At 66.3% G+C, this 57,671-nt stretch carries 47 protein-coding genes, 2 tRNA genes and 1 pseudogene (2 of these 50 running past the window's edge); 15 read left to right on the top strand and 35 right to left on the bottom strand.

Features of this window, described 5'->3' with window-relative positions:
- The 7 genes from ACOOF5_RS10440 to ACOOF5_RS10410 all read right to left on the bottom strand — a co-directional run.
- A protein-coding gene (locus ACOOF5_RS10440) for a helix-turn-helix transcriptional regulator (RefSeq protein ID WP_420438858.1) crosses the window boundary here: on the bottom strand, nucleotides 1–92 show its 5' portion. The gene continues 907 nt to the left of window position 1, outside the view; 92 of the gene's 999 nt are visible here — the first part of the coding sequence; it begins with the start codon at nucleotides 90–92; the stop codon falls past the left edge of the window.
- Nucleotides 93–170: 78 nt separating this feature from the next.
- Complete coding sequence (locus ACOOF5_RS10435) at nucleotides 171–2,582, bottom strand: xanthine dehydrogenase family protein molybdopterin-binding subunit (protein WP_420438856.1); 2,412 nt, start codon at nucleotides 2,580–2,582, stop codon at nucleotides 171–173.
- Nucleotides 2,579–4,237, bottom strand: a complete 1,659-nt coding sequence (locus ACOOF5_RS10430) for an FAD binding domain-containing protein (protein ID WP_420438854.1) — start codon at nucleotides 4,235–4,237, stop codon at nucleotides 2,579–2,581. Before ACOOF5_RS10430 ends, ACOOF5_RS10435 begins: the two co-directional genes overlap by 4 nt.
- Before the next feature lie 95 nt (nucleotides 4,238–4,332).
- Complete coding sequence (locus ACOOF5_RS10425; RefSeq protein ID WP_420438852.1) at nucleotides 4,333–5,982, bottom strand: class I adenylate-forming enzyme family protein; 1,650 nt, start codon at nucleotides 5,980–5,982, stop codon at nucleotides 4,333–4,335.
- Nucleotides 5,972–7,258, bottom strand: coding sequence for a DUF4032 domain-containing protein (locus ACOOF5_RS10420; protein ID WP_420438850.1), 1,287 nt, complete (start codon nucleotides 7,256–7,258; stop codon nucleotides 5,972–5,974). The genes ACOOF5_RS10425 and ACOOF5_RS10420 overlap by 11 nt, the downstream gene beginning before the upstream one ends.
- 35 nt (nucleotides 7,259–7,293) lie before the next feature.
- Nucleotides 7,294–7,366, bottom strand: a tRNA-Glu gene (locus ACOOF5_RS10415).
- A 178-nt stretch (nucleotides 7,367–7,544) separates the two neighbouring features.
- On the bottom strand, nucleotides 7,545–9,167 hold the full coding sequence (locus ACOOF5_RS10410) for a DUF3179 domain-containing (seleno)protein (RefSeq protein WP_420438848.1): 1,623 nt from the start codon (nucleotides 9,165–9,167) through the stop codon (nucleotides 7,545–7,547).
- A 219-nt stretch (nucleotides 9,168–9,386) separates the two neighbouring features.
- On the opposite strand from ACOOF5_RS10410, the gene ACOOF5_RS10405 reads away from it, so the two are divergent.
- A complete protein-coding gene (locus ACOOF5_RS10405; RefSeq protein WP_420438846.1) occupies nucleotides 9,387–10,307 on the top strand; it encodes a polysaccharide deacetylase family protein in 921 nt (306 codons plus the stop codon).
- Nucleotides 10,308–10,339: 32 nt separating this feature from the next.
- Here ACOOF5_RS10405 and ACOOF5_RS10400 read toward each other — a convergent pair whose 3' ends face one another.
- Complete coding sequence (locus tag ACOOF5_RS10400) at nucleotides 10,340–11,482, bottom strand: acyl-CoA dehydrogenase family protein (protein WP_420438844.1); 1,143 nt, start codon at nucleotides 11,480–11,482, stop codon at nucleotides 10,340–10,342.
- A gap of 91 nt (nucleotides 11,483–11,573) precedes the next feature.
- Between ACOOF5_RS10400 and ACOOF5_RS10395 the strand changes: the two genes are divergently transcribed.
- The gene (locus tag ACOOF5_RS10395) at nucleotides 11,574–12,755 is read left to right on the top strand and encodes a nitroreductase family protein (RefSeq protein WP_420438842.1); all 1,182 of its coding nucleotides are present in this window, start codon (nucleotides 11,574–11,576) and stop codon (nucleotides 12,753–12,755) included.
- 89 nt (nucleotides 12,756–12,844) lie between these two features.
- Here the strand turns inward: ACOOF5_RS10395 and ACOOF5_RS10390 are convergent, their stop codons facing one another.
- The 14 genes from ACOOF5_RS10390 to ACOOF5_RS10325 all read right to left on the bottom strand — a co-directional run bounded on the left by ACOOF5_RS10390 (nucleotide 12,845) and on the right by ACOOF5_RS10325 (nucleotide 27,650).
- A complete protein-coding gene (locus ACOOF5_RS10390; protein WP_420438840.1) occupies nucleotides 12,845–13,024 on the bottom strand; it encodes a hypothetical protein in 180 nt (59 codons plus the stop codon).
- A 205-nt stretch (nucleotides 13,025–13,229) separates the two neighbouring features.
- Nucleotides 13,230–14,939, bottom strand: a complete 1,710-nt coding sequence (locus ACOOF5_RS10385; RefSeq protein WP_420438838.1) for an ABC transporter substrate-binding protein — start codon at nucleotides 14,937–14,939, stop codon at nucleotides 13,230–13,232.
- Between the two features lie 130 nt (nucleotides 14,940–15,069).
- Complete coding sequence (locus tag ACOOF5_RS10380) at nucleotides 15,070–16,353, bottom strand: branched-chain amino acid ABC transporter permease (protein WP_420438836.1); 1,284 nt, start codon at nucleotides 16,351–16,353, stop codon at nucleotides 15,070–15,072.
- Nucleotides 16,350–17,294: a branched-chain amino acid ABC transporter permease gene (locus ACOOF5_RS10375; protein WP_420438834.1), complete on the bottom strand. Its 945-nt coding sequence runs from the start codon at nucleotides 17,292–17,294 to the stop codon at nucleotides 16,350–16,352. Before ACOOF5_RS10375 ends, ACOOF5_RS10380 begins: the two co-directional genes overlap by 4 nt.
- A gap of 193 nt (nucleotides 17,295–17,487) precedes the next feature.
- Complete coding sequence (locus ACOOF5_RS10370; protein WP_420438832.1) at nucleotides 17,488–19,314, bottom strand: branched-chain amino acid ABC transporter permease; 1,827 nt, start codon at nucleotides 19,312–19,314, stop codon at nucleotides 17,488–17,490.
- Between the two features lie 29 nt (nucleotides 19,315–19,343).
- A complete protein-coding gene (locus tag ACOOF5_RS10365) occupies nucleotides 19,344–20,402 on the bottom strand; it encodes a branched-chain amino acid ABC transporter permease (RefSeq protein ID WP_420438830.1) in 1,059 nt (352 codons plus the stop codon).
- A gap of 22 nt (nucleotides 20,403–20,424) precedes the next feature.
- Nucleotides 20,425–21,138, bottom strand: coding sequence for an ABC transporter ATP-binding protein (locus ACOOF5_RS10360; RefSeq protein ID WP_420438828.1), 714 nt, complete (start codon nucleotides 21,136–21,138; stop codon nucleotides 20,425–20,427).
- On the bottom strand, nucleotides 21,135–21,896 hold the full coding sequence (locus ACOOF5_RS10355) for an ABC transporter ATP-binding protein (RefSeq protein ID WP_420438826.1): 762 nt from the start codon (nucleotides 21,894–21,896) through the stop codon (nucleotides 21,135–21,137). The genes ACOOF5_RS10360 and ACOOF5_RS10355 overlap by 4 nt, the downstream gene beginning before the upstream one ends.
- 228 nt (nucleotides 21,897–22,124) lie before the next feature.
- A tRNA-Gln gene (locus ACOOF5_RS10350) sits at nucleotides 22,125–22,199 on the bottom strand.
- 61 nt (nucleotides 22,200–22,260) lie between these two features.
- On the bottom strand, nucleotides 22,261–23,583 hold the full coding sequence (locus ACOOF5_RS10345) for a glutamate--tRNA ligase (protein WP_420438824.1): 1,323 nt from the start codon (nucleotides 23,581–23,583) through the stop codon (nucleotides 22,261–22,263).
- Between the two features lie 42 nt (nucleotides 23,584–23,625).
- Nucleotides 23,626–24,303, bottom strand: a complete 678-nt coding sequence (locus tag ACOOF5_RS10340) for a hypothetical protein (RefSeq protein ID WP_420438822.1) — start codon at nucleotides 24,301–24,303, stop codon at nucleotides 23,626–23,628.
- A 77-nt stretch (nucleotides 24,304–24,380) separates the two neighbouring features.
- Nucleotides 24,381–24,911: a hypothetical protein gene (locus ACOOF5_RS10335; protein WP_420438820.1), complete on the bottom strand. Its 531-nt coding sequence runs from the start codon at nucleotides 24,909–24,911 to the stop codon at nucleotides 24,381–24,383.
- 62 nt (nucleotides 24,912–24,973) lie between these two features.
- A complete protein-coding gene (cimA, locus tag ACOOF5_RS10330) occupies nucleotides 24,974–26,644 on the bottom strand; it encodes a citramalate synthase (RefSeq protein WP_420438818.1) in 1,671 nt (556 codons plus the stop codon).
- A gap of 7 nt (nucleotides 26,645–26,651) precedes the next feature.
- A complete protein-coding gene (locus tag ACOOF5_RS10325; RefSeq protein ID WP_420438816.1) occupies nucleotides 26,652–27,650 on the bottom strand; it encodes a 3-isopropylmalate dehydrogenase in 999 nt (332 codons plus the stop codon).
- Nucleotides 27,651–27,780: 130 nt separating this feature from the next.
- On the opposite strand from ACOOF5_RS10325, the gene ACOOF5_RS10320 reads away from it, so the two are divergent.
- From ACOOF5_RS10320 to leuD, 3 genes are all read left to right on the top strand, one after another.
- Nucleotides 27,781–28,248 carry a GreA/GreB family elongation factor gene (locus ACOOF5_RS10320; protein ID WP_420438814.1) on the top strand — a complete coding sequence of 156 codons (468 nt, stop codon included), beginning with the start codon at nucleotides 27,781–27,783 and terminating at the stop codon, nucleotides 28,246–28,248.
- A 75-nt stretch (nucleotides 28,249–28,323) separates the two neighbouring features.
- Nucleotides 28,324–29,775, top strand: coding sequence for a 3-isopropylmalate dehydratase large subunit (gene leuC / locus ACOOF5_RS10315; RefSeq protein ID WP_420440947.1), 1,452 nt, complete (start codon nucleotides 28,324–28,326; stop codon nucleotides 29,773–29,775).
- 21 nt (nucleotides 29,776–29,796) lie between these two features.
- Entirely contained in the window at nucleotides 29,797–30,387 is a 591-nt protein-coding gene (leuD, locus tag ACOOF5_RS10310) for a 3-isopropylmalate dehydratase small subunit (RefSeq protein ID WP_420438812.1), read from the top strand.
- A gap of 42 nt (nucleotides 30,388–30,429) precedes the next feature.
- On the opposite strand, the gene ACOOF5_RS10305 is transcribed toward leuD, so the two are convergent.
- A complete protein-coding gene (locus ACOOF5_RS10305; RefSeq protein WP_420438810.1) occupies nucleotides 30,430–31,188 on the bottom strand; it encodes a glutamine amidotransferase-related protein in 759 nt (252 codons plus the stop codon).
- A 7-nt stretch (nucleotides 31,189–31,195) separates the two neighbouring features.
- Nucleotides 31,196–32,308 (bottom strand): LLM class flavin-dependent oxidoreductase, encoded by a 1,113-nt coding sequence (locus ACOOF5_RS10300; RefSeq protein WP_420438808.1) that lies wholly within the window; start codon nucleotides 32,306–32,308, stop codon nucleotides 31,196–31,198.
- 167 nt (nucleotides 32,309–32,475) lie between these two features.
- Between ACOOF5_RS10300 and ACOOF5_RS10295 the strand changes: the two genes are divergently transcribed.
- The 7 genes and pseudogenes from ACOOF5_RS10295 (at nucleotide 32,476) to ACOOF5_RS10265 (ending at nucleotide 42,594) form a co-directional block, all read left to right on the top strand.
- Entirely contained in the window at nucleotides 32,476–34,215 is a 1,740-nt protein-coding gene (locus tag ACOOF5_RS10295; protein ID WP_420438806.1) for an ABC transporter substrate-binding protein, read from the top strand.
- Nucleotides 34,216–34,273: 58 nt separating this feature from the next.
- Nucleotides 34,274–35,257 carry an ABC transporter permease gene (locus ACOOF5_RS10290; RefSeq protein ID WP_420438804.1) on the top strand — a complete coding sequence of 328 codons (984 nt, stop codon included), beginning with the start codon at nucleotides 34,274–34,276 and terminating at the stop codon, nucleotides 35,255–35,257.
- Between the two features lie 82 nt (nucleotides 35,258–35,339).
- Nucleotides 35,340–36,197 (top strand): ABC transporter permease, encoded by an 858-nt coding sequence (locus ACOOF5_RS10285; RefSeq protein WP_420440945.1) that lies wholly within the window; start codon nucleotides 35,340–35,342, stop codon nucleotides 36,195–36,197.
- 3 nt (nucleotides 36,198–36,200) lie between these two features.
- A pseudogene (locus tag ACOOF5_RS10280) lies at nucleotides 36,201–38,053 on the top strand (dipeptide ABC transporter ATP-binding protein).
- 151 nt (nucleotides 38,054–38,204) lie between these two features.
- Nucleotides 38,205–39,908, top strand: coding sequence for an amidohydrolase (locus tag ACOOF5_RS10275; RefSeq protein WP_420438802.1), 1,704 nt, complete (start codon nucleotides 38,205–38,207; stop codon nucleotides 39,906–39,908).
- A gap of 42 nt (nucleotides 39,909–39,950) precedes the next feature.
- Nucleotides 39,951–40,940, top strand: a complete 990-nt coding sequence (locus ACOOF5_RS10270) for a CobW family GTP-binding protein (RefSeq protein ID WP_420438800.1) — start codon at nucleotides 39,951–39,953, stop codon at nucleotides 40,938–40,940.
- A gap of 331 nt (nucleotides 40,941–41,271) precedes the next feature.
- A complete protein-coding gene (locus tag ACOOF5_RS10265) occupies nucleotides 41,272–42,594 on the top strand; it encodes an amidohydrolase family protein (RefSeq protein ID WP_420438798.1) in 1,323 nt (440 codons plus the stop codon).
- 12 nt (nucleotides 42,595–42,606) lie between these two features.
- Here the strand turns inward: ACOOF5_RS10265 and ACOOF5_RS10260 are convergent, their stop codons facing one another.
- Together ACOOF5_RS10260 and ACOOF5_RS10255 are read right to left on the bottom strand one after the other, a co-directional pair.
- Nucleotides 42,607–43,533, bottom strand: coding sequence for a hydroxyacid dehydrogenase (locus ACOOF5_RS10260; protein WP_420438796.1), 927 nt, complete (start codon nucleotides 43,531–43,533; stop codon nucleotides 42,607–42,609).
- 16 nt (nucleotides 43,534–43,549) lie between these two features.
- Nucleotides 43,550–44,776: a pyridoxal phosphate-dependent aminotransferase gene (locus ACOOF5_RS10255; protein WP_420438794.1), complete on the bottom strand. Its 1,227-nt coding sequence runs from the start codon at nucleotides 44,774–44,776 to the stop codon at nucleotides 43,550–43,552.
- 211 nt (nucleotides 44,777–44,987) lie between these two features.
- Here ACOOF5_RS10255 and serC point away from each other — a divergent pair, with 211 nt between their 5' ends.
- Nucleotides 44,988–46,136, top strand: a complete 1,149-nt coding sequence (gene serC / locus ACOOF5_RS10250; RefSeq protein ID WP_420438792.1) for a phosphoserine transaminase — start codon at nucleotides 44,988–44,990, stop codon at nucleotides 46,134–46,136.
- Between the two features lie 32 nt (nucleotides 46,137–46,168).
- Here the strand turns inward: serC and ACOOF5_RS10245 are convergent, their stop codons facing one another.
- The 5 genes from ACOOF5_RS10245 to ACOOF5_RS10225 form a co-directional block, all read right to left on the bottom strand.
- Complete coding sequence (locus tag ACOOF5_RS10245; protein WP_420438790.1) at nucleotides 46,169–46,684, bottom strand: RDD family protein; 516 nt, start codon at nucleotides 46,682–46,684, stop codon at nucleotides 46,169–46,171.
- 161 nt (nucleotides 46,685–46,845) lie between these two features.
- Nucleotides 46,846–47,469 (bottom strand): YqgE/AlgH family protein, encoded by a 624-nt coding sequence (locus tag ACOOF5_RS10240; protein ID WP_420438788.1) that lies wholly within the window; start codon nucleotides 47,467–47,469, stop codon nucleotides 46,846–46,848.
- Between the two features lie 31 nt (nucleotides 47,470–47,500).
- Nucleotides 47,501–48,538 carry a ketol-acid reductoisomerase gene (gene ilvC / locus ACOOF5_RS10235; protein ID WP_420438787.1) on the bottom strand — a complete coding sequence of 346 codons (1,038 nt, stop codon included), beginning with the start codon at nucleotides 48,536–48,538 and terminating at the stop codon, nucleotides 47,501–47,503.
- A gap of 131 nt (nucleotides 48,539–48,669) precedes the next feature.
- Nucleotides 48,670–49,284 (bottom strand): acetolactate synthase small subunit, encoded by a 615-nt coding sequence (gene ilvN, locus ACOOF5_RS10230; protein WP_420438785.1) that lies wholly within the window; start codon nucleotides 49,282–49,284, stop codon nucleotides 48,670–48,672.
- Entirely contained in the window at nucleotides 49,281–51,035 is a 1,755-nt protein-coding gene (locus ACOOF5_RS10225) for an acetolactate synthase large subunit (RefSeq protein WP_420438783.1), read from the bottom strand. Before ACOOF5_RS10225 ends, ilvN begins: the two co-directional genes overlap by 4 nt.
- Before the next feature lie 308 nt (nucleotides 51,036–51,343).
- On the opposite strand from ACOOF5_RS10225, the gene ACOOF5_RS10220 reads away from it, so the two are divergent.
- Together ACOOF5_RS10220 and ACOOF5_RS10215 are read left to right on the top strand one after the other, a co-directional pair.
- The gene (locus ACOOF5_RS10220; protein ID WP_420438781.1) at nucleotides 51,344–52,723 is read left to right on the top strand and encodes a PQQ-dependent sugar dehydrogenase; all 1,380 of its coding nucleotides are present in this window, start codon (nucleotides 51,344–51,346) and stop codon (nucleotides 52,721–52,723) included.
- 50 nt (nucleotides 52,724–52,773) lie between these two features.
- The gene (locus ACOOF5_RS10215) at nucleotides 52,774–54,084 is read left to right on the top strand and encodes an MATE family efflux transporter (RefSeq protein ID WP_420438779.1); all 1,311 of its coding nucleotides are present in this window, start codon (nucleotides 52,774–52,776) and stop codon (nucleotides 54,082–54,084) included.
- A gap of 36 nt (nucleotides 54,085–54,120) precedes the next feature.
- Here ACOOF5_RS10215 and gatB read toward each other — a convergent pair whose 3' ends face one another.
- The 4 genes from gatB to ACOOF5_RS10195 all read right to left on the bottom strand — a co-directional run.
- On the bottom strand, nucleotides 54,121–55,575 hold the full coding sequence (gene gatB, locus ACOOF5_RS10210) for an Asp-tRNA(Asn)/Glu-tRNA(Gln) amidotransferase subunit GatB (RefSeq protein WP_420438777.1): 1,455 nt from the start codon (nucleotides 55,573–55,575) through the stop codon (nucleotides 54,121–54,123).
- Between the two features lie 73 nt (nucleotides 55,576–55,648).
- Nucleotides 55,649–57,178, bottom strand: coding sequence for an amidase family protein (locus ACOOF5_RS10205; protein ID WP_420438775.1), 1,530 nt, complete (start codon nucleotides 57,176–57,178; stop codon nucleotides 55,649–55,651).
- 56 nt (nucleotides 57,179–57,234) lie between these two features.
- Entirely contained in the window at nucleotides 57,235–57,546 is a 312-nt protein-coding gene (gene gatC, locus ACOOF5_RS10200; RefSeq protein WP_420438773.1) for an Asp-tRNA(Asn)/Glu-tRNA(Gln) amidotransferase subunit GatC, read from the bottom strand.
- A gap of 27 nt (nucleotides 57,547–57,573) precedes the next feature.
- Nucleotides 57,574–57,671 carry the final stretch of a hypothetical protein gene (locus tag ACOOF5_RS10195; protein WP_420438771.1) on the bottom strand. The gene runs 772 nt beyond the window's last position, so the window shows 98 of its 870 coding nt (coding positions 773–870); the start codon falls outside the window, past its right edge; its stop codon occupies nucleotides 57,574–57,576.

Genomic DNA, 57,671 nt, shown 5'->3' with positions numbered 1-57,671 from the left:
TGCTCGCGGGTCTTGGGCACATCACGCGCGAGCAGGTACATCATCAGTTCCATCACGCGCTCGGTGGCGTCCGGACGTGATCGCGAGGCCACATTCGGGAGTGTAGAGCTGCCCCGAGGGCCGGCTCGGGGAGTTACAGCGCAGACTGCCGAGCGGTCCCGCGGCGGGGGCTATCGCGTGACGCCGGCGCCCCGAAGTGCCGTCCACACCCGCTCGGGGGTCAGCGGGAAGTCGTCCATCCACACGCCCGTTGCATCCGCCAGCGCCGCTGCGACTGCGGGTGCGTAGGGGATCACGCCCATCTCGGCCATGCCGCGGGCGCCGAATGGGCCAAGCGGGTCGGCCAGTTCGAGCACGACGCTCTGCGTGGTGACCGGGATGTCGCCGATGCCGGGGATCAGGTACGTGCTGAAGCGGGGGTTCAGCAGACGACCCTCCCGGCTGCGCAGGTGCTCGCTGAGCACATGGCCGTGCGCCTGTGCCACTGCGCCCTCGATCTGGCCCACGACGAAGCGGGGGTTGATGGCCCGGCCGACATCGTTCGCGCTGATGACACGGTCGATGCGGATATGACCGGTGTCAATGTCAACGGTCAGCTCGATGTGCTGTGCGACGTACCCATAGGTGAAGTTCGGGGTTCCCTCGCCGGTCTCGGGGTCGAGCTCGGTGGTCGGCGGGGGCGTGAACCGGAAGTGCCCGGTCGCCGGTCGATCGCCCTCGCGCCACGCCTTCTCGGCTTCCTCCGCGGCGCCCAGGATCGAATTGCCTGCCATCCAGGTGAGCCGCGATGCCGACGCCGAGCCCGAGTCGCCCGATGTACCGGTGTCGCTGAAGCGGCCCACCACTCTGGCCGGATCGACGCCGGTCGCCTCGGCGGCCATCTGCAGGAATGCGGTGTGCGCACCTTGACCTACATCGGCGCCGGCGTGGGCCAGCTCGACCGATGTCGGTATGTCGTCGCTGGGCTCGCCGTGCAGCACGATCGTGGCTTCGCAACGCTCGGGGAACCCGAACGAGAAGCCGACGTTCTTGAAAGCACAGGCGAAGCCGCTGCCGCGTCGCAGCGACGAGGGTTTGGGCGGCAGCGATCCGAACGGGCTGAACAGCGCTGGTTCATCGGCCGCGGGGCCATCAGGTCTCGCGGCGCAGGGCGCTGAGCTGGCGTCATCGCCGTCGACGTCGGCGCAGCCAGCACCAACCTCCGCCGGCGCGGCCAACGATTGGGCGGCGGCGCTGGCACACGCCTCGATGACCTCGGGCATCGTCACGCCGGCGGGCATCGGGGTGTGGGCGATGCTCAGCGATCCCTCCCGCAACGTGTTGACGCGGCGGATGTCGATGGGGTCCATGCCCAGCGCTTCGGCCAGCTTGTTCACCTGGCACTCCACGGCGAAGGCTGCCTGCGGCGCGCCGAAGCCCCGAAATGCGCCGCCGGGCGTGGCGTTGGTGTACACGACATGGGTGTCGATGGCGGCATTGGGCAGCTCGTAGGGCCCGCCGAGGCCGAGGTGCAGGTTTCCCATCACCTTGTTGGAGGTGTAGTTGTAGGCACCGGCATCCAGCCAGGCTTCGGCCTGCGCGGCGGTGATCTTGCCGTCGCGGTTAGCACCCCAGCGAGCCCAGATGCGTCCGCGGTGTCGCTTGTGGTGCCCGACGATGGATTCCTCGCGCGACCACTGCATGGCTACCGGGCGGTGTATGCCCTGCTCGGCCAGCCGCGTGGCAGCCAGCGCCAAGACGATCTGCATCGAGGTGTCCTCGCGCCCGCCGAACGCACCCCCAATGGCGGGATAGCGCACCCGGATGCGTTCTTCAGCCAGGTCGAGGGCGTGGGCTATCTGCTCGCGGTCTTCGTGTACCCACTGGCCGGCGATCTCGACGTTCACGATGCCCTCGGCATCGACCCACGACGTGCCCGCTTCGGGCTGGAGGTACGCGTGCTCCTGGTAGGGCACCTCGTAAGTGGCCTCCACCACTGCGCTCGCGGCAGCGAAGCCTGCGTCGAGGTCGCCCTTGAGGGTACGCATCGACTCGTACAGATTCGAGCCGATGCCGTCATAGGGGTGCACGAGGGGCGCGTCGGGCGCGAGCGCCGCATCCAGATCGGCCACGATGGGCAGCGGTTCCCAATCGACGTCGATGACGGCCGCAGCAGTACGCGCTTCGCTGAGGCTCTCGGCCACGATGAGCGCCAGATGGTCGGCCTCCCAGCGGGACACATCGCAGGGCACTTGGCTGCGGCCGGTGTGGTCGAGCCCGACGAAGACCGGCTGGTCGAACTTGGTCAGCCCGTACTCGTTGCATGGCACATCGGCCGATCCGAGCACAGCGACGACGCCAGGCGAGCGCTCGGCGCCGCCGAGATCGAGACGGCGCAGGCGAGCGTGGGGCTGGTCGGTGAACACCGCGAAAGCCCACAGCGCATCTGCGGGAACACGGTCGGCGGGATAGCCGGCGAGGCCGGAGACCTTGGCGGGACCATCGGCACGCGGCGGCGACTCTCCCAGGCCGCCGGCGGTCGGCGGCGCCATCTCGAGCTCGATGGCCGCGCCGGGCGTTCCAGGAGCGGCGCCCTCCCTCACGACAAGCCCCCCGAGCCAGGCGCCTGAGGGACAGCCCCTGCATCAACCGCGGCGGCCTCTACCGCCTGTGAGTCGACCGAGGCGCTTCTCACTGGCTGTGTGTCAACCGAGGCGGTTCTCACCGCCACTGCATCAACGGATGCGGCTCTCACCGCCTCGATGATCGTGCAATAGCCGGTGCAGCGGCAGAGGTTGCCCGACAGCCCGGCGGCGATCTGGGAGGACGTGGGCTCGGGGATCTCGTTGAGCAGTGCCGCAGCGCTCATGACGAACCCGGGCGTGCAGAACCCGCATTGTGCCCCGCCGGTGTCCACCATGGCCTGCTGGAACGGATGCAGCTCACCTGCTGGCGAGGCAACTCCCTCCACGGTCGTGATCGTGGCACCCTCCGCACGTCCCGCTGGCACCAGGCACGAGAACACAACTGCCCCGTCGAGGTGCACCGTGCAGGCGCCGCACTCGCCCTCTGCGCATCCCTCCTTGGTGCCAGTGAGCCCCAGGTCGTCGCGCAGCCAGTCCATGAGAGTCTTGCCCGCTGCGCCTGCTGCACCGCGCACTGAGCCGTTCACCGTTGCCGTGACGACATCGTCGGCTTTCGCCAGTGACATCGGCGCCGTCGGGGAGCGGTCCGGGTTCGCCGACAGCACCAGTCGCGGCGGCTCATGGGGCCACCGCTCAGCCTCGGTGCCGCCAGCCAGCGCTGCAACGGCGCGCTCCACCACGACGCCGACAGCATGCGACCGATACTCGGCACTGCCGCGGATGTCATCGATCGGCGTCGCGGCGCGGCGCGCAGCATCGACGATGTCGTCGATCGCCTCGGTCAACTCGCGGCCCATCGCCAGCTCGGCGGCTTGGGGCACCGTGATGATCGTGGGAGCGACGCTCCCGAGCGCCACGATCAAACCCGAGACAATCCCATCGCCAGCGACGGCCCCGCCGTTGGTGTGCACCACCACTGCCGCATGCACAACCGAGATGGCCTGCGCCCGGCGCAAGCCGAGCTTCACGAAAATGCCTCGCCGGCGGTCGGTACCGAGACTCCCCTGCGAACCGTCATCGACTCGAGGAACCTCAGCGGCACCGGTCGTCGGTCCGTCGAGCGCGTCGAAGGCGATAGCGGTGACGATCTCATCAGGCTCAAGGACGGTTTGGCGGAATCCGGTGAAGAACTCGCCAATCCGAACAGTTCGTTCACCGCGCGGCGACATCATGGTGACCTCGGCACCGAGTGCCACAAGCGCGGAGATGGTGTCGTTGGCAGGGCTCGCCGTGACGATGTTGCCCACCACGGTCGCACGGTTGCGCAGCGGCGGCGACCCAACCTCCAAGCAGGCCTGCGCCAGCGGCAAGCCTGCGGCGAGCATCGGCGCCGAAGCGATCACATCCGCGTGGGTGACTAGCGGGCCCAGTGTGACCCGACCGCCTTCGTACGAGACCCGGTCGAGGCCCGCCACGCCGGAAATGTCAACGAGCAGTTCCACGCCCGAACGCGCCCCGCGGCTCAGCTCCAGCATCAGATCGGTGCCCCCGGCGATCAGTCGCGCGGCGGCGCCACGGGATGACAGCAGATTCGCTGCCTCGTCAAGCGAGCCGGGGGCCACGTATCGACTTGGCAACGGGACTGCCCGCTGAACCTCGTGAAGCTGAAACATGCCGCATACAAGGGTGTCAGATGTGCGACCCGCGGGCGACACCGATGCCCGCCAGCAATTTCTTGTGTCGTCAGAAAGGCCGGCCTGGGGCGCGGTCAGCTCAGGGGCCGACGTGTGCTGCGAGCTCGTGCCGCAGCAACTTGCCGAGCGCATTGCGGGGCAGCGCCGAGATGCGGTAGGTGCGGCGCGGGCGCTTGTAGTAGGCGAGCCGCTCGCCCACGTAGTCCTTCAGCTCGTCGTCGTCGGAAGTCGCGGTCGGCTACGACGTAAGCGACCACGACTTCACCCCACTCAGGATCGCGTTCGCCCCCCACGGCGCATTCGATGACCTCAGGGTGGGAGGCGATGGCTTCCTCGACCTCGCGGGGATACACGTTGAAGCCGCCGCAGATGATGAGCTCCTTGGCCCGTCCCACGATTCGCAGGTAGCCGTCGTCCCACACGCCGAGGTCGCCAGTGCGAAACCAGCCGTCGTCGAAGGACGCTGCATTGTCGCCAGGCCGTTCCCAGTAGCCCGAGAACACATTGGGTCCCCGCACCAGAATCTCTGTCGCGCCAGCACCGGCCACCGGGTCGGGTTCGCCGTCACTGGCATCGAGTGCATCGAGGCGCACCTCTACGCCCGGCAGCGGGAAACCGACCGTGCCGGCGCGGCGCGGCTCGTCATGGGGATTCGACACCAGCATGACGGTCTCGGTCATGCCGTAACGCTCGATGACGTGCTGATCGCTGGCTTCCCGCACGGCATCGTGGAGCTCAGCAGGCATCGGCGCCGAACCCGACACGCACAGCCGCAGCGCCGACAGCTCAGCGGCCCGCGGCGAGGCCACCAGCCGCGAGTACATAGTCGGAACGCCGAAGAACATCGTTGCCCGATGCTCAGCGATCGCATCGAAGACGTCGTCGGGGTCGAAGGTCGGCAGCAACACGGCCCGCGCACCGACGGTGAGCGTGCCGTGCAGCCCGACGCCGAGACCATGCATGTGGAACAGCGGCAACGCCAGCACAAGCACGTCATCTGAGGTCCAGCGCCACGCCAATTCCAGCGCCCGCACCGACGCCAGCAGGTTCGCATGACTCAGCACCGCTCCTTTGGGCCGTCCAGTCGTGCCGGACGTGTAGCCGATGAGCGCCGGCTCGGTGCTCGAGCGCAGGCGGGCCTGCTCCGCGAGGTACAGATTGCCAGCGGCGAGATCGACAGCGGCACTGCCTTCGTCACCGATGTCACCGAGTCCGGCGGCGTCGAAGCGGTCGGTCAGCACCGCCGGATCTGCTGAGGTGATCCACTGCTCCCACTCGCCCGGACTACCGACATCTTCGATCAGTGCCGCCGCAGGACGGCAGTCCGTCACGACATTGCGAACTTCGTCGGCGCGGTAGGCGCCGTTCAGCGGGACGACCACCGCCCCGATTCCCAGCAGCGCAGCGTGGGCAGCGACGAGCCGCGTCGAACTCGGCCCGCTCATCAGCACCCGGTCGCCGGCGACGATGCCCACACTCGCTAGGCGCCGCGCGACCTCTTGTGCGCGTTCAAGCAGTTGGGCGCCAGTCACCCAGCCCTCGCTCACGTCCCACACCACAGGGCGCTGCGGGTCCGACGACCAGCGGTCCAGCCACACGCCGGGCAACGTGCCGCCCGCGCCCAGATCGACATCGCCGGCACTCCAGCCAGCCGGCAGGTGTCGGTGCCAGTCCGACGCCCGGTTCGAATCGAGTTCAGGGTTCGAAGCGGGCTCAGGACTCATCGGGAGCGGTCAGCATTCTCTCGGCGGGAAGCTTGTCGAGCACGTCGGCGACAAAGGTGACGAGCGCTTCCTCATTGTGGACTTGGCGGCCTGCCGCTGTGGAGCGCTCGTAACGATGCTGGATGAACTCGTAGATCAACTGCGCGTTGTCGAGACGGTCCCGGTAGTGCTCAGGAATGGCATCGATGACGGGCTCGTAGCGCTCCGACAGCCAGCGGTAGGCCTTGACCGCCTCAGGCAGCGGCGCACCGGCTTCGCGCTCCAGCAGCAGCCCGTACGCATCGAGCGCGTTGAGCAGCGTCCGGGCCTGGTTTTCCTGCACCTCCAGCCCGGTGAGCCTCCGCAGGCGCAGGTGCGCGTGGCCTTCCTCCACCACGACGGGGCGGATGCGCAACCGGGTCCCGTCGGCAGACCGCACAATCGAGAGTTCTTCGACATCGAAGCCAAGTTCGTTGAGCCGTTCGATGCGGGCGTTGATGCGCCAGCGCTCCTCCGCCGACACGGTCTCTTCGTGAGTGAGCTCCGCCCACAGCCGCCGGTATCTGTCGATGAGCTCCTGCCCGGTCTCATACGGATCGATCGAGTCGTCGAGCAGGCCACCGCTCTGGGCATCGAGCAAGCCTCCGACGATGTTCTCAGCGCCGGCCTCCAAATCGTGGGCCCGCATGGCGTCGCTCAACTCCTGATGGCACTCGGCCGTCTCGGCATCGACGAGATACGCCATCAACGCGCCTGCGTCGCGACGAAACAGCAGGTTGGCAAGCGACATGTCTCCCCAGAAGATGCCGTCGAGATGCAGCCGTGACAGCAGCACGACCGCTGCATCCAGCAGCCGATCGCTCAGCATGGCGGCCGAGGTGGTGTGAAACAGGTGCTGGTATGGCAGCGAGAAGTCCAGGTAGCGAGTGATCAGCACAGAGTCCAGCTCTGCGCCGTCACGAGCCGTGCGGCCGCTGACGACGCCGACCGGCCGCACCGCAGGCAGCCGTTCGTCGGAGAGGTGGCGCAGCACCCGGTATTCGTGGGTGGCGAGCCGATGCGGCAGCTCTTTCAACGCGTAGATCCGCTCGTCATAGCGGACCATGCGCACGACATGTCGGCTCTGCCCCCTGCGGAGCGCGACGAGGCGATCCGTGACGCGATTCCAGCCCTCGAGGGGATGCTCCCACGGCAGATCCAAAAAGTCGGGATGCCCTTGCCGGGTCACTACCGACAGGTCCGCGGCAGCAATCTGAGACGCTGGGCCGGTCGCTTCAGCGAAGTGTTCGGGTGTCACCGTGATGAGGGTCCGATGCGCCGAGCGGCCACGAGCACCCCCAACGGGATTCGAACCCGTGCCGCCACCTTGAGAGGGTGGTGTCCTTGGCCGCTAGACGATGGGGGCTGGTTGAGATGCGAGGAGCCAGCATACCCACCGCCCAGCGTGGGCTTGTCGGCCCAGCAGGGGCGGGCAGATCGGCTGCACTGGACCAATCCGCGCGTCAGGCGGACGTGGAGCGATGCAACAAGTTTCCGGCAGACAGGGCGGCGGCCAAGGACTTTTCTGAGCGCAGTTCCCGACGCTAGTTGTCCGCGACAGGCGGCCAGATCTCGGTGTCTGGATGCAGCCCGTACCAAGCGAACCAGAACGACTGCGACGACACGATGCGGGCCAGCTCGAGGTCGACCGGTCCGAGCCCGTCCACGCCGCTCACGCGCAGCTCGTCGTGCAGCACGCCCCCGGGCACCACCTCAACCGAGGCGCCGTGGCGCCACGCTTCGGTCGGCACTTCGTCCAAGCCTCGGGCGCTGTACACCCTCGCCCCGCCCCGGTTCGGCACGATCACCAGGGGCTCGCCGACGAGCACATACACGAACGGGCCCATGTCCTCCAGCTCGGCAAGTCCCAGCGCCAACGCGTGCCCGTTGCGGTCGACGGTGACCACCTCCTCCTTCAGTTCGAACACGTCGGGTGTCTCAAAGGTCGGGAACCACAGCTCCTCGCTGGAGTAATACGGGCGGTACGCCGCGCCCGGTGTGTAGTCGTAGGCGATCGGCGGGCGTTCAGGCAGCTCCGCGAAGTACGTCGGGGGCGGCGTGTCGAGCGTGAACGTGTCGGGATGATCGGCCAACCAGTCCGCCCAGCGCACCGTGGCCACCGGATATTGATCCAGCGTGGTGCCCGTCAGCGTCCCGGCGAAGGCCGTGCCCGAGAGGTGGTTCCACAGGCTCTCGGTCTCGTTGTCGATCATGATCTTGTTCGAGTCCATCAGCAGGCCCGACGTCTGGAACGTGATCTCAGAGCCGTCGGGCAGCCGCCGGTCGAACATGAGCGCTGTCAGGCACAGCGTGCAGTATCCGAGCGCCACCGGCACGCCGCCGACGACATCGTTTGCAAGCTCGTGCCGGGCAAGGAACCGGACCGGATAGGCGCCGGCCTCGCCGCCGATGACGAAGCCCAGCACCAGCTCGTCATCGGTCATGAAGTCGGCTTCGGCTGGGGTCAGCCGTTCGGGATTGTTCAGCTCCGGTATCCCGCCGCGGCGCACCCCGCCGAATTGGATTGCCCCGAGCGTGAGCCGGTCGGTGACCCCGGCGAGCATGTCGTCGAAGCGGAAGTCGAGGTAGGCGTACAGCGTCCGCTTGAAGATCTCGTAACCCTCGCCCGGATCGACGCCGTGCGAGCGGTACCACGAGCCGTACCTGACGTAGTCGGTGTTGTAGTCGCCCGAACTCTCGATGCCCGTGAGCCGTTCCAGCGCTCCCATCGAGGTGTCCGAGACGTTGCGAGAACCGCCGGTGCGCATGATGTCCATGACCCACGGCACCCAGCGCTGATCGCCGTTCAAACCCATCTCGCCGGCAATGTTCGCGGCGAATGCCGTGTTGGGCAGCTCCAAGAACTCGTCGATCTTCTCCAGCAGCGTCAGCTCGAGGAACGGCCGCCCATCCTCGGTGCGGGGGAAGAATGGCTCGGTCGTCGTGGTGGGCGTGGCGGGCGCGGCACCCGACGGCGTCGTGTCGGGGGGCGCCATGTCGTCCGCGGCGAAGTCGGCGGCCGCTGCGCCGTCCGCCGATTCGCTCACAGCCAGCGACGACGTCGGGCGCGGCTCTTCGGCAGCGGAAGACTCGGCCTCCCCCGACGAACTCGAGCAGGCAGCGGCGAACGCGCTCACGGCCAAGGCTGCGCAGATCAGCTGTCGCATACGACCGCCGAGCCTATGTCAGACCCCCGCTTCACCTTTGGGCGCAGTACTCGAGCCGGTAGGCGCAGATGCCATAGCGGTGGAGGCGGCAGGAGACTCTGCGACGTTGCGACCTGCTGGATCGCGGGAGCAGAGGGTTCTGCCGCCTCCACCGCGGGCGCACCTACCAGCGCGGCACCTAATCCTCATGGTCAGGCCCGTTGGACTAGAACGGCGCCTGTGAAGGGCCGCCGAGGCGGCGGCACAACAGGGGGAACCACGATGGACAACGGTGCGAGCAACGGTGCCATACCCGACAACCCAGCGGGCTATGTCTGCCTGACGTTCGACTTCGACGGCCCGTCGTTGTGGATAGCCCGCCGCCAGACCACGCCGTCGCCGATCTCGCGCGGCGAGTTCGGCGCTGTCGCCGTGCCGCGGATTCTGAAGCTGCTGGCGAAGCACGACATCCCGAGCACCTTCTTCATTCCGGGCCATTCCATCGACACCTATCCCGAGGCCGCTCGGATGGTCGTCGACGCCGGCTGCGAGGTGGGCCTGCACGGGTACGCCCACGAGTACAACCCCCGCCTCAGCGAAGACGAGGAGCGCGCCATTCTCGAGCGGACGTTCGCGCAGATCGAAACCCTCACCGGCGCCCCGCCCAAGGGCTACCGCGCCCCCTCGGGCGACATCAATCCGTGGACGATCGACCTGCTGCTCGAATACGGCCTCAGCTACGACTCATCGCTCATGGGCCACGACTACGCGCCCTACTGGCTGCGCACCGGAGACCGGTTCCCAACCGACGGCCCGATGGAGTTTGGCCCCAACGTCGACCTCGTCGAGCTGCCGTTCAGCTGGCACCTCGACGACTACGTGCACCTCGAGTTCGTCACCTTCAAGAACACGATCCTGACCGGTCTCGAAAACCCCGGGACCATGTTCGACACGTTTCTCTCGGATGTGAAGTGGATGGTGAACGAGGTAGAGCACGGCGTGTGCACGGTCACGTTCCACCCCCAGGCCATCGGCCGAGGCGGGCGCCTGTACGAGATGGAGCGCTGGATCGAACAGATGACCGACCTCGGCGTGAGCTACACCCGCATGTGCGATGTGGCCGAGGCCTGGCGAGCCGGCCGCCCGCTCGGCGTCGAGTAGCAGGAACTGGCTCGACTGCTCCCACTCGGCTGCTACCAGTCAACGCCGTCGAGCATCCGGCCGATCAGCATCTTCTGCACCTCTGAGGTGCCTTCGTAGATCTGATACACACGCACATCGCGGTAGATCTTCTCGACGGGGTAGTCGTCGAGGTAGCCGTAGCCGCCGTGGATCTGGATGGCCTTCGACGCCACCCGCTCGGCCATCTCCGAGGCGAACAGCTTGGCCATCGACGCCTCCCGAGCGCACTCAAGGCCCTGGTCTCGCATCTGGGCAGCGTGCAGGTAGAGCTGGCGGGCTGCCTCGATCTGGGTGGCCATCTCGGCAAGCGTGAATGAGACCGCTTGGTGTTCGACGATGGGGCGGCCGAAGGTCTCGCGCTCCTGGGCGTAGGCGTGAGCTGCCTTCAGTGCCGCACGTGCGCCGCCGGTGGCTTGGGCGGCCACGCCGATGCGCCCGAGCGACAGGTTCCCCAACGCGATGCCGAGGCCCCGACCGATCTCGCCGAGCACATCGCTGGACGGCACCCGCATGTCTTCGAACACCACCTGGCAGGTGTCATTCGTGCGGTGGCCGAGCTTGCTCTCCTCGGCGATCACGCGGTAGCCGGGATTGTCGGTCGGCGTGATGAACGTCGTCATCCCCCGCTTGCCAGCGCCCGAGTCCGTCACCGCCACGATCATCGCCACGTCCGCGCTGGAACCCGCCGTGATGAAGGCTTTGTGTCCGTTCAGCACGTACTCGTCTCCGTCCCGCTCGGCTCGGGTGCGAATGGCCGCCGCGTCCGAGCCGGTGTGTGGCTCGGTGAGGTGGATGCAGCCCAGCCACTCGCCGCTGGTGAGCTTGGTGAGATAGTCGCGCCGCTGCTGATCGGTGCCGGACTGCTCGATCGCCACAGCAACCGGCGAGTTGTTGGCCGCCATCATGTTGCTGATCCCGCCGTCCGCAGCAGAGATCTCCTCGATGGCCAGTGCGTACGACACGAAATCGGCGCCAGAGCCGCCCCAGCAGGGATCGACCATCACCCCCATCAGACCGACGTCGGCCATCTTGGCGTACAGCTCGCGAGGCGCTGCCCCAGCACGGTCCCACTCGGCCGCGAAGGGGGCGATCTCGCGCTGAGCGAAGCTCCGCGCGACGTCACGAATCTGTTGCTGCTCGTCAGTCAACTGCACTGCGCTCTCCCCGTCACGAGCCTTCCGAGGCACCCTGCACCGGCGCGATCCGGGCAGGCATCGCTGGCCCGCTGCGACCTAACGTACCGCCATGTCAAATCGAGATTCAGAAGGACGCATCTCAGAGGCCGGCTTCGACCTCGATCAAGTGGACCGCCTACTCACCACCACCCGAGCCGTGCGCAAGCGGCTCGATTTCGACCGCTGGGTCAGCGACGAGACCATCTTCGAGTGCATCGACCTCGCGGAGCAGGCACCTACAGGCGGCAACGATGCGAGCCGTCGCTGGGTGGTGATCCGCGACCAGGAACTCAAGGACCGGCTCGGCGAGCTCTATGCCGAAGTCGGCACGATCTTCATCAACGCACGCGGCCGCCTCGACGGAACAGGCCACCCCAAGGAGCACATCGTCAGTTCCAGCGCGTACCTCGTCGAGAACTATGCGAAGGCGCCAGCGCTCGTGATGCTGGCAATCTGGGGCATCCACGACGACAGCGGCCGGCCGGGACTGTTCGACAGCGCCATCCCCTCCGCGTGGAGCTTCAACCTGGCGCTGCGCTCCCGCGGGCTCGGCACTGCCTACGCGACGATGCTCAACAACAAGTCCGACGAGGTGGCCGAACTGCTCGGCATGCCACCGGGCCTGACGACGCTGGTGTGCTTCCCGGTGGCCTACACCAAGGGCACCGAGTTCTCGCCCGCACCCCGCAGGCCGGCCAGCGAGGTCACCTACTTCGACCAGTGGGGCTTCACGCGCCAGCGGCCGAGCGAAGACGGCACCGCCCGTGTCGCCGACGGCCAGGGCGTCGTGGCCGAGATCGACACCGACGCCCGGCCCCGGGCCGTCTGGGAGGTCATCTCCGACATCAACATGCCCGCCCAGTTCTCCGAGGAATTCCTTGGTGCCGAATGGACCTCCGACGGCCCACCAGACGTCGGCTCGACCTTCAAAGGCCGTAACTCCATACCCGATGTCTTCGACTGGGAGACCGACTGCATCGTCACGGCATGGGAGGAACGCTCGGCTTTCGAGTGGCGGGTCACCGACACCGACAACCCTGGCGCGGTCTGGCGTTTCGATCTCGCCGAGCAGGGCGGCGGCAGCCGTCTGCGATTCTCGATGCTCATCGGGCAGGAGAACAACGGCACGGTGCCGATGGCTCTGCGGGATCCTGCCAAGGAGCAGCGGGTGTTGAACCGGCGCCGGGAGACCCTGCGAGCCAACATGCAGCGCGTCGTAGATGGCGTCAAGGCCATCGTCGACGGCAGCTGACGCGCATGGCGTGCCGGGCACCCGCTCGGCATCGAGTAGCAGGAACTGGCTCGACGGCTACCAGTCAACGCCGTCCAGCCCTCGGCGAGCTACGACTTGTTCGAAGACGATCCGCTATACGCGTTGTGATAGGTGTGCGACGATGCCGGCGCGCTTGATTTGCCTGCGGCGCTGATCTGGTTCAGCGCCTCGGTGCTGAGTTCCTCATCGACGCCTTCGGCTGCATTGTCAGTTTCGTCCTTGGTCGGACTGTCTGATTGGTTTGACATTTCGAGCCTCCTGTCGAACTCAGACTAGCTGCGTCTCAGATGGAAGTCCGCGACAGCTCACTGATGCGTCGCTGCTGCGGTGCGGTGTCAGTCAGGTCAACGACGCGAAAGGGCCGACGGGCATCAGCCCGCCGGCCCTCTGCGTTGACTGCTTCGTCAGCTAGGGAACTGGACGCAAGAGCGTCAGGTCCCTAGTGGGGGTTGCCTAGCGGCAGCCGCCGTTGTCCTTGTCCCAAGCACAGTTCGAGGAAAGGCCGTTGACGTCCACGATCTCACCGATGATGTCCCACGTCTGGGCGTCGGCGTCGAACAAGCTGAAGTCCGAGCCCTCGATGAAGTAGCCATCGGCGGACCCGTTGAGCTGGGCGCTGATGCCGTCGAGATGCAGCGGGCTGTAGATGTCGATAGCGCGGACCGCGAGGATGAAGTTGGTGCGGTTCAATCCGCCCGGCAGCTCAGCAGCGACGCGCAGTGCCTCCCCGTAGGGATAGCCGAACGTGTAGCCGATGCCGTACAGCGACACCGACGGATCCAATTCAGCAGCTTCAAGGTTGTCGTTGACGAACTTGATGAACGGCTCATCGACATGCTTCGGGTCGGTGGTGTCCTTCGAACCCCCGCCGACGATCCACCAGTTGTGGGCGAAATCGCCGGCCGGCTTCATGTAGGCCTCGATGCCCTTGCACACCGACGGCGTGAAGAGCGCGCCGCCCTTGGCATTGATGTCGTCGTACAGGCCGCTCTGGCCGGCTTCCTGAATGGCCAGCAAGCACGGGTTGCCCGCCGTCATCGAGATGAACACATCAGGCTCGAACGCAGCGACCGTGGTCATCTCGTTGGTCAGCGTGGGTGCAGCCGGGTCGTGACGTACCGGCAGGTACTCGCTCACCACGTCGGGGTTGGCCTCGGCCCACTCGTGGAAACCGAGCTCGTAAGCCAGACCGAAGTCGTTGTCCATCACCAGACCGGCAACCTTGACGGGCAGCAGGTCAGACAGGTTCTCCTTGATCCACGCGCCCCACAGAATCGACTCGGTCGAGTACGACATCTGCATGCCGGTGGTCCACGGGTGGTTGACCGGGTCGCCCCAGGCGGGGTGGCCGGTCATCACGAACGGCTGAGGGATGCATTCCTCATTGAGCTTGTCGTACACCGCCAAGGTGTTCGGCGAGCCCAGCGTGAGGATCGAGAACACGTTCTCCGCCTCGATCAGCTCGTCCACGAACTCGATCGTCTGGGCAGCGACATAGGCGTCGTCCTTGATAATCAGCGTCAGCTCGCGGGGAGCGCCGCCGACCATGATCGGGTCGTTCTCGTTCAGCCAATCGAAGTAGTTCTCCCAGCCGTAGGCGATGTTGCCGTAGGCAGCGAGGTTGCCCGACTGCGCAGTGGTGTGGCCGATGCGGACCTGCGAGTCGGTGATGCCCGTCGTGTTCGACCAGTCGTCGGGGCACGCGTTCATGTCGATCTCGAAGCCTGCAGGGCCGCGCAGGATGCCGTCGTCGCCGACGCCGTACTCGCCGGACTCGATCTTTTCGGTCAGCTCGGCAGCGGTCTTATCGCGGCGCGCGGCGGCCTCGTCGAAGATGCCCTGGAGGGTGGAGCGATCGAACATCATCTCGTCCTCTTCCATCATCCCCCCGTCGTCATCCGAGTCGCCGTCGTCGTCTTCACCGGAGACTGCTGCCTCGATGTCCTCCTCGGAAGCGGCGCCGCCCAGCGAGGACTGCTCCTCTTCCTCTTCCATCATCTCCCCGTCGTCGTCCGTCGCGTCGTCGCCTGTCGACGCTGCGGTGGTCTCGGTCTCTGTCTCGCTGGCGCCGCCCTCGTCATCGTCGTCGCCGCCGCATGCAGCAGCAACGAGCGAGAACGCGAACAGCACAGCCAGCAAACGCCACATTCGACGCTTGGTCATGTCTTGACTCCCTGTCAGTGAAATACGAAACGCCGGTTCCTCATGACTCATGCGGACCAGCGACTGAGGCGACGCTACTTCGCCTGCCTTCGGCCGTGCCGCCGAGCGGTGTGTCAATTCGGCGACGATTTCAAGCGGACGTTCGATTCTGCTCGGGCGCCGGCGGACTGCTCGGTTGCCGACGCCTGAACATCCCTATGAGACCGCGGGGAAACACAAACGTCAGCACCACCAGCAGCACGCCGAACACGAATTGCTCGTCGTCGAGCAAACTCAAGAATTCGCTGAGCGGGCCGAGTCCGCTGACGCCGTTGACGAGCTCGCCGAGCCAGGAGAAGACCTCACGGATCGCGACGCCCAGCACCGAGCCCCACAGCGAGCCCAGCCCGCCGAGCACAGCAGTCGCGTACAGGACCAACGACTCCGAGAACGGGTACGACTCCTGCGAAGTGAACGGCACCAGGATGATGCCGAGAGCGCCGGCGAGGCCCGCCAGCGATGCGCTCAGGGCGAACGTGCTCACCCGGGAGGACACCAGCTTGACCCCGTAAACCGCCGCAGCCGTGTCATTGTCGCGCACCGAGCGCATGGCTCGACCCGGACGGCTGTTGATGATGTTGTGCGTCAGCCACATCGCCAGCGCTACTGCGGCCAAGCAGATCAAGTAGCGGTACAGCCCCTCGGCCCAGCGGCTGGTGCCGAACCACGACGGCGGCACCAGCTCGGCGCCGACCGCCCTGCCGCTGACGCCGCCGGAGAAGGCGGGAAATCGCTTGGCGAGCGGCTGGAACGCGATGGCCAGACCGAGCGTCACCAGCGCAAGGTGTATGCCCTTGATCCGAAGCGCCGGCAGGCCGACCAGCGCGCCGATGACGCCCGCGAAGGCGGCGCCCGCCACGATGGAGAGCACCCATGGCAACCGCAAGTCGTCGACTGCGTAGGCGGCCGCGAACGCGCCGACCGCCACGAAGACACCGTGGCCCAGGCTGATCATGCCGCCGTAGCCGGTGGCGATGTTCACGCCCAACACCGCCAGGACCATCACCACGATCTGGGTGTTCTGACGCAGCTCGGTCACCGTGCTGGTGAACGGCATCACCACCAGCCATACGCCCAGCAGCGCCGCGCCGATCCAGCTGAGCGGGCTGATGCGTCGAGTCCCCCGATGGCCGAACGCTGGCGAATCGCCCGCCCGCCCCAGCATTGCCGCAGCGGCCGCATCTGGGGCCGAAGCGTCAGGCGCGGTGGCCACCGAACCCGGACGCGGCAGCACCTCGAACCCTGCCCCAGTCGGCTCAGGGCCCGATGTCTCAGCATCGGCGCTTGAGGCGAAGTGCGCCGAGGAATCTGTGTCTGCGCCCGACGCGTCGGCGTCGCGGCGCGGTATCGGCGGCGGCCAAGCGTCGTCGTTCACACTCGCTCGATCCGCTGAGTGCCGAACAGCCCGGCTGGGCGCACGATGAGCACCACCACCATCGCGACCAGCGCGGGCAAAACACTGAGCTCGAAGCCGATGAAGGGCACATACGCAGGGATGAGCGTCTGGCTCAAGCCGATGATCACGCCGCCGACGAGCGCGCCCTTCGGCGAGTCCAATCCGCCGAGCGTCGCTGCTGCGAAGGCGTACACCAACACCCGAACCATCATCGTCGGTTCGAGGAGCACCGAATTTGCACTCATGTTCGCAGCGATCGCTCCCAGGCCTGCGGCAAGGGCCCAGCCGTACATCAGCGTCGGGCCGACACGGATGCCATTCAGCGCGGCCGACTCCGAGTCAATCGAAACTGCTCGGAAAGCGAGACCGGTCTTCGTGTAGCGCAACAGCAGGGCCAGCACCGCGAGAAGCGCGAACAGCACGAGCCACGCTCCCACCGTGGAAAAGCGCAGGCGGGCGCCGGCGATGGCGAAGTTGTCGCCGGGATCCGAGGGAAAGATCGGCGGGAATACTCGCGGTCCGGTTCCCCACCATTGCGCCATCAAAGAATTCAACGCCAGCAGAATGCCGATCGTTACGTTCACGAGCGCTAGTTCGGGCGCGTCTCGCAATGGGCGGATCAGCACGCGCTCTGTGGCAGCGCCAGCGGCGATGCCCACGACAACCGATCCGCCGATCGCCAGCGGTGTCACCAACGGCGCCCCGAACCACGACGCAAGCCCCCCGCCGGTGACGCCAGGCGCTGCTCCAGCGAGCAGCACGAACGCGATATAGGCAGAAAACGTTGCCATTTCGCCTTGAGCGAAGTTCAGCAATCCGGTGGACCGAAAGATGATGACCAGCGCCAGCGCCAGCGAAGAGTAGATCGCGCTGTTGAACAGGGCGTCGAAGATTCGCTGCAGCAGCAGAACTGAGTCCATATCAGCTGTTCAGACTCGAGAGGCCGAGCCGGCAGGCGAAGCCGTGGCCCGAGCGGCCCGTGAGCGCAGCGAACAAGAGCGGGAAACCAGCGGCCGCTCGGCGGGGCGGTACACCTATCCGCGCTCCCTCTCAACTGCGTCCGCTGAGCCTCAGCGCCCCGGCAGAGGCGGGAGGCTCAGCGTCGCTTTACGACTACGAAGAAGCGTCGACTTCTTCAGGTGCTGGCGCGGGAGCGGTTTCGGTCTTCTCGTCGGCGAAGACGAAGTAGCGCAGGCCGATGACGATCGTCGCAACGATGACGATGACGCTCAGCACCATCGAGAGCACACTCTGAGTCGGCCAGCCAATGAGCCAGAAGCCCACCGGCGTCTCGGAGGCATCGATCGCATCCGACGCGACATCGCACAGCTCGGCGACCGACATGTCGCTGATCTCGCCTGTCGGCGAGGTCTCGCAGAATTCGCCTGCAGAGCCCGAGAAGTCTTTCGATTTCGCGGCCTCGCTGACCATGGGGATGGCGGGGATCGTCTTCCCGTCCGGATTCACCGCCACCGATTCGCGGGCAAGGTGACCGACATGGTGCGCCCGCAGAGCAAGGTTCAGCGCGAACGCCTGGATGTAAGCGAAGCTGAGCACTCCCAGCACCCCAGCCGTCTTGGCCTGGGAGCTCACCGCGTCGGCGTTCTCGCCGCGCAATCCGGCTTTGACTGCTCGGAGCTCGTTCATCGCTACGAAGATGATGACGGGCGCGAGCACCACGATGACGAAGCGAAGCACGAAAGCGAGCGTGCCGACGAGGAGGCTGTCGATGTTCATCAGAACCCAGCCAATGATCAGTAGCACCGGGCCTGCAACGGCGAAGCGCAACGCCCAGGTTGCTCGAGTCGACGAAGGTCCGGGGTCGAGGTCTGCAAGCGGCGTGATCGGGTCGCCCGCCGGCGTGAGCGGGACCACCTGGATGATCCTCTTCTGTATGGCGGTGACCATCGACGTGATGCCGCCCGGAGCGAAGAAGGTGAACAGAATGAGGATGAGGCCGAAGATCGCGGCCGATAGCGGGCCGTCGCCGTCAAGGGTGTAGAAGCCCAGCGGGATGGAGATTCTCTTCGTGAGATCTCGTACCCACACGACGAACAATCCGCCGAAAATTGATCCTTGGAGGGTGCCGACACCGCCGATCACCAAACCGATGATCAGGTCGACAGCAAGCAAGAAGGTGAAGTCCTGTCCGGCCACGAAGCCCTTGTCCATGCACCACATGAGGCCCGCCAGCGAACCCAGCGAGGCGCTCAGGGCGAAGTTCACGGTCTTGTACATCGGCAGGTTCACGCCGTAGACAGCGGCACCTGCCTCGCTGTCGCGGATTGCCAGAACCGCCCTGCCGGGCCGGCTTCGCATGATGTTGCGGACTAGTGCGATGACGATCGCTGTCATCACGAGCAGAATCCAGTAGCGGTACGCATTGGCACCACGTGCGCCATCGACGCCGGGCAGCCACTCAAAGAAGCTGGAGAAGCCGCTTTCCTGTCGATCGACCTCCTCGATGACGTCTCGGCCATTCGGGCCGCCGGTGCGACGCGCGATGCCCAGCTCGTCGATATTCACCAGCGTCGGGAACACCGCCGCCTGGGCGATGGTGACCAACGCTAGGTAGAGACCTCGCACACGTAGCGCGGGCAGTCCGACGATGATCCCGATGGCGAATCCGACGATCACGACCAGCGGAATGACCATCCAGAAGTCCCAGAGTTCGTCCTGGACCATCGAGGCAGCGACGAATGCGCCTATGCCCATGAACGCCGAGTGCCCGAGCGCGAGCATGCCGTTGAAGCCGACGACCAAGTTGACCGCGAGCACGGCCACCATCAGCACCAGCGCGCGGTTCATCTTGCCGATCTCGAACGGCTGCAGGACCAATGGCACCAGGACCGCCAGCGCCAGGGCGTAGCCCCAGCTCAAGAACTGCCATTGGCGGTGCTGTGTGCTGCCCTTAGAAACGATGAGCAGTGGTGAACTCATACCTCAGCAACTCCCCTTGGGTCGTTGAGCTAGACGCGCTCGATACGGCGGGTTCCGAAGAGACCCGCTGGACGGAACAACAGCACGATCAGGATCAGCAGGAATGCCATCGCCAGCTGCAAGATCGAGAAATAGGCCTGGCCGAGCACGACCACGCCGAACCATGAGACCAGGACCGACTTGACGAGTCCGACAACCAGCCCGCCGATGACCGCGCCGCCGAGGCTGTCGAGGCCGCCGAGGGCGGCTCCTGCCAGGGCGTAGATCAGGATGGTCAGCATCATGTTGGGATTGACACCGCCCAGAGCCGGTGCCACCAAGGCGGCCGACAGCGTGCCGAACACAGAGGCCAGTGCCCAGCCGAACCCCAGTGTGCGGCCGGTGTTGACACCGACCAGCCGGGCTGACTCGGTATTGGAGGACACTGCTCGGAAAGCCAGGCCCGCCTTCGTCTTGCCCAGGATGATCGCAAGTGCAATCAGCGCGAGGGCGAGTGCGATCCACGTGCCGATCGTGCGGTAGTGGAGGCGGGCCCCGATGACCTCAAAGAAGGTCCGGCCCACCATCTCGCACATCTCAGCGCCGGAAGTCCCAGGTGCGACCTCGGCGAGCTGGCCCTCGGAATTCGTCAAGCAGACAATCGTGCCTTCGCTGGACGTCTTGAGTTCGCTGCCATTGGGCACCCAGCTCGGGAACTGGCCGAAGGGGTCATTCACCCGCCGGACCTGGTAGTTCCAGATGTCGCCCGCGACGGCGTTAATGATCAAGAACAAGCCCAAGGTGATGAGCACGACCGGTAGGTGGTCCGCTGGGTCGAACGGTCTCACAAGCGCTCGTTCGACGGCCGCGCCGATGGCGGCACTGATGGCCATCGCTATGACAATCGAGAGCCAGAGCCAGAGGCCCTGCTCGATGTTGAGCACGTACACGAAGAACGCACCGAGCATCGCCAACTCGCCAGTGGCGAAGTTGATCAGCGTCGTGGCCTTGAAGATCAGCACCAACGCCAATGCGGCGGCGGCATATACGGCACCGTCGCGTAGGCCGTTGAAAATGAAATCCGGGAGGATCTCGAAGTTCCAGTTCACGGTCTGCCCCCGTACCTACGAATCAAGCGCCCAAGTACGCTTCCTGCACTGCAGGATCGCTCTTGAGCTGTTCGGCGGGTCCGTGCAGAGCGATCTCGCCGCTCTCGATCACGTACCCGTAGTCGGCCATGTCCAGCGCCAGGTTGGCGTTCTGCTCGACGAGCAACAGCGTCAACCCGGTCTCCTTGTTGAGTTGGGCGAAGCGCTCGAAGAGGTCTTCGATGATGAGCGGCGCCAAGCCCAGGGAGGGCTCGTCAAGCAACAGCAGCTTGGGCCTGCACATCAGCGCCCGGGCGACAGCGAGCATCTGCTGCTCACCGCCCGAGAGCGAGCCGGCGAGCTGGCCGCGGCGCTCCTCGAGCCGAGGGAAGATCTCGAACCAGCGGTCGACATCCGCGTTGACCTCATTGTCCTTGCGGGTGTAGGCGCCGATCCTGAGATTGTCCATTACCGAGAGCTCGGGAAATGTGCCACGGCCCTGAGGCACATGGGCGACGCCGCGCCTCACGATGTCGGCCGTCTTGGCACGGGAGATGTCGTCGCCCTCCATCATGACCGTGCCGGTCGTCGTGCACATGTTGCACAGCGCCCGCAGCGTCGTGGTCTTGCCGGCGCCGTTGGCACCGAGAATCACCACGACGTTGCCATCGGGTACTTCGAAGTCGAGGCCGCGTAGAACCTCTACCGCGCCGTAACGGGCGTGGAGGTCGGTGACCTTCAGCATCATCTCGGTCATGAAGAACTCCCCAGGTACGCCTCGATGACCTCCGGGTCGTTGCGCACGACATCGGGGTGACCGTCAGCGATCTTGCGGCCGAAGTTGAGCACGACAAGGTGCTCGCTGATGTTGAGCACCATACGCATGTGGTGCTCCACAAGCAGGACCGACAGGTTGTGCCGGTCGCGGATGTCTTTCACGTCCTGGGCGAGCGAGTCGACCTCTTGGTGCGTCAGGCCCGACGCCGGCTCGTCGAGCATGATCAGGCGCGGGTTGGAGATCAGCGCCCGGGCCAGCTCGATTCGCTTGAGCGTGCCGAAGGGCAGCCCGGCTGCGGGGTGGTAGGCGTGTTCCTCCAGGCCGAGTTCTTCGAGCGCCTCCCAGGCGCGGCGACGAAGGTCGTTTTCTTCACGGCGGGTGCCGATACGGAACGCGCCGGTGAAGAAGTTCGCCTTGGTGTTGGTGTGGTCGCCCACCATGACGTTCTCGAGGACGCTCATGCCGCGCCAAAGCGCCAGGTTCTGGAACGTCCGGTACACGCCGACGCGACTGATCCGGTGCGCAGGCATGGAGAGCAGATCGTGGCCGTCGAACGTCACCGAACCGGTGGTCGGGTCGTAGATCCGGCTGACCACGTTGAACAGGGTGGTCTTGCCCGCGCCGTTCGGTCCGATGAGTCCGAGGATCTGTCCTTCATCCAGAGAAAAGGACAAATCGTCGAGCGCGCGGATGCCGCCGAACTGCACGGAGATGTCTTGGACTTCGAGCAACGCCACGCGCTGAACCCCCTCCGGTCCGAGCCGGTCGGGAGACCGGCCGCAGGCAAGTTATCAGGTCGGCTCGTATTCGTGAGGTTCCGTGGGGAGCCCCATGTGGGCCGAGCCAGCGGGTGATGTTAGGTCACAGAAACGCGTTTGGTGCAAATCGGTCCAACCACGCCTGCAACGTTGATGTTTGAGTGCGGCGTCGAGCGCGCTACTCGTGGCGACGACGCCCCGGCGGCCTGGTTCGGGGAGGAGGACTCGAACCCCCAATGACTGGACCAGAACCAGTTGTGTTGCCTATTACACCATCCCCGAAAGCGCACACAGGCTAGCGGCGCGGCCAATCGCGCAGCCCGGGAATATTGGGTGTTTCGACTCAGCGAGCGAGCCTGGCCTGGGCCACAGCGAGACGCGCGAGCGTGGCGTCGCGGCCGAGCAGGACCAACGATTCGAACAGCGGGGGACCCACCCGGCGGCCCGTGACCGCAACGCGTACCGGTGCTTGCGCCTTTCCCAGCTTCAGGCCGAATTCCTCGCCGATCTCTCGCAACGAGGCGTGCAGAGAATCGGCGTTCCATTCCGTCCCGGCGAAGTTGGAGCTGGCTCGGTCGAGGATGTCGCGTGCGGGCGGGACCATGGTTGCGTCCCAGTCGTCGGGATCGATCTCGGGCTCAGCGAAGAGAAACGCGATGCGATCGGGAGCGTCCGACAGCAGACGTGTGCGTTCTTTGATCAGGGGGGCGACATCGCGTAACGCCGCCGAGTCGAGATGGGTGCCCCACGGCTGTGCGCTGACCCACGGCTGGATCGCAACTGCGAAGTCGGCGTCGTCGAGCGCACGCAGGTAGTCACCGTTGATCGCGGTGAGCTTGTCCGTGTCGAACATGGCCGGTGCCGCGTTCACATCGGCAAGATCGAACAGCTCCACGATCTCGGCGAGTGGCCGCACCTCCGTGCCGTCGGGCGGTCCCCAGCCCAGCAAAGCGAGGTAGTTCACCATTGCGGCCGAAAGCACGCCCTGATCGCGGTAACTGGTGAGCGACACATCGTCGCGTCGCTTGGAGAGCTTCTTTCGCTGCTTGTTGACGATGAGCGGCAGGTGGGCAAAGGCCGGCGCCTCGGTCGCGCCCAGCGCGGCGCGCAGCAACAGCACTTTGGGCGTCGTGTTCAGCAGGTCCTCGCCTCGCACGACATGAGTGATGCCCAAGTCGAGATCGTCGACGGCGTTGGCGACGAAGAACGTCGCGCTGCCGTCGCTGCGGCGGACGACGAAGTCCTCGATGGAGGCGTTCGGGAATTCGACGCGGCCACGCACGATGTCGTCGAAGGCTGTGACCCCGTCATCGGGGACGGCGAACCGGACCGCGCCGTCGTCGAGATACGCCTGGCCGTTGTCGAGCCAGCGCTGGACGGCCGCGTCATAGAGCGCACTGCGTCGGCTCTGTAAGACCGGCTCGCCATCGAAGTCGAGGCCGAGCCATTCGAGCATCTCGAGGATCTGGTCGATGTGAGCAGCCGTCGCGAGTTCGGCGTTGGTGTCTTCGATGCGCAGCACCAGCTCGCCGCCGCAGTGGCGGGCATAGAGCCAGTTGAACAGCGCTGTGCGAGCCGTGCCCAGATGCGGCAACCCGGTGGGGGCGGGTGCGAACCGCAAACGAATGTGCGGTGGCGCCGAAACACTCCTGGACGAATCACTCATGAGAATGCTGCGGCGGTACGTCGTAAGCGCTCGAGGCGCCGCTCAGCACTGTCCGGTACTGCAATTTGGATCGCTCGCGTCGACCCAGCGACCTACGGGCCTGCCGGCCATCGCGAGCAGTCGCTGCAACGGCGGCGTCGACACGTCGACCTGAAGCGCATCGAGACCCGGCCAGACCGGCACTGCGGGGGCTGCCACGAGAATCCGATCCACCAGCAGTTCGTCCAGCCCGGTGCCGGCACTGATGGCCTGCTGCAGGTCGTATCCCAGAACGGTGAGCTCGGTGACTCGCGTCCAGAGCAAGTCGCGCAGCCGCGGGCTGAACCCGGCACCGGCATCGAGGCTCGCGGCAATCGCGAGCACCGTTCGGACGCTCTCGACGATCGGCTGGGTGGGGTCGGGACGTTCGTCTGGACGGGCGCCCAGTCCCAATCCGAATCCGGCCGCGGGAGTCGAGACTTGGACCGGCGGCGGCACCGGCTGACCGCTCATCTGGGCTGCAGCTGCGAGATTGCCGTTTGCTGCGCGCGCCAGCAGGTCGGCCACGGTGTAGTCGCCCAGCGGCGGCGCCAGCGGCATCGCCATGTGCTCCCATGCCGGCAGCCGCATCCGCGCGGCGAAGTCGGTGCACGCCCTGCGATGCAGTCGCAAGAGTTCACGGTCGGCCTGGTTCGGCGTCTCCAAACGGGTCGGCGGAGCGGTGGTCTGGGTATCAGTCATCTGGGCCATCTGAATCTCAATCGGTGTTGGTTTCGTCGCCGTTGCCGGCGTATCGAGTGCTCTCGGAAACCCTGCGCTCAACCCTGCGGATCTCGCGTCAAGCTAAGTGGATCTGTCTCGTAGCGACGTCGTGACTCCGCTGGCGTCAGCGCAAGCACGTCTGCGGGCACACAGGCGACAAGCTCGCGCACGTGGTTGTAGTGATGTGCATCTGCAGCACCCTCGAAGAGCTCTTCACGGCGCGTCAGCAGCTCCGCGGGAGGTTGCTGGTCGAGGAACCCGAAGGCCAAGTATCCCGCTTCGAGGTCCCACACCACTGGTGCACGGCCGAAGATGGAGGCGCGCTTGAGCGCCACTGCGACACAGCCGGCGTCGACGTCGCGTCGATCCTCGCCCGAAGCGAGGTACACCCGATCGTCGAAGAGGTGGACCAGGCCGAATGCGTATCCCTGGTCGGGACCTTGATGGCCTCGCGACGCCCCCGTGGGCTGGCCAGCGGCTAGGTCGCCTGGGCGTGCAGCGTTCCAGTGCCGGGGGGTCACTTCCGGCGAGCTGTACGAACGGACTTCCGCGAGGGGTTCGACCCGGACGTGGCGTGGCGCAGCCATTGCCGCGCAGTCTAGGAAGTGCCGGCTGCGGCGACCGCGTGGGTCACCTGCTGTCGGGTCGCTCAGCCGTTCGCCGCCTCGTCGAGACGGTGGCGCATGAGGGCGTAGATGATCGAGTCGCGCAGAGCCAGCCACGAAGCCTCGATGATGTTCTCCGAGACGCCGATGGTGGTCCACGTCGTCTCACCGTCGGTCGAATCGATGAGCACTCGCGTCACCGCTTCGGTGCCTCGATCGGCGTCGAGGACCCGCACCTTGTAGTCGGTCAGGCGCACCGAGTCGAGATCGGGGTAATCGTTTCGCACCGCTTGGCGGAAGGCGTTGTCGAGCGCGTTGACCGGGCCGTCGCCCTCGCCGACGGTGACCCGACGCTCTCCGCCCACCACGATGCGCAGCGTTGCCTCGGTGTCGAATTCGGCCTCGCGGCCCCGCTCGACGAGCACCTTGAACGACTCCACCCTGAAAAAGTCGAACGTCTGGCCCGCAGCGCGGCGCAGCAGCATTTCCAACGAGGCGTCGGCGACCTCGAAGTGATAGCCGGCGTGCTCGAGTCGCTTGAGCTCGTCGACGACGTCGGACATCGCAGCCTTGTCGATCTCGATGCCGAGCTCGGCAGCCTTCAGCTCCACCGACGCTCTGCCCGACAGGTCCCCGAGCAGAAACCTCGTGCTGTTCCCGACGGCTTCGGGGTCGATGTGCTCGTAGCTGTCGGGGCGGCGAGCAATGGCGCTCGTGTGCAGACCCGCCTTGTGGGCGAATGCCGATGCCCCGACGTAGGGCTGCTGATGCTGGGGCGGCATGTTCACCAGTTCGGCCACGTGATGCGCGACCGAGGTGAAGCGGGTCAGGCACTCGCGCGGCACGGTCTCGATGCCCATCTTGAGCGTGAGATTCGGCACGAGCACGGTGTTGTCGCAATTGCCGGTGCGCTCGCCGTATCCGTTCACCGTTCCCTGCACGTGCGTCGCACCGGCGACCACACCTGCCACTGCGTTCGCCACGGCGCAGCCGGTGTCATTCTGGGTGTGCATGCCGATCTGGACGCCGTCGAAGTGCGCCACCACGTCGCGCACGATGGCCTCGACCTCGTGGGGCAGCGAGCCCCCGTTGGTGTCGCACAGCACCAGGCAGTCGGCACCCTTCACCGCCGCTGCCTCGAGCACCGACAGCGCGAACTCAGGATTGCGCTTGTAGCCGTCGAAGAAGTGCTCCGCGTCGAAGAAGACCCGCAGCCCCTCCCCCTTGAGGAACTCAACCGAGTCGCCGACCATCGCGATGCCCTCGCTGAGCGGCTGCCGGAGCGCTTCGGTGACGTGGTAGTCCCACGACTTGCCGACGATGCACACCGTTGATGTGCCAGCGGCCACGAGCGAAGCCAGCGTCTGGTCATCGTCGACACGCCCACGGGGCCGGCGCGTCGAGCCGAACGCAACCAGGGTCGCATGCGCCAGCTCGAGTTCGGTGGTCGCCCGGGCGAAGAATGCCTCGTCCTTGGGATTGGAACCCGGCCAACCCCCCTCGATCCAGTGGATGCCTAGTGCGTCGAGCTGGCGGGCCACCTTCAGCTTGTCGTCTGGAGAAACCGAGATGCCCTCGAACTGGACACCGTCGCGCAGCGTCGTGTCGAAGATCTCCACGTGGCTGGGCCAAGAAGGATCGCGTGAGCCCACGCGCACGAGCGGCGGGGCCGAGCCAAATTCGGGACTTGCAGCCCCGCTGTCAGTGGAACTCATGACGAGATCACCCCTCAGAGACCCCGTCGAGGATCGCCTTGGCGATCTCGTCGGTGCCTACATCGGGCACGGCGTCATCGGCGATCACGGCGTCGCACGCACGCCGAACACGCTCCGCGCATTCGGCCTCGCCCAAGAATTCCAGCATGAGCACTGCGGACAGGACCGCAGCGGTCGGGTTGGCGAGACCCTTGCCGGCGATGTCGGGCGCCGAACCGTGGACGGGCTCGAACAGCGACGGACCCGTGCGGTCCGGGTTGAGGTTTGCTGAGGCGGCGAGCCCGATGCCGCCGGCTACAGCGCCGCCGAGATCGGTGAGGATGTCTCCGAACAGGTTGTCGGTGACGATCACCTCGTAGCGGTGCGGATCCTCCACGAAGTGAATGCAGGCTGCGTCGACATGGTTGTACGCGGTCTCGACGTCGGGATACTCGGCGGCGACCTCGTTGAACGTGCGCTCCCACAGGTCGCCTGAGAACGTCAGCACGTTGGTCTTGTGAACCAGCGTCAGGTGACGGTGTTCCCGGTCGCGGGCCAACTCGAATCCGTAGCGGATGGCTCGCTCGGCGCCCATACGTGTGTTGACCGAGCCTTGGGTCGCGATCTCGTGCGGCGTGCCCTTGCGCAGGAAGCCGCCCTCGCCCGCATAGGCGCCCTCGGTGTTCTCGCGGATCACCGTGAAGCTATGGCCGTCAGGAAGGGTGAATGGGCGCAGGTTCACGTACAGGTCCAGCTCAAACCGGGCCTTCAAGAGCAGCCCGCGCTCGATGACTCCGGGCGGCACATCAGGCGTGCCCACGGCGCCGAGCAGGATGGCGTCGAACGTGCGCAGCTCATCGAGGGTTGCGTCGTCGAGCACGGTGCCGTCGCGCAGGTAGCGGTGCCCGCCCAGCTCGAATTCGGTCGTCGAGATGCTGGCTCCGGCGGCGGCAATCACATCGAGTGCCACCGAGATGACCTCGGGTCCGATTCCGTCTCCGCCGATGACTGCGATGCGATGGGTCACTGTGGTGTCCTTTGCCGGATCGTGCTGGCACGGGATGCCCTCGACGCCACTGCGCTGACCTGTGTTCAGATCAGCGAGACGCGATTGCGGGAGTGAGTGTGCCAACAGAAGCCCTCGGTAACCTCGCGCAGTGCCCGAGATCCAACACATCTCAGCGGAGACCCGCGATCGGCTCCAGGCCGAGCTCACCGATTTGACCGGTCGAGGGCGCATCGACATCGCTGCCCAGATCGAGACAGCGCGGCTGCTTGGAGACCTGTCAGAGAACGGCGACTACCACGCCGCCAAGGAAGAGCAGGGAAAGATGGAGGGCCGCATCATGCGGCTGAAGTCCATCCTGGAGAACTGCGAGATCGTTGAGGAGTTCGACGACAGCACGGTGTCGCCGGGTGTCGTGGTGTCCATTCGATTCGAGGGGGATGACGGAGTCGAGCAGTACTTGTTCGGCTCGATCGAGGAACGGCGCACGGGTATCGAAGTCGTGTCGCCGGGTTCGCCCATGGGCCGGGCCCTCGACGGCGCCCGGGCGGGTCAGACGGTTACCTACGAGGCCAACGGCAACGAGTTGAGCATCGAAATCGTCGCCATCGAGGCGTGAGAGGCCGCGGTCTGCCCGCTGCCATTTCTGCGGTCGCGTTGGAATGACGGGCACACAAGGTCCATAGTGAAGGCCGTGACAGACAACAAGACGTCGGCCGACAGGCCGAGCAACGACGCAGCGGCAGGGCCGCGAACCCTCAGCGAAAAAGTCTGGGACAACCACATCGTTCGCGCCGGCGGCGGCCAGCCCGACCTCCTCTACATCGACTTGCACCTCGTCCACGAGGTCACCTCGCCGCAGGCCTTCGACGGCCTGCGCCTGTCGGGGCGCACTGTGCGGCGCCCCGATCTGACCGTGGCGACCGAGGATCACAACGTCCCCACCGCCGATCTGCATTTGCCCATCGCCGACCCGATCTCGGCCAAGCAGGTACAGGTGCTTCGAGCCAACTGCGACGAGTTCGACATCACGCTGTACCCGATGGGCGATCCCGGCCAGGGCATCGTGCACGTGATCGGCCCCGAGCAGGGCCTCACCCTGCCTGGCATGACGGTGGTGTGCGGCGATAGTCACACCTCCACGCACGGTGCGTTCGGCGCGCTCGCATTCGGCATCGGCACCTCCGAGGTGGAGCATGTGCTGGCCAGCCAGACGCTGCCGCAGACCCGACCTGCGACGATGGAGGTCCGCGTCGACGGCGATGCGCCGGCGGGCGTTACTGCGAAGGACATCGTGCTCGCGATCATCGGCCGGATCGGCACCGGCGGGGGCATCGGCCACATCATCGAATACCGAGGGTCCGCGATACGGGCTCTGTCGATGGAAGGACGCATGACCGTCTGCAACATGTCCATCGAGGCGGGCGCCAAGGCCGGCATGGTGGCGCCCGACGAGACCACCTTCGAGTACCTCGCTGGCAGACGGCGCGCGCCGAGCGGTGAGGACTGGGACGCAGCCGTTGCCGACTGGCAGTCGCTCGTCACCGATGACGGCGCAACCTTCGACCGGTCGGTCACCATCGAAGCCGCGTCGCTGCGCCCACACGTGACCTGGGGCACCAACCCGGCCCACGTCATTCCGATCGACGGCGCAGTTCCAGCGCCGAGCGACTTCGAGGACCCGGTCGAGGCGACTACTGCTCAACGGGCGCTCGAGTACATGGGATTGTCTGCAGGCACACGGCTCGCTGACGTCAAAGTCGACACTGTCTTCATCGGCAGCTGCACCAATTCGCGCATCGAGGACCTGCGCGCAGCAGCGGCGGTGGCCCGCGGACGCAAGGTCGCGGACGGGGTTCGCACGCTGGTCGTACCGGGTTCTTTCGCCGTCAAGGTGCAGGCTGAGGCAGAAGGACTGGATGCAGTGTTCGTCGAGGCCGGCTTCGACTGGCGTGAGCCGGGCTGCTCGATGTGCCTGGCGATGAACCCCGACAAGCTCTCCGCCGGGGAGCGCTCAGCGTCGACCTCGAACCGCAACTTCGAAGGCCGCCAGGGCCGGGGCGGGCGGACGCACTTGTGCTCGCCAGAGGTGGCAGCAGCGACAGCCATCGCCGGGCGCTTCGTCACGCCCGACGACCTCGGCTGAGCGAGAGAAGGGAAGCAGCCGATGGAGCCAGTACGTGTGCACGAGGGCCGTGCAGTGCCCCTCGACCGCTCCGACGTGGACACCGACCAGATCATCCCCAGCGACTGGCTCAAGCGCGTCGAGCGCACGGGCTTCGGCAAGGGCCTGTTCAGCGAGTGGCGCGACGAGCGCGATTTCGTGCTGAACGACGAGCGCTTCGCGGGCGCCACGGTCTTGGTTGCGGGATCCAACTTCGGCACCGGGTCCTCACGCGAACACGCCGTTTGGGCGCTCATGGACTACGGCTTCGTGGCGGTGGTCTCGCCCCGATTCGGGGACATCTTCCGCAACAACTCCACCAAGAACGGCTTGGTGCCGGTGCAGGTGTCCGAAGAGGCAGCTGCTCGTCTGCGAGCCGCCGTGGATGCCGACCCGGATCTGATCGTGACCGTCGACGTGGAACGCCGCCTGCTCAGCGCACCGGCTGCTGGCATCGAAGAGCCCTTTCCGATGGACGACGCCACCCAGGAACGCTTTCTCGAGGGTCTCGACGACATCGGTATCACGATGCGCAGCGCGAGCGAGATCGACGGCTACGAGACAACCCGCCCCGATTGGATGCCCGCGACCTAGCCCCGATCGGGGGTGGGTCTCAGCCCGCTCGATCCGGCAGCCTCAATCTGAGCCGGCGAAGAAGCGGAGCATCCATCCAGCGACGAGTTCTTGGTTGCACGGCGTGGCCAGGCTGGCCTTGGCTTGCGCAACAGCTTCCTCGCCGAGAAGCGCCGTGCGGCTCTCGTACAGCGGGGCGACGAAGGAGGGCTGGAACTCTGGGTGGCCCTGCAAGCCGACGAGGTGTTCCCCCACCGCCATCATGGCGATCGGGCAGCGATCCGCACCGGCCAGCACGACACCGCCCGGAGGCAACGACCGCACCTGGTCCTGGTGGCTGTGGATGAGACTGATCTCGTCGGACGGCGGATCCATCCAGGGGCGGCGCTCGTGGAGTTTCCAGACATGTGCACCGACCGTCCATCCGTGCTGTGCCCGCTGCACCGTGCCGCCGAGTGCGTGGGCGATCATCTGGTGCCCAAAGCAGATGCCGAACATCTTGCGACGCTCGGCGTGCAGCCGGCGCACGAAGTCGGCGAACTGGTTGATCCAGGACTCGTCGTCGTAGACCGAGGCCCGGGTTCCGGTGGTCATCCAGCCGTCGAAGGCGTCGAGGTCGCTTGGCCATTCGCCGTCGGGGAGGCTGAAGGTGTCCATCTGGACGCTCGGGTCGACTCGGGCGATCACGTCGGCGAACATGTCCGAATAGGTGCCGCAGATGGACTGCAGTTCCGGCACTGGGTCGTCGCAGCGAAGCAGGCCCAGGCGCAGCGGCCGATGCCCGTCCGACGCGCTGAGTCTTTCTCGCGATTTCGGTCGCATGCTCAGCTCAGCGGAACGACGAGACCAGGGCGTCGTGCGAGCCGTGTGCGAGCGGTTCGAGCAGCCCGCGTTCGCGCAGAATCGGCATGACGCCCTCGCCGAACCAGTACGCCTCTTCGAGGTGGGGGTAACCGGACAGGATGAACTCGTCGAATCCCAGCTTGTGGTATTCGGCTATGCGATCGGCGATTTCGCTGTAGCTGCCGACCAGCGCAGTGCCGGCGCCACCGCGGACGAGACCGATGCCGGACCACACATTGGGATGTATCTCGAGGCGTCCGGTGCCTTCGGCATGCAACTGAGCCATGCGGCGCTGACCCTCCGACATCGTCGTCGCGAAGTCGGCCTGGGCGGCGGCGATCGCCTCGGGGCTCATGTGCGCCAACATGTCGTCTGCCACGGCCCAAGCGTCGGCCGCCTCGGGCCGGGTGATGACGTGGAAACGGATGCCGAAGCGCAGTGTGCGGCCGTGATCGGCGGCCCGCGCCCGCATACGTTCCAGCCGCTCAGTCACCATGTCGGGAGGCTCGCCCCATGCCAGGTACACGTCGACATGCTCTGCAGCGATGCTCTCGGCGGCTGGCGAGGCGCCGCCGAAGTAGATCGCCGGCTGCGGATCGGGCGCATCGCGGGTCGTGGCGGCAGCCACCTTGTAGAAGTCGCCTTCAAAGTCAAACGGCTCGCCCGACCATGCTTCCCGAACGATGCGCAGGAACTCGCCGGTCCGGGCGTAGCGGGTGTCCTTGTCGAGCCAGTCGCCGAAGCGGTTGAGCTCGCGGGGCTCGGCACCGGTCACGATGTTGATGAGCAGCCGACCGCCCGACAATCGCTGGTACGTCGAGGCCATCTGCGCTGCCAGCGTCGGCGACAGGAAGCCTGGTCGGAATGCAACAAGAAACTTGATGCGCTTCGTCACCGGCACGAGGGCGATCGTGGACAGCCAAGCGTCCTCGCACATCGTGCCGCAGGGCGTCAGCATCCCCTCGTAGCCGAGCTGGTCGCAGGCTGTCGCCACTTGTGTGAGGTAATCCATCGAGGGCGGTCGCCAATGGGCGCCGGGCTCGTCGGGCAGCACGTCACGTGAGTCACCGCCTGTGGGCAGGAACCAATGGATCTTCATCGGTGACGCACCTCACACCTGTTGCCTCCCCGCGGGAGGCCGCAGTTCAGGCGGTCCCCCGTTTGTCTGAGGGGCAGTTTGCGCTACCGTACCGCGACGCTCCGGGTGTCCTGCCCGAATTGAAGCCTGTTCATATGCGGGCGGGCGTATGTGAGAGGGAGCAACTCATGAAGAAGTGGCGAATGGTCGTCGCCGTGCTCGCCGTGTTCGCCTTGGTCGGCGCGGCGTGCGGAAGCGACGATGACGACGATGCAGCGCCTGCGACGACGTCGGCTGCGGACACAGGCACCGATGACGGCGACGACATGTCTGATGACGACATGGCCGACGACGACGGCGACGACATGTCTGACGACATGGCCGACGACGGCGACGGCATGTCAGATGACGGCGACATGGCCATGAGCGCCTGCAATGGCGGCGAGAACGTGGGCGGAACGCTCATCATCGGCAGCACGCAGGTGCCGCGCCACCTCAACGGCACCGTGCAGTCGGGCTATGCGACCGCCGTGCCCGGCACGCAGCTCAATGCGAGCCCGCTGCTGTACGACGACGAGTACAACCCGATGCCGTACCTCGCCCACAGCTGGGAGATCTCAGATGACGGCTTGACGGTGACGCTGCATCTCGTGGAGGACGCCGTCTTCCACGACGGCATGCCGATCACGTCGGCTGACGTGGCGTTCTCGATCCTCACCGCGCAGGCACACCACCCCTTCAAGCCGATGTTCGCACCCGTCACAGGCGTGGACACGCCTGATGCGCACACCGCGGTGATCAACCTGAGCCAGCCGCATCCGGCGATCCTGCTGGCGATGTCGCCCGGCCTGCTCCCGGTCATCCCCAAGCACATCTTCGACGACGGCCAGGACTTGCCGACCCACCCGCGCAACACCGAGAACTTCATCGGCTCGGGACCGTTCCGGCTCGTCGAGTACGAGGCCGGCTCCATCATCCGCATGGCGCGCTTCGACGATTTCTTCATCGACGGCGCGCCCTGTCTCGACGAGATCGTGATGGAGATCATCCCCGATGCCACCAACATCGTCCTCGGACTCGAGAACGGAACGACGGACCTGTCGGTCACGCTCGGTCCGGCAGCCAACGTTCTGCGTCTGATGGACAACCCGGACGTGATCGTGAGCGCCGACGGGCATGAGGCCATCGGGCAGATCCAGTGGCTGGAGATGAACGTGGCCGACCCGGCGCTGTCGGACAAGCGGGTGCGCCAGGCAATCGCGTACGGAATCGACCGCGACTTCATGATCGACGCGCTCGACCAAGGTCTGACGATCCCCGCCACGTCGGGCATCGTGACGGCCAGCCCGTTCCACGACTCCACCGTCAACCCCTACGACCGCGACGTCGACCGGGCGAAGGCACTGCTTGCCGACGCCGGTTACGCCGAGGGCGAGCTCAGCCTCACCATCGACTACATCCCGCCCACACAGGTGGTGTACGCGGAGTACGTCGTGCAGGCGCTCGAGGACATCGGCATCAACGTGGAGCTGAGCGTCTCGCCCGATTTCCCGACATGGGCCGGCCGTGTCGCGAGCGGCGAGTATCAGATGACCATCAACAACGTCTGGAACTGGGGCGACCCCGTCATCGGCGTACACCGCACGTATCTCAGCGACAACCGGGTCGGTGCCATCTGGACGAACAACACCGGGTATTCCAACGCTGACGTCGACCGGATCCTGACCGAGGCCGGACAGGAGCTCGACCCTGCTCGCCGCGCCGAGCTGTATGCCGAGTTCCAGCAGATCGTCGCGGAGGACGTGCCGATCTACTTCTTGACCACTCCTCAGTTCTGGCAGGCCCACAACCCGCGTGTTCAGCACCCGCCCACCGACAACATCTGGGGGATGATGTCGCCGATGCATGAGGTCTGGCTCAGCCAATAGACCGCACACGACGAGCACGCACCCCGGCTCAGCAACGTGCTGAAGTCCCGGTGAGGTCATGCTGAGATCCATCGCTGCCAGGATCGCCCAGGCTGTGGGGCTGATCCTGGCAGTGATGTGTCTCAACTTCCTGCTGATTCACCTCACGCCCGGCGACCCGGCCACGGTGATCGTGGGCGAGAGCGGCGCAGGAGACCCCGAGCTGCTCGACGAAATCCGGGCGCAGTACGGGCTGGATCGCCCGTTCGTGGTGCAGCTTGCGTCGTACATCGGCCGCGTTGCCACGGGCGACCTCGGCCAGTCCTACTTCTTCAACCAGTCTGTTTCCTCGCTGATCGCGGGACGCCTGTGGCCCACCGTGCTGCTGGTCGGAACAGCGCTGGCATTTGCAGTGACGGCAGGAACGATGGTCGGTGTGGCGACCGCGCGCCGGCCCGAGAGCCCGCTCAGCCACGGTGCCACCGTGCTGGCGCTGGTGGGTTTCTCGATGCCGGTGTTCTGGACCGGCATCATGCTGGTGATCCTGTTCGCATCCACGTGGAAGCTGCTGCCAGTGCAGGGCTGGCACGACGTGAGCTATGCGTCGGGCTGGTTCGGCAACGCCATCGATGTGGCCGAGCATCTGGTGCTGCCTGCCCTCACGCTCGGACTCATCTACTTGGCCCAATACAGCCGTTTGTCTCGGGCGTCCATGCTCGAAGTGCTTGAGTCCGACTATGTGCGCACAGCGCGAGCGAAGGGGCTGGGCGAGCGCCGAGTGGTGTACAAGCATGCGCTGCGCAACGCCGTCATCCCCGTCGTGACCGTCGTGGGCCTGCAGTTTGGGGCGCTGCTGTCGGGGGCGCTTCTCGTCGAGACCGTCTTCAACTGGCCGGGTCTGGGGCGGCTGGCCTTCGACTCGATTCTGCGACGGGACACCTCGGTGCTGCTCGGCGTGCTGATGGTGTCCTCGGTGATGGTGATCGCAGCGAACCTGCTGACCGATCTGCTGTACACCGTGATCGACCCCCGCATCCGCGTGAGGGAACGCTCGAGTGTCTGAGCTCGGCCGCCTTGGGGACGTCTCGCCGGCCGCAGAGCGCACAGCGTCCGCCAAGCGCGACGGCGGCGACAGGTCTGAGCGAATGCGCGCAGACGCGGAGCGTCCTGGTCGAGAGACGCTTCGGCTGTTCGTTCGCAACAAGGCGGCAGTTGTCGGCGTGCTGATGCTGCTGGGCATCATCTTCATGACAGTCGCCGGGCCTCGGCTGTACGACCAGGACCCCAAGGACATCGTGGCGAGACCATTGATCGGCCCAGGCGAACTTCCCGAAGCTCAGCTGGGCACCGACTATCTGGGACGTGACGTGCTGGCCGGGGTCATCAACGGCGGCACGACCAGCCTGACGGTCGCTGCCATGGCGGCAGCGATGGTGCTCTTGATCGGCATCAGCATCGGAGCGCTGGCGGGCTACTACGGCGGATGGCTCGACAGTGCCCTCATGCGCTTCACGGAGTTCTTTCAGGTGCTGCCTGCGCTGCTGTTCGCGATGGTGGTGGTGGCGCTGTTCGAGCCGTCGATGTGGACGATCGCGTTCGCTATCGGCGTCGTGGCTTGGCCGGGCATCGCTCGAATCACCCGCGCGGAGTTCCTGCGGCTGAAGAATCTCGAGTTCGTGCGGGCCGCCCGAGCCTTGGGCGCCACCGACTGGCGCATCATTCGCAGGGTCGTCTTCCCGAACGCCTTGCCGCCGCTCATCGTGTCGGCCACCCTGATCATGGGCACAGCGATCCTGTTCGAAGCCGGGCTCGCGTTCTTGGGCCTCGGCGATCCCAACAACACAAGCTGGGGCTTGATGATCGGTCTGAACCGGGGCAACTTCCTGACCGCTTGGTGGTCGGTGACGTTTCCGGGGCTGGCGATCTTCTTCACGGTGCTGAGCTTCAGCCTGATCGGCGACGGCCTGCAGGACGCCTACAACCCCAAGCTGCGGGGACGCTGAGCTGTGAGCGCACCATCCGCCGCCACGCCGAACACCTCGGGGCCAAGGCTTCAGGTGCGGGGTCTGACGGTCGCATTCGACGACTTCGTCGCCGTCAACGACGTCTCGTTCGACCTGTACGACGGCGGGACGCTGGCGGTCGTGGGCGAGTCGGGTTCGGGGAAGTCGGTCACCGCGCTGTCCATCATGCGGCTCATCGAGATCGGCACCCGGGCACAGATCCGCAGCGGCGAGGTGATGTTCCGCCACGACGACGGGAACGTCGAAGACCTGCTGCAGTTGTCTGAACCCCAGATGCGCTCGATCCGAGGTGATCGCATCTCGATGATCTTCCAGGAGCCCTTGACGAGCCTGAACCCCGTCTACACCGTGGGCAGCCAGATCGGCGAGGCGCTGCGCCTGCACCGCGGGCTCAGCCGCAAGGAGGCTCGCAACCGCACGCTGGAAATGCTGAATCGTGTCCGGATTCCCGATGCCGCCCGCCGGATCGACCAGTACCCGCACGAGATGTCGGGTGGCATGCGTCAGCGGGTGATGATCGCCATGGCACTCGCATGCGACCCGGCGATCTTGATCGCGGATGAGCCCACCACGGCCCTCGACGTCACGATCCAAGCGCAAATCCTGGCGCTGATCGCCGAGATGCAGCGCGAGACCGGCGCCGCGGTGCTGATCATCACCCACGACATGGGCGTCGTGGCCGAGATCGCCGACGAGGTGGTGGTGATGCAGCAGTCGCGGCTGGTCGAGCGCGGCGACGTCTCGGACATCTTCGAACGGCCGCACGAGCCCTACACGCGATCACTGCTGGCGGCGGTGCCCAAGCTCGGCTCGATGGCTGGACGCGACGAACCGCAACGTTTCGAGCTCATCGATCCCGACTCGCTCGAAGCTCGACCCGGCGCTGGCTCGGCCAGCAACGGAGGCCCAGCGCTATGACCGAGCAGGTCTCGGGGACACCGATTGTGGAAGTGAGTTCGCTGACCAAGCACTTCGGGGCTTCTGGGGGTGCGCGCGTGCACGCGGTCGAACAGGTGAGCCTGCACATCGACCGGGGCGAGACCCTGGCAGTCGTCGGCGAGAGCGGCTGCGGCAAGTCGACGCTCGCGTACCTCATCATTCGCCTGCTCAACCCCACGAGCGGCACGATCCGGCTCGACGGCACCGACATCACCGACCTCGGGCCGAAGGCTCTGCGCCCGCATCGGCGCAAGGCCCAGATCGTCTTCCAGGATCCCTTCGCCAGCCTCGATCCCCGCCGCACCATTGGCAAGGCGATCGCTGAGCCGCTGGAGATTCACCGTGCAGCGCCGCGGCGCGAGATCAACGACGTCGTTGCCGACCTGTTGCGTCGCGTCGGCATGTCGCCCGACGACATGGCCCAGTACCCGCATCAGTTCTCCGGCGGGCAGCGTCAGCGGATCTGCATCGCCCGGGCACTGGCGCTGCGGCCCGAGCTGGTGATCGCTGACGAGGCCGTCTCGGCCCTCGATGTCTCCATCCAGGCGCAAGTCATCAACCTGATGATGGACCTGCAGTCAGAAATGGGGCTGTCGTACTTGTTCATCAGCCATGACCTGGCCGTCGTAGAGCGGATCGCCCACCGCGTCGGCGTGATGTACCTGGGCCAGATCGTCGAGCTCGGTTCCCGCCGACACATTTTCGAGAACCCCATGCACGCCTACACCCAGCGACTGCTCGACGCGGTACCGATCGCCGATCCCCGGCGACGGCGCACCGACCGCTCCGTCCAGACCGATGAGGTGCCCAGTCCCGTCTTCGAGGCCGGCACCGCACCCGAGCCCGTGAACTTGCTCGAAGTCGAACCAGGTCACTACGTAGCGCAAGCTACGTAGGTTCAACACAGTGTGGCGCAAGCCACGGAGGTCGAACCCAGCGTGGCGAAAGCCACGGAGGTCCAAACCAGCCTGGCGGAAGCCACAGACAGTTAACCCAGCCAGTTAACCCAGCCAGTTAACCCAGCGTCGCACAGGAGGCACACGACTGATGACGACAGCACACACCGGCCACACCAACGACGAAGAACCGTTCGTCATCTACCCGGCGCGACGTGTCATCACCGTCAACCCGGCGTTTCCCTTCGGGGAAGCCGTGGCCGTTGCCGGCGATCGGATCCTGGGGGTCGGCAGCGCCGACGAATTGGCGTCATGGGGCACGCACCGAGTCGATGATCGCTTCGCCGAGCACGTTCTGATGCCCGGGTTCGTCGAGGCCCATTGCCATGTGATGTCCGGAGGCCTGTGGAGCTCGACCTACGTCGGATATTTCGACCGTCGCGATCCGCAGGGACGGCTATGGCCAGGCTGCACGTCGATCGACGATGTGCTCGAACGGCTCGGCAAAGCCGCCGCCGAGCTGACCGACGAGTCCCAGACGCTGCTGGCGTGGGGACTCGACCCGATCTACTTCCCAGGCGAGCGGCTGGTGGCACGCCATCTCGACACCGTGACCGGCGCGAGGCCGACGCTCATATTGCATGCCAGCGGACACCTAGCCACGATCAACTCGGCGCTCATGGAGCGATGCGGCATCGACGAGACGGCGACCAGCCCAGGGGTGGCCCGAGGCGGCGACGGGCTGCCGAACGGTGAGCTGCACGAGCCCGCCGGCATGATGCTGGCCGGCGAGGCGTTCGTCGACATGATGAACGCCAACCGCACCGAACAGGCCCGCTGGCGCTATGCCAACGAAGCTCGCAATGCCGGGCACACACTGCTGACCGACTTGGGCACCACGCAGCTGTTCGACCCCGAGCAACTCGCCAATTGGAAGAAAGTCACCAGCGATCCCGAGTACCCGGCTCGCATCATGGTGGCGCTGTCCAACTTCTTCGGAGCGCCGGCCGACACCGATGAGCTGGCGGCGCTGGGAGCACGACTGAAGAACGAGCAGTCATCGAAACTGCGCTTCGGCATCGTCAAGCTGATCCTGGACGGTTCTATCCAGGGTTTCACGGCGAGGATCAGCTGGCCGCACTACTACAAGCCGCCGCCCGGGCACGTCGGCAACGGCCTGTGGCTGACGGCGCCCGACCAGATGGCCGATCTGCTGGAGCCGTACCACCGTGCGGGCCTGACGGTGCACTGCCATTGCAACGGCGACGAGGCGTCGGAAGTGTTCATCGACGCGGTCGAGCAGGTGCTCGAGCGCTACCCCCGTTGGGATCACCGCCACACCGTGCAGCACTGCCAGCTCACCACGCCCGACCAGTACCGCCGCATGGCGGCGCTGGGCATGAGCGCCAACATCTTCTCGAACCACATCTACTACTGGGGCGACCAGCACCGGGACGCAACCGTGGGGCCCGAGCGCGCCGCCCGCATGGATGCATGCGGGACCGCGTTGGCAAGTGGCGTCAGCTTCTCGATCCATTCGGACTCGCCCATCACGCCGCTCGGTCACCTGCACACGGCGTGGTGTGCCGTCAACCGGGTAACCGCGTCGGGCCAGGTGCTGGGCCCTGACGAGCGCATCGGGGTGCCCGACGCCTTGCGTGCCATCACGATCGAAGCGGCCCGGCAGATCAAGCTGGATTCCGAAATTGGCAGCATCGAAGCCGGCAAGTTGGCTGACTTCGCGGTGCTGGAAGACGACCCGTTGACCGTTGACCCGATGGCACTGCGTGACATCGGCGTATGGGGCACCGTGCTCGGCGGGGTGCCCCAACCGGCCCAGATCGGTGAGACATAGATTCCCCAAGGTGCCTGAACCGAGTTCTGCGGTGAGAACAACATGGTGAGCGAGCAACGGATCCCGGTGACCATCGTCGGGGGCTATCTGGGTGCCGGCAAGACCACGCTGGTGAACCATGTGCTGCGATCCTCGGATGAACGCATCGCGGTGATCGTCAACGACTTCGGCGAGATCTCCATCGACGAGGATCTCATCGTCGCGGCCGATGAAGACAAGCTGACACTCGCCAACGGCTGCATCTGCTGCAGCCTGGCCGATGGATTCGCTGCGGCGTTGAACACTGTCCGGTCTGCCGAGGTACCGCCCGACCGGTTGCTCATCGAGGCCAGCGGGGTTGCCGATCCTGCTCAGATCGCTGCGTACGGACACACGCCCGGTCTGCGGCTGGACGCAGTGGTGGTGCTGGCCGACGCGGAACAGATCCGACGCCAAGCCAACGACCGCTGGGTGGCCGACACCGTGCGGCAGCAGCTCGCTGCGGCCGACTTGCTCGTGGTCAACAAGGTCGACCTGCTCGACGATGCCGATGACTTGTGCGATTGGCTGGCGGAGCTCTCGGCCACTTCTGCCATTGTCCGCGCCAGTCGGGCTGCGGTGCCCATCGACGTGCTACTCGGCCCCAGATCGGCAGGTGATGCAGCCAGCACCCGTCAACGACCAGCGCTCGGCGCGGCCGCTGCGCCCGGATCGCCGACTGCAGAGGAATTCTTCGAATCGCAGACGGTCGTCCTCGACGCGCCAATCGCGATGCCCGTCATCGAGGCGTTGCTCGCCGATCTGCCTGACGGTGTCGCCCGGCTCAAGGGTTTGGTGCAGGCAGCGCCGCCCGTCAACGCAGGCGACGCGGGCGAAACTGAGACCGCCGACGCAACCGCGTACCTGATCGAAGCCGTCGGTAAGCGCACCTCAGTGGTGCCCCACGCAACGGATCCAAACCAGCCGCCACCCCAGTGGGCCGTCAGCCTCATCGCCCACAAGGGCGCCCTGCCCCTCAACTGGCTCGAGTCAGGTCTGCACCCACCTTTGTGAACCCTCCCGCTCACGAATGTGGACTGCACGGCGACGGCTGGATTGTCTGCGCAGACAATGTCAATAGGTGTTTTACCTCCTAGCTAGTAGTTGTTTCACCGCCCTTGAGCACTGGCCACTCAACCGCGCAGGCGCACCGTGGGTCGGCACACACGGTCTCGGGCTCGGAGGCGGAGCAGGGAATCGCCTTCGCTCGGAGACTTCTGGCGTGGGGGCTCAGGTCACCGGCTATTGCTGCGTGCCAGACTCATGGGCATTCGCATCATGGTGCCAGCGACGCAGCTGCGACCATGGCGACTTCTCCCCCGCGCCCCGTCCTGGAGTCACTGACATGGCGATCACTATTCCTGAACCTGATGTCAACAACGTGTGGCGGCTCGAGACGCCGGGCAATGACGGCTGGGTGCGCTCGGCCCGGCCCGACGCCGACGACAAGTTCTTCATGTGCTCGGCGGACGGCCACGTGCAAGAGCCGAGCACGTTCCTCTATGACCGCATCGATCCCGATTACCACGACCGGTTGCCGACCATCGCGGTGACCAAGGCCATGGACGTCCACGGCAAGAGGGCCAAGACTGCTGACACTGGCTCGGACAACGCCGGGGCGGCCAGCGATGCGGCGCAGGACCCGCAGTTCTTTCAGAAAGCGGAGGGCTTCCGGCCAGCCAAACTGAATTGGACGAAGCCATTTGAGGGACACGAAAAGCTGCGCAACCAGTCGGGGCGCGATCCGCAGTCACGGGTGCGCGACTTGGCCTTGGACGGCTGCGACGCCGAGGTCCTGTTCCCGAACAAGGGCCTCACCGTGTGGGCAACGCCCGATGCCGACTTCAGCCACGCGATGTGCAGGGCCTACAACGAGTGGGCGTGGGAGGAATTCGCCGACTACAACGACCGGCTTGCACCGATGGCCTGCATTGCGCCTGCCGCGCTGGACAAGGCGATCGCCGAGATCCAGCGTTGTGCGGCGCTGGGATTCAAGGGCCTGAGCCTGCCCGCCAAGCCGGTCTTCGGCCCGCCAGACGTCGACGACCTCAACTACAACCTGCGGGAGATGGAGCCCTTGTGGGACTGCATCGACGAGGTGGGCCTGCCGGTCACCTTCCATGTCTCGACAGGCCGCGACCCCCGCACCGCCCGCAGCCAGGGCGGGGCCGTCATCAACTATGCCGTGCATTCGCTTGCGCCCACGATGGAGCCCTTGGTCAATATCTGCGCGTCGGGCGTCGCCGAGCGGCACCCGGAGCTGCGCTTCGGCTCCATCGAGGCCGGGATCGGCTGGGTGCCCTGGATGCTGGGCGCCATGGACGAGGCCTACCTCAAGCACCACATGTGGGTGCGGCCCAAGCTCGACATGCTGCCCAGCGACTACTTCAAGCGCCAGGGCTTCGCGAGCTTCCAGGAAGACCCCGCCGGCCTCGATCTCGCCCGCGAGCACGGTCTCGTCGACAACTTCCTGTGGGCGAACGACTTCCCCCACCACGAAGGCTCGTGGCCGTATTCGGCTCAGGCCATCGAACGCACCATGAGCCATCTCGACGACGGTGAGCGGGCCAAGATCTTGGGCCTCAACTCGGCCCGCATCTTCGGCTTCGAGATCCCCGAGCGCTACCTGGGACACCCCGACGCCGCCGCCGTCGCCGCCCAGCGCTGAACGCCCCGTGCGCTAAGCGTTGACGGCGTAAGGAACCGGATCGCCGGCCAACGCCAAGTTGACTTGCTCGGCAATGTGAACGCCTGCTCGATCTTGCGCTTCGGCCGTGCTGGCACCCAAGTGCGGCGTCGCCACGACATCGGACCTGCCAAACAAGGGCGACTCAGTCATCGGTTCGGTCTCGTATACATCAAGCGCAATGCCGCCAAGACGACCTGTGTCGAGTGCGGCTGCGGCTGCGGCCTCGTCAAGAATTCCACCCCGTGCGGTATTGATGATCAACGCGTGCGGGCGGCACTTGGCCAGGCCTTCGGCACCTAGCAACCCGGCCGTTTCGGGCGTCCGCGGCATGTGCAAGGTGATGATGTCGGAACGTTCGAGCAGCTCATCCAACGAGACCATGTCGACACCTGCCGCCCGGGCGGATTCGGAACTCACATAGGGGTCGTAGGCAATGAGTGCGACATCGAAGGGCGCGATCCGCTGCGCCACCAAGCGGCCAACGCGACCGAGGCCGAGAATTCCCACTGTCTTGCGGTACAGCTCCATGCCGCCCCAGCGGCTGCGCTCCCATCGACCGTCGGCGAGCGCTTCGTGCGCCTGCGGTATGTGGCGAGCTAGCGCCAGCATGAGCGCCACCGTCATCTCGGCCGCCGACACGACGTTGCTGGACGGCGCGTTGCACACCAGCACATCGCGCTCGGTCGCAGCAGCGACATCGACGTTGTCGAGGCCTACGCCGGCGCGGCCCACGACGATCAGCGAATCACCTGCGGCGAGGAGGTCGGCATCGACCTGTGTCGCGGAGCGAACAACCAGCGCTTGCGCGCCGGCAACGGCGTCGCGCAGCTCGTCGGGACTGAGTCCTGTACGGACGTCGACGTCGTGACCGGCTGCGCGCAACAGATCCAATCCGGCATCTGCCAACGTCTCAGCCACTAGGACTCGAGCCATGTCAGCCGACCAGGTCTGAAATACGGCTGATGCCCTCGGCCAGATCGTCGAGCCCGAGAGCGAAGGAGAACCGCGCATAGCCAGGGGCGCCGAACGCCTCGCCAGGCACGAAGGCCACCTTGGCCTGTTCGAGCACTGCCGCAGCCAACTCGAGCGTCGTGGTGACTTCCGTGTCGCCGTAGCGACGCCCCAGCAGCCCTTCCATGTTTGGGAATGCATAGAAGGCGCCTTCGGGCTCGGGACATTCCACGCCCTCGATGGCGTTGAGCATCTCGGTGATGCGCTGTCGCCGGACGTCGAACGCATCTCGCATCATGGCGACGGCCTCCAGGTCGCCGGACACCGCTGCAAGAGCCGCTGCTTGCGCCACGTTGCAGACGTTGGACGTGGCATGGCTCTGCAAGTTGGTGGCCGCCGCAATCACATCGCTCGGCCCGGCCATCCAGCCGACTCGCCAGCCCGTCATGGCGTAGGTCTTGGCCACGCCGTTGAGCACGACGCACCGGTCGGCGATCTCGGGCACCAGCACCGGGAGCGAATGGTGCTGCGCACCGCCGTAGGTCAAGTGCTCATAGATCTCGTCGGTTATCACCCACAATCCGTGCTCGAGTGCCCACTGGCCAATGGCGACGATCTCATCGCGTGGATACACCGCACCTGTCGGGTTCGACGGCGAAACGAACAGCAGCGCCTTGGTGCGGTCGGTCCGCGCCGCTTCGAGCTGTTCGACGCTGACCCGGAAGCCCGACTCGATGCCGGCGAAGACTTCCACCGGCACGCCTCCGAACACCCTGATCGCCTCGGGATAAGTCGTCCAGTACGGCGCTGGCAGCAGCACCTCATCGGTGGGATCCACCAGCGCCGCCATGGTGTTGTACACGGCCTGCTTGCCGCCGTTGGTCACAAGAAACTGGCTGGGATCCCAGTCGAGTCCGCTGTCGCGCTCGGTCTTGGCGGCGAGGGCGGCTTTGAGCGCTGGTTGCCCCCCAGCCGGGGAATAGCGGTGATTCGCCGAATCGCTGCACGCAGCTATTGCCGCCTCCACGATGTGTTCGGGGGTCGGGAAGTCGGGCTCGCCGGCCCCGAATCCAATCACGTTCTCACCTGCAGCCCGCAGTGCCTTGGCCTTGGCGTCCACGGCCAGCGTCGCGGACGGAGCAATGCCCGCCAGCGCCGCCGACACGCGACCGCCGCCCGATGCTCGGCTGGACTCTGATGAGGTGGGCATGGCGCGACTCCTGTCGTGCTGGTTGCGTCGCGCAGACGCTGATCGGTGATTCGAGTCCGCTGTGCGGGCGTGTGCGCCCGACAGTCTCGCCGTCAATTCGAGCTTTCCGACGCGTTGACGACTCGCCGCAAGCCCGACACGCCGATTCGGCAGCACATTGTCGTGCAAATGTGGTTGTCCGCAGCAGCGCCGGGCGCAATAGTGGCAACCGATGGCTGTGTCTCCCGCATCAATTTCGATTCCCGCAGAACTGCGTCCCGCAGACGGGCGATTCGGCTCGGGCCCGTCCAAGGTTCGTCCCGAGGCCGTCAGGGCGCTCGAATCTCGTGCGGTCGACTACATGGGCACCTCGCACCGCCGCACCGGCGTGCGCTCCGTAGTGGGCCGGCTGCGGGCAGCGATGACTGAACTGTTCGGGATTGGTGACGGATGGGAGGTGGTGCTGGGCAATGGCGGCAGCACGGGCTTCTGGGACGCTGCAGCCTTCTCGCTCATCGAACGCCGCGCCCAGCATCTGACGTTCGGGGAATTCTCCGAGAAGTTCTCCGCCGTGACGGCTGCCGCACCGCACCTGGTCGACCCGATAGTGATCACGGCGCCCTATGGCAGCCACCCTGTGCCTGAGCCCGCCGATCCAGCCGACGTCGACGTGTACGCGCTGACGCACAACGAGACTTCGACCGGAGTGTGCATGCCGCTGGTGCAGCCGCAGCTGAGCCCGTCCCGTCAGGGCGACGCCCCGAGCCTCGTCATGGTCGATGCCACCTCGGCGGCTGGAGCAATGACGTGGGATCCCACCGATGTCGACTGTTACTACTTCGCACCTCAAAAGGCCTTCGCCGCCGACGGCGGACTGTTCATTGCTTTGTGCTCACCGGCGACCATTGAGCGCATCGAACGCATCGATGCGGGGGGCCGTTACAAGCCGGCCACGCTCGACTTGGCGATCGCTGCCCGCAATTCCCGCCAGGACCAGACCTACAACACCCCGGCGCTCGCAACGATCCTGCTGACGCTTGAGACCGCCGAATGGATGCTCGATGGTGGCGGGCTCGGCTGGGCCGCATCCCGGTCGGCAGCTTCCAGCGGCACCGTGTACGGCTGGGCGGCGGCGCGTGAGTTCGCCTCGCCCTTCGTGACCGATCCCGCCATGCGCTCCCCCGTCGTGTGCACCATCGACTTCGAGGGCGTCAGCGCAGACGACATTGCGGCGGCACTGCGGGCCAACGACATCGTCGACACCGAGGGCTACCGCAAGCTGGGCCGCAACCAGCTGCGCATCGCGGCATTCCCCGCGATCGATCCCGCCGACGCCGAGGCCCTCACCGCCTGCATCGACTACATCATCGAGCGGCTCTAAAGCCGCTGCCAGCAGCTACACGGTCAAGCTGTTCAGGTTTTGATGACCAACGTGCTCGCGACCTTGTCGTGCCAGCCTTGGTACACGCGATCCCACGTCAGGCTCACGTAGCACAACAACGACAGGAGCGGGCCGACGGCCGGAATGAGGGCGACCAAACCGGGGATCGCCCAGCGACCGAATGACTTGCCCCACCCCGGCATCCCACCGTGCACGGCATTGATCACCTTGATGCCTGCCATCCGCTTGCCGATGGTCTGACCCCAGATCGCCACTTGGGAGACCTCATAACCGATACCGACGACCAGCCCAAGCAGCAGTGATCCGACGGCGCCGAAACCCGATCCGGAAGAGTCGAACGTATCGTCGATGCCTGTGGTCGCAATCATCAGCACCACAAAGAAAATCCCAAAGATGATGGCGTCGAGGATGCGAGCGCCGACTCGGCGTATCGGTCGAGCCAACTCCACGGTCTCGCCGGACCCAAGTTCGGCCCAGCCGGTCCGCCGGCTTCCGTCGTATGACGCTGGCTCGCCGCTTTCGCTCATGAGAGGCCTCCGCAGGGATCGAGTCCAACTGTTCCGTTGGCGAACCTAGCGCGCCGCCGACTGGACCGTGGCGAACGGCGCATCCCCACCGTAAGCCGACAGACCGGAGCACGCGATGACCATCCACGGCCACGACTCACGTGGCTCACGGGCCTGAAGCACTAGTTCAGAGCCCGGTCGTCTGGGTAACGAGCCAGCAACCGGGCCGGCAAGGACTGGCGCGCGAGCACGTCGTACCAAAGGGTGGTGGTATCCGCCGTTAGATCGCCGGGCGTCGAGTCGAAGACCCACCAGCATCCGGCTTGCAATTCACCTCGCAACTGGCCCGGTCCCCATCCGGCGTGGCCGCCATAGATCCTGACAGCCACGACAGCGGCATCGAGTTCGGAAGGGTCGGCGGTGAGATCGACCAGCCCGACCTCGCCGTTCACGGTGCGCCAGACGCCGCCGGCTTCGGACGACTCGGCGCGGGAACCAGCAGGCGGCTGCCGTTCGCCTGCCGACCGGCCGGCGGTCGCACCAAGCGCCAGCAGACCCTGCGGCTCTACCGGCCCGCCGAGCCCGACAGCGGCTTCGGTCGTGAAGCGCGATGCCCAGCGCGGCACCGCCGATGTGCACGACGTGTCTGAGTCACGGTTGATGACAACCCCCAGCGTGCCCGCCTGCTGATGATCGATCACGAAGACGACCGTGCGGTCGAAATTCGGATCCACCAGGCGCGGCGTTGCCACGAGCAGGTCACCCGCAGCGGGCACCCGCACCGGCGTCACTACGACCTCGACCACGCCCCCGATTCTGCCACCGTGTCGCGCAAGCTCAGGAAACGGCGCCGCCTGATGCGGCCGTGACGTCCTGGCGGCCTGCGGTGATCCACGGCATCATCGCCCGCAGCTCCGCGCCCACTTGCTCGATGGGGTGCTGGCGGCCTTCTTCGACCATGCGCCGGTAGTTCGGCAGCCCGTCGCGATTCTCGTCGATCCATTCCCGAGCGAAGCTGCCGTCCTGGATCTCGGCCAGGATGCGCTTCATCTCAGCGCGGGTCTCGTCGGTGATAATCCGAGAGCCGCGGGTCATGTCGCCGTACTCGGCGGTGGTCGAAATCGAGTAGCGCATGCCCGAGATGCCGGCCTCGTAGATGAAGTCGACGATGAGCTTGACCTCATGCAGCGTCTCGAAGTACGCCGACTCGGGTTGGTAGCCGGCTTCCACCAAGGTCTCGTAACCGGCCCGGATCAACTCGGTCAGACCGCCGCAGAGCACCACCTGCTCGCCGAACAGGTCGGTCTCGGTCTCCTCGGCGAAGGTGGTCGTCAGCACGCCGCCCCGAGTGCCGCCGATGCCCTTCGCGTAGGCCAGCGCGTCCGCGAGCGCGTTCCCGCTGGCGTCCTGGTGAATCGCCACGAGCGCCGGCACGCCACCGCCTTCGACGTAGGTTCGCCGGACGTTGTGGCCGGGACCCTTGGGGGCGATCATCCACACGTCCACGTCGTCGGGCGGGCTGATCTGGCTGAAGTGGATGTTGAAGCCGTGCGAGAACGCAATGGCGTTGCCGGGCTGCAGGTTCGGTGCAATCGACACGTCGTATATCGCGGCCTGATCGGTGTCGGGCAGCGCCATCATGATGATGTCGGCCTCCGTCGCTGCACCGGCAACATCGGCCACCCGTAAGCCCTCAGCTTCGGCCTTGGCGCGAGACGATGAACCCTCACGCAACCCGACCACGACGTCCACGCCACTGTCGCGCAGGTTCAGGGCGTGAGCGTGGCCCTGCGAGCCGTAGCCCATGATGGCGACGGTGCGACCGGCCAGCTGGCCCAGGTCTGCGTCTTCCTCGTAGTAGATGGTGGCAGGCATCGTTGTCGCTCCTCGATGTCGGCAGATCGGCTGTGCCCGACTGCTGTGTCTGAACTGTGGGTACTGATGACGGTGTTGGAGTATGCCGAACGCAGCGGCAGCGAGCGTGCGGCAAGTGCCGACGCACAGGCTCAGCCAGTCGTGCCAATGCCGGGCTCGGCAGCGTCGAGCGCCCGCAGCGCGATGCGGCCGGTGCGCTGGAGCACGTGCAGCCCGAAGGGCCGCAGCTGGCGCTCGCAGCGGTCGAGCCGGAGCGGATGAGCGCTGACGCTCACAATGGCCTCCGCCTCGTTGCGGTCGAGCACCTCGCCGCCGTATTCGGAGATCACCTCCACCACTGCATCGATGTCCACTGCGCCGACACGGGCCAGCATCAGCTCGCGCTCGACCGATTCGGCGGGCTGAAGCTCGCTGATGCGAATGACGTTCACCAGCTTGTCGAGTTGCTTGGCGATCTGGTCGACATCGGTGTCGCTGACATCGACCACGATGGTGACTCTGCTGAAGGCCGGGTCGTCGGTGGGCGCTACTGCCAACGAGAAGATGTTGAAGCCGCGTCGGCTGAACAGTCCGGCGATGCGTGCGAGCACGCCGAACTTGTTCTCCACGATGGCGGCGAGTATGTGAAGGCCGGGTTCGCTCGCGTTGCCGCTCAAGATGGGCTGCTCATCTGGTGCCGGCGTCGCTGCGACGTCGTCGCCCGGCGCGCCGTTCGCGACGGCACCGCCCCCCTGCGCGCCGCTCATGACGGCGCGGTGCCCTTCAGCGCCGCGTCGGCGTCGCCCTCGGGTCCCAAGATGATGTCGTCGTTCGAACCCCCGGCGGGGACCATCGGGTACACCTTCTCCTCAGTGTCGACCCGGAAGTCGATCACCACAGGGCGGTCGTTGATCGCATTGGCCTTGGTGATGGCAGGCACGACTTCCTCGGCCGACTCCACGCGGATGCCGGTGCAGCCCATGGCCTCGGCCCAGCCCACGTAGTCGGGATGATCAGCGCTGAGGTACACCTCGCTGTAGCGCTCCGCGTAGAAGAGCTCCTGCCACTGGCGCACCATGCCCAGGTACGCGTTGTTGAGAATGGCGATCTTCACCGGAATGTTCTCGGCGCTCGCGGAGATCAGCTCCTGCGCCGTCATCTGGAAGCAGCCGTCGCCGTCCACCGCCCACACGGTTCGGTCGGGCTGGCCCACCTTGGCGCCGATGGCTGCGGGCACCGCGAAGCCCATGGTGCCGAGGCCGCCTGAGTTGACCCAGGTGTAGGGGTAGTCGAACTTCCAGAACTGACTTGCCCACATCTGGTGCTGGCCGACTCCGGCCACCACGATCGTGTCGTCAGGCGTGTGGTCGCGTAGCTGTTCCACCACGTACTGCGGCTTCAGCGGATGGCCGCTGGCGGGTTGGTCGTATTGCAGCGGGTACTGCTCCTGCCAGCCCGAGATCGTCGACTTCCACGCCGATCGATCAGCCATGGCGTCGGTGGCGTCGCCGCCGGCGGCGGGCCGCAGCGCCGCGATCAGCGCCTCGACGGCCAACCGGGCATCGCCGGCGATGGCCACGTCGGGAACTCGCACCTTGCCGTGCTCGGCGGGGTCAATGTCGACATGGATGACCTTGGCGTCCGGAGCGAAGTGAGCCGGATTGCCGGTGACCCTGTCGTCGAAACGCGCGCCGAGGTTGATAAGCAGATCGGCCTGCTGCATGGCCGTCACCGCTGAATAGTTGCCGTGCATGCCAGGCATACCGAGGCACAGGCGGTGGCGATCGGGGAACACGCCGCGGGCCATGAGCGTTGTCACCACATGGATGTCGCACATCTCGGCCAGCTCCCGGAGCGCCTCCGCGGCGCGGGCCTTCAGCAGGCCGCCGCCTGCGTAGATCACCGGTCGCCGGGCTGCCCGGATCAGTTCGGCCGCTTCGGCGATAGCGGCTGGATCGACCCCGCTGCGGGGCCGGTATCCGGGCAGCTCCACGCTGTCGGGCCAATACCAGGTCATCATCTCGTTGCTGACGTCCTTGGGCAGGTCGATCAGCACGGGTCCGGGACGACCAGTGGTGGCGATGTGAAACGCCTCGGCCACGATGCGCGGGATGTCGGCAGCTTCGGTGACCAGATAGTTGTGCTTGGTGACCGCCATGGTGATGCCCGTGGTGTCGCACTCCTGGAACGCATCCGAGCCGATCGCCGACATGGCCACCTGACCGGTCACCACGACCATCGGGATCGAGTCCATAAAGGCGTCGCACAGCGGCGTCACGATATTCGTGGCCGCTGGTCCGCTGGTGACCATGGCAACCCCGGGCTTGCCGGTGACATGCGCGTATCCCTGCGCCATGTGCCCGGCGCCCTGCTCGTGGCGAACGAGGACATGGCGGATCGGCGAGTCCAGCACCGGGTCGTACACGGGCAGGATCGCCCCGCCGGGCAGGCCGAACATGACCTCGACGCCACTCATCTCCAAGCTTCGCATCAACGCCTGAGCGCCGGTGAGCTCCATGAAGTTTCTCCTGCCCTGCTACTTGGAATCGTCGGTTCCTGAAAGGACTGTGCCCATAAGTGACTGTGCCCAGAAATGACTATGCCTCCCGAGCGGGAGGCAGGGCGAGCGCGTCAAGACGGGCCCGCCTAGGTGAGTACCCCTACAACCTCGTTGCCGCTCACGGCCTCGGCCGGGCAGCCAAGCGTGTTTGCTGGCGTGCGCATCGGTTCATTCTGTCGTGCCGTCCCCGCAGCCACAACTTGATGCAGCGGCACACACGGCCAAATGCAGACTGTCATGGTGCCCCGCGGGCGTACATTGGCCGGGTGCAGGGCGGACGGCTGTTCAGCATTGCGGCCTGCACAGTGGCCATTGCCGCCGGCGCGATGGCAGCCGGTTGCTCGGACATCGGCATCGGCGACGGCACCGGTTCCGCCGTCGGAGATCCCGACGATGGCACCGGCAGCGTGACCTCGGTACCTGCGACGACCCTTCCGCTCACGCAGACCCCGCAGTACGTGGCGTCGAACACTCCCTGCCCTGGCGGTCTTCCCGAGCTGCGCGCCGCGCCGCTGGACCAGGCGGCACCTGGACGCTCGGTGACACTCGTGCCCTACATCGATCTCGCCGAAGCGACGGTGATGGTCTTCGACAGCGCTGAGGGCGATGCCGGCGACGGCGGGTCGGCTGCGGTCGGCGGCGGCTTCGTGGGCGATAGGCAGGGTCGGATCTGGCGTTTCGCGCCCTACCCGGACGGCCAGGCGGGCAGTGGCTTGCGCGCCGGGGTCGGGGAAAAGCCTGTGGCCGACTTCTCCTCCGACACGGCCGCCGAGCACGATCAGGGCCTGGTGGGCATGACGTTCGGACCCAAAGGACGCCTGTGGATCAACCGCACCAATCGGCACGGTTCCAGCCTGCTCACGGTGCTCACACCGACCGCTGATCGCACAGCGCTGGAAGGCGGCTACGCCGATCTACTGGAAGTGTCCCAAACCAATGCGCAGCACAATGGCGGCGATCTGCTGTTCGACGAGAGCGGGCTGCTCTACGTGTCGTTCGGCGACGGCGGGGGCCTCGGCGATCCCCACCATCACGGCCAGAATCTCACGACGCCGTTGGGCGCCGTGCTGCGATTCGCCATTGACACCGCCGACAGCGACGATCCCGGCGACTGGCGGCTCGCTCCGGCACCGGGCAACCCCGACCTTGGACCCCGCAGCGACCCCCACATCTGGGCGTACGGCGCACGCAACCCGTTTCGCATGTCGTTCGATGGGCCGACCAGCACGTTGTGGGTCTCCGACGTCGGACAGCAATGCATCGAGGAGGTCAATGTGCTCACCCTCGACGAGGGCGGGGCCAACTTGGGCTGGAATGCCTACGAAGGCAGCCGGCGATTCGTCGGCGACGAGCTCGTCGACCATCGGCCGCCCGATCTGGAGTACCGGCACGGGCGGGGCTTGTGCGCCGTGATTGGGGGACACGTCTACCGCGGCAGCGAGTTGGAGTGGCTGGAGGGCCGGTACGTATTCGCTGATCTGTGCGGGGGCGACATCTACGCCGCCAATGTGCAACCGGGCACACGACCAGACGAGGTGTGGAACTTGGGCGTGCGCACGCCACGGCCTGTCGGGTTTGCGGTCGACTCCGCAGGCGAGCTGTACGTCGTCGACATGGAAACCGGCGTGTGGCGCCTCGGTAGATGAGGCTGGACCCCTCGCCCGAATCCAGGTCAATCGGGACGGGGTCATAGGCCGTGTTCCGGCGCACGGCCTACGACCGAGAAATCCTGCTGCTGGCTGTTCCGGCGTTCGGCGCGCTGATTGCCGAGCCGCTGTATGTCCTCACTGACACGGCGATCGTGGGAAGGCTGGGAACGCCCGAGCTGGCGGGGCTCGCGATCGCGTCGGCCATCCTGCTGAGTGCCCACGCAGCGTTGATCTTCCTGGCGTACGGCACGACGGGTTTGGTGGGGCGACTGGTCGGCGCCGGCTCGCCGCAGCGCGCCGCCGAGCAAGGCATCGCCGGCATGTGGCTCTCGGTCGGCTTGGGTATCGCTGTCAGCTTGAGCATGTGGGCAGGCTCGGGATGGCTCGTGGGCCTGTTCGATCCGACTCCCGAAGTCGCCGATCTGGCGCTCACGTACCTGCGGATCAGCCTCATCGGCTTCACCGCGCTGCTGGCGGCGATGGCCGCTACCGGCTACCTGCGGGGCGCGCAGGACACGATCACACCCCTCATCGTGGCGGTGGCGTCCGCTATCGCAAATCTCCTCATCGAGCTGTTGCTGGTGTTCGAGCTCGACATGGGCATCGCCGGCTCGGCGTGGTCAACCGTCATTGCGCAATGGGCAGCGGCGATCGCCTTTGCCGTCGCCGTGAGCCGCCGCACGCGCGCCGTCGGCGCTTCGCTGCGGCTCGTTGCCGCCGCAGCGCGCCGCTATGCCCGTGTCGGGCTGCAGATGTTCGCTCGCACCAGCGCACTGCGAGGCTCGTTCGTGCTGGCGGCCGTGTTTGCCTCGCGCATCGGGACCACCGAGGTGGCCTCGCACCAGATCGGTGCCGAGATCTGGGCGCTGCTGGCACTGGCGCTCGATGCGGTCGCCATCGCGGGCCAGGCCATGGTGGCCAAGGAGCTGGGCGCCGGTCGGCCTGGTGTGGCGCGCGCTGCCAGCGTCCGCATGATCGGCATGAGCCTCCAGCTCAGCTTCGTGTTCGGACTGGTGCTGGTCGGGCTTCGCGCGCCGCTCGCGTCGATCTTCAGCACCGATCCCGACGTGGTCTCCCTCAGCGGATACATCCTGCTGTTCGTCGCCGCCATGCAACCGGTGAATGCGGCCGCGTTCGCCTTCGACGGCATCTTCATCGGCGCCGGCGACCTGGGCTTTCTGGCGTGGGCGATGGTCGGCGCCGCAGTGGGTTTCGCGATTATCGGCGGGACGGTGCGTCTGCTGGATCTGGGAATCGGGTGGCTGTGGGCCGCGCTCATCGTGTTCATGTGCTTTCGCGTCGCTCCGCAGTGGATCCGCTTCCGAGGCGACGCGTGGCTCCGCACCGGCGAGGGCTGAACGCCGAGCGGCGCCCTCAGATCGCTGCCGGGGAGCTCAGGTGTCGCGGCGCTGGGCGAGCAGCTGGTTGACGGCCTTGCCGTCGGCTTGGCCGCGGGTGGCCTTCATCACGGCGCCCACGAACACGCCCGCCACCTTGGCTTCACCGGCGCAGAACTTCTGCCAGGCCTCAGGGTGGTCGGCGATGGCTTGATCCACCAGCCTCTCCAGCTCGCTGGAATCCATGGCCTCGAAACCGAGCTCGGCGGCGATGGTGCCGGGGTCGGCATTGCCGTCGCGTGCTCGCTCGCACATGACGCCGAGCACGGTCTTGGCCTGTGTCGCCGTGAGCTGTCCTGCTGCCTCCATCTGGACCAGCGACGCCAGCTGCGTCGCGTCAAGCAGCTCGGCCCCGTCGAGGGCGAGGTTCTGCACAGCGTGCATCACCGTGCGGTTCGCATCGGCACCAGCGCCGACGGCGTCCAGCACCAGCGAGGCCAGACCGCGGTTCACGATGATCTGTGCGTCATCGAGATCAGCACCCAGCTCGCCGAGGCGTTCGCGCTGGGCGGCGGGCAGCGCGGGCATGGCGGCACGGACTCGAGAGATCCATTCAGGATCGGGCGCGAGCGGCACCAGGTCGGGCTCGGGGAAGTAGCGGTAGTCGTCGGCTTCTTCCTTGGACCTCAGCGAGTGGGTGCGGCCGTCGGTGGACCAGTGGCGGGTCTCCTGGATCGGCTGCTCGCCGGATTGGTACAGCCCGATGTGGCGACGGGCCTCGTAGTCGATGGCGTTGCGCAGCGAACGCAGCGAGTTGACGTTCTTGACCTCGCACCGGGTGCGCAACTCATCCGAGCCGGCGGGCCGCACGCTGATGTTCGCATCGACGCGCATCGAGCCTTCCTCGAGTCGGGCGTCGGAAGCGCCGAGAGCCAGCAGGATCGCCCGCAGCTCCTCGACGTAGGCACTGGCCTCGGCCGCCGAACCGATGTCGGGCCGTGAGACGATCTCCAGCAGCGGCGTGCCTGCGCGGTTGTAGTCCACGAGCGCGCCGACGGCTCCGTGGATGCGGCCGTCTGCGCCCCCCAGGTGCGTCGTCTTGCCGGCGTCTTCTTCTAGGTGCGCTCGCTCGATGCCGACCCGGTTCGCTCCAGGCACATCCAGCCAGCCGTCGGAACAGATCGGCTGGTCATACTGGCTGACCTGGTAGTCCTTCGGCATGTCGGGGTAGAAGTAATTCTTGCGGTGGAAGATCGACGGTCTGATCTCGCAGTTGAGCGCGAGCCCCACCGCGATCGCCAGTTCGACGGCGCGTCGGTTTAGCACGGGCAGCGAGCCGGGCAGGCCCAGGCAGACCGGCGTGACGTTGGTGTTCGGCTCATCGCCGAAGCGGCTGGGCGCAGCGGAGAACAGCTTCGTGTCGGTGGCCAGCTCGACGTGGACCTCGAGGCCCACGACGGTCTCCCAGCCGTCGGGGCTCGTGCCGGTCTCACGATGCTGTGCGGCGGGCATCAAGCAACGCTCCGATCGACACCAGCCGTCGGAGAACCGTCGTCACCGGCGCCTCCGCGAACATGCGTCGCCATCACGCACTTCCCGACGTGCCGCCGGCAGCCATCTGCGGTGCCGGCAGTGGCGGCGCTGCACGCTCTAGCGCTGCGGCGACCGTCAGCATCGTCTCCTCGCCCAGCGCCGGTGCGAGCACTTGCACGCCCACCGGCAAGTCATCTGTGCCCGTGCCGAATGGCACCGACATGGCCGGGTCGCCAGAGAGATTTGAGGGGATGGTGCAGGTGTCGCAGCGGTACATCGTCATGGGATCAGAGCGGTCACCGAAGCGGAACGCCACACACGGCGACGTGGGCGAAAGCAGCACGTCGAAGTCTGCATAGGCAGCATCGAAGTCGCGCCGCGTCAGCATGCGCACCCGCTGAGCCTTGCCGTAGTAGGCGTCGTAGTAGCCGGAGCTGAGGGCGAACGTGCCCAGCATGATGCGCGCCTTGACCTCGTCGCCGAAACCGGCCCTCCGGGTCAACCGGTTCATCTCCTCGACATCTGCACCGTCCACACGCAACCCGTAGCGAGTGCCGTCGTAACGCGCCAAGTTGCTCGAAGCTTCCGCTGGTGCAATCAGGTAATACGCAGTGAGGCCGTACGTGACTGCCGGCACCGAGACCCGGCCGACCAATGCCCCTGCGTCGGCCAGCGCGTCAGCCGCTTCAAGCACCCGTTCAGTCACGTCGGTATCGATCCCGTCCAGCACCTCGCCCGCTGCATCGTCAATCACTGGGCCACCGGTCCCTGCGCCGTTGCGGCCACCCCCGGTCAGCTCGCTGATGACACCGACTCGCAGACCCTCGACACCCCGCGCCAAGGCGGCGTCGAAGTCGGGCACGGCCGTCGGGATCGACGTGCTGTCAGCCGGATCGTGGCCGCTGATGACGCCGAGCGCGAGTGCCGCATCAGTGACATCGGCTGCAAACGGGCCGATCTGATCGAACGAGCTGGCGAAGGCCACAAGCCCGTAGCGGCTGACCCGTCCGTAGGTGGGCTTGATGCCGACGATTCCGCACAGCGCAGCGGGCTGCCGGATGGAGCCGCCGGTGTCCGATCCCAGCGCCAAGGGCGCGAACCCGGCGGCGACCGCCGCAGCCGAACCCCCGCTGGAGCCGCCGGGCACCCGAGCGAGGTCGTAGGGATTGCGCGTGGGTCCGAAGGCCGAGTTCTCGGTGGAGCTGCCCATCGCGAACTCGTCGAGGTTGGTCTTGCCGATCATCACAGCGCCAGCGGCTGTCATGGCCTGCACCACCGTGGCGTCGTAGGGAGGAGACCACGTCTCGAGCATGCGAGACGAGCACGTGGTCGGCACGCCGCGGGTACACAGATTGTCCTTGAAGGCGACGGGAACGCCTGCCAGCGGACCCGGATCACGGCCTTGGGAGACTGCCTCATCAATAGAAGCGGCCGCTGCACGGGCCTGCTCGGCGGTCACCGTGTTGAACGCGTGAATGTCGCTGTCGTGCGATTCGATGCGACCGAGGTACTCCTCGAGCACGGCCGCAGCTCGGCGTGTGCCGGTGCGTACGTCCTGCGCGATGGCCTTTGCTGTGCTCATCGGGCCGGGCTCATCGGGTTGTGCTCTTGGGGGACGGCGAGCGGGTCATCGCCGGCTCAGGCCTCGCCGCCGAGCACAGGAGGCACCTCGAACTGTCCATCGGACGCCGCGGGTGCTTGGTTAAGCACCTCGTCCCGATCGCTGGGCGGACCGGCCACGTCGTCGCGGAAGACGTTTTGCAGCGGGTAGGGGTGCGCTAGCGGCGGCACATCGCCGAGATCGAGACCCTCCAGCTCCCGGGCGTGGTCCAGGACGCGCCCCAGGTGGCCGGTGTAGTGATCGATCTCAGCCGACGTGAGCTCGATCCTCGCTAGGCGCGCCACATGCGCGACCTGATCCGTGCTGATCGCTGCCGTTTGGTCTCCCATCGCATGCGGGAGGGTACTGGCGGTACATCAGCGGGGAAGTCGGCGGCGGGCGGCTTCGGCCAGCATCTCGCCCGGACGGGTCGGGCTGAACAGCACCCGTGACACTGCGAGGACCTGGGCGGTGC

This window comes from Candidatus Poriferisodalis sp. (assembly GCF_965214215.1).
GTDB lineage: Bacteria > Actinomycetota > Acidimicrobiia > Acidimicrobiales > Poriferisodalaceae > Poriferisodalis.
Note: the sequence above shows the minus strand (reverse complement) of the source record. Positions and strands in the feature narration are given on the sequence as shown.

Coding starts and splice junctions, on each gene's coding strand:
- ACOOF5_RS10295 (WP_420438806.1), top strand. CDS start 32,476: ATGAAGAAGTGGCGAATGGTCGTCGCCGTGCTCGCCGTGTTCGCCTTG.
- ACOOF5_RS10370 (WP_420438832.1), bottom strand. CDS start 19,314: ATGAGTTCACCACTGCTCATCGTTTCTAAGGGCAGCACACAGCACCGC.
- gatC (WP_420438773.1), bottom strand. CDS start 57,546: ATGGGAGACCAAACGGCAGCGATCAGCACGGATCAGGTCGCGCATGTG.
- ACOOF5_RS10335 (WP_420438820.1), bottom strand. CDS start 24,911: ATGGCTGCGCCACGCCACGTCCGGGTCGAACCCCTCGCGGAAGTCCGT.
- ACOOF5_RS10265 (WP_420438798.1), top strand. CDS start 41,272: ATGGCGATCACTATTCCTGAACCTGATGTCAACAACGTGTGGCGGCTC.
- ilvN (WP_420438785.1), bottom strand. CDS start 49,284: ATGAGCGGCGCGCAGGGGGGCGGTGCCGTCGCGAACGGCGCGCCGGGC.
- ACOOF5_RS10390 (WP_420438840.1), bottom strand. CDS start 13,024: ATGTCAAACCAATCAGACAGTCCGACCAAGGACGAAACTGACAATGCA.
- ACOOF5_RS10360 (WP_420438828.1), bottom strand. CDS start 21,138: ATGACCGAGATGATGCTGAAGGTCACCGACCTCCACGCCCGTTACGGC.
- ACOOF5_RS10290 (WP_420438804.1), top strand. CDS start 34,274: ATGCTGAGATCCATCGCTGCCAGGATCGCCCAGGCTGTGGGGCTGATC.
- ACOOF5_RS10270 (WP_420438800.1), top strand. CDS start 39,951: ATGGTGAGCGAGCAACGGATCCCGGTGACCATCGTCGGGGGCTATCTG.
- ACOOF5_RS10285 (WP_420440945.1), top strand. CDS start 35,340: ATGCGCGCAGACGCGGAGCGTCCTGGTCGAGAGACGCTTCGGCTGTTC.
- ACOOF5_RS10305 (WP_420438810.1), bottom strand. CDS start 31,188: ATGCGACCGAAATCGCGAGAAAGACTCAGCGCGTCGGACGGGCATCGG.
- serC (WP_420438792.1), top strand. CDS start 44,988: ATGGCTGTGTCTCCCGCATCAATTTCGATTCCCGCAGAACTGCGTCCC.
- gatB (WP_420438777.1), bottom strand. CDS start 55,575: ATGCCCGCCGCACAGCATCGTGAGACCGGCACGAGCCCCGACGGCTGG.
- ACOOF5_RS10275 (WP_420438802.1), top strand. CDS start 38,205: ATGACGACAGCACACACCGGCCACACCAACGACGAAGAACCGTTCGTC.
- ilvC (WP_420438787.1), bottom strand. CDS start 48,538: ATGCCTGCCACCATCTACTACGAGGAAGACGCAGACCTGGGCCAGCTG.
- ACOOF5_RS10255 (WP_420438794.1), bottom strand. CDS start 44,776: ATGCCCACCTCATCAGAGTCCAGCCGAGCATCGGGCGGCGGTCGCGTG.
- ACOOF5_RS10340 (WP_420438822.1), bottom strand. CDS start 24,303: ATGACTGATACCCAGACCACCGCTCCGCCGACCCGTTTGGAGACGCCG.
- ACOOF5_RS10345 (WP_420438824.1), bottom strand. CDS start 23,583: ATGAGTGATTCGTCCAGGAGTGTTTCGGCGCCACCGCACATTCGTTTG.
- ACOOF5_RS10225 (WP_420438783.1), bottom strand. CDS start 51,035: ATGGAGCTCACCGGCGCTCAGGCGTTGATGCGAAGCTTGGAGATGAGT.
- ACOOF5_RS10385 (WP_420438838.1), bottom strand. CDS start 14,939: ATGACCAAGCGTCGAATGTGGCGTTTGCTGGCTGTGCTGTTCGCGTTC.
- ACOOF5_RS10425 (WP_420438852.1), bottom strand. CDS start 5,982: ATGAGTCCTGAGCCCGCTTCGAACCCTGAACTCGATTCGAACCGGGCG.
- ACOOF5_RS10410 (WP_420438848.1), bottom strand. CDS start 9,167: ATGCGACAGCTGATCTGCGCAGCCTTGGCCGTGAGCGCGTTCGCCGCT.
- ACOOF5_RS10395 (WP_420438842.1), top strand. CDS start 11,574: ATGTCAAATCGAGATTCAGAAGGACGCATCTCAGAGGCCGGCTTCGAC.
- ACOOF5_RS10205 (WP_420438775.1), bottom strand. CDS start 57,178: ATGAGCACAGCAAAGGCCATCGCGCAGGACGTACGCACCGGCACACGC.
- cimA (WP_420438818.1), bottom strand. CDS start 26,644: ATGAGTTCCACTGACAGCGGGGCTGCAAGTCCCGAATTTGGCTCGGCC.
- ACOOF5_RS10245 (WP_420438790.1), bottom strand. CDS start 46,684: ATGAGCGAAAGCGGCGAGCCAGCGTCATACGACGGAAGCCGGCGGACC.
- ACOOF5_RS10375 (WP_420438834.1), bottom strand. CDS start 17,294: ATGGACTCAGTTCTGCTGCTGCAGCGAATCTTCGACGCCCTGTTCAAC.
- leuD (WP_420438812.1), top strand. CDS start 29,797: ATGGAGCCAGTACGTGTGCACGAGGGCCGTGCAGTGCCCCTCGACCGC.
- ACOOF5_RS10300 (WP_420438808.1), bottom strand. CDS start 32,308: ATGAAGATCCATTGGTTCCTGCCCACAGGCGGTGACTCACGTGACGTG.
- ACOOF5_RS10430 (WP_420438854.1), bottom strand. CDS start 4,237: ATGTTTCAGCTTCACGAGGTTCAGCGGGCAGTCCCGTTGCCAAGTCGA.